General features: G+C 29.9%; 60 protein-coding genes (1 of these 60 running past the window's edge). 36 read left to right on the top strand and 24 right to left on the bottom strand.

The genetic code is table 11. The annotated features are described in order from the left end of the window. Positions 1 to 2183, top strand: the 3' portion of a protein-coding gene (locus tag AJ939_RS03275; RefSeq protein WP_044780499.1) for an FtsK/SpoIIIE family DNA translocase. The gene continues 658 nt to the left of window position 1, outside the view; 2183 of the gene's 2841 nt are visible here — the last part of the coding sequence; its start codon lies beyond the left edge, outside the window; the stop codon is at positions 2181 to 2183. Positions 2184 to 2268: 85 nt separating this feature from the next. Here the strand turns inward: AJ939_RS03275 and rpsO are convergent, their stop codons facing one another. Then, positions 2269 to 2541 carry a 30S ribosomal protein S15 gene (rpsO, locus tag AJ939_RS03270; protein ID WP_002852579.1) on the bottom strand — a complete coding sequence of 91 codons (273 nt, stop codon included), beginning with the start codon at positions 2539 to 2541 and terminating at the stop codon, positions 2269 to 2271. Between the two features lie 174 nt (positions 2542 to 2715). On the opposite strand from rpsO, the gene AJ939_RS03265 reads away from it, so the two are divergent. The 5 genes from AJ939_RS03265 to AJ939_RS03245 are packed head-to-tail and all read left to right on the top strand — an operon-like array spanning position 2716 to position 7197. After that, complete coding sequence (locus tag AJ939_RS03265; protein ID WP_044780498.1) at positions 2716 to 3126, top strand: Rrf2 family transcriptional regulator; 411 nt, start codon at positions 2716 to 2718, stop codon at positions 3124 to 3126. Continuing rightward, a complete protein-coding gene (flhA, locus tag AJ939_RS03260) occupies positions 3113 to 5287 on the top strand; it encodes a flagellar biosynthesis protein FlhA (RefSeq protein ID WP_002890378.1) in 2175 nt (724 codons plus the stop codon). The genes AJ939_RS03265 and flhA overlap by 14 nt, the downstream gene beginning before the upstream one ends. 8 nt (positions 5288 to 5295) lie before the next feature. Then, the gene (locus AJ939_RS03255) at positions 5296 to 6342 is read left to right on the top strand and encodes a DHH family phosphoesterase (protein ID WP_002861508.1); all 1047 of its coding nucleotides are present in this window, start codon (positions 5296 to 5298) and stop codon (positions 6340 to 6342) included. Continuing rightward, complete coding sequence (locus AJ939_RS03250) at positions 6326 to 6568, top strand: hypothetical protein (protein WP_002852415.1); 243 nt, start codon at positions 6326 to 6328, stop codon at positions 6566 to 6568. The genes AJ939_RS03255 and AJ939_RS03250 overlap by 17 nt, the downstream gene beginning before the upstream one ends. Further along, the gene (locus tag AJ939_RS03245; RefSeq protein ID WP_002861507.1) at positions 6565 to 7197 is read left to right on the top strand and encodes a hypothetical protein; all 633 of its coding nucleotides are present in this window, start codon (positions 6565 to 6567) and stop codon (positions 7195 to 7197) included. Before AJ939_RS03250 ends, AJ939_RS03245 begins: the two co-directional genes overlap by 4 nt. Here AJ939_RS03245 and AJ939_RS10850 read toward each other — a convergent pair. Then, the gene (locus tag AJ939_RS10850; RefSeq protein ID WP_053872213.1) at positions 7185 to 7325 is read right to left on the bottom strand and encodes a hypothetical protein; all 141 of its coding nucleotides are present in this window, start codon (positions 7323 to 7325) and stop codon (positions 7185 to 7187) included. The two genes, AJ939_RS03245 and AJ939_RS10850, sit on opposite strands and share 13 nt — an antisense overlap. Positions 7326 to 7526: 201 nt before the next feature. On the opposite strand from AJ939_RS10850, the gene AJ939_RS03235 reads away from it, so the two are divergent. Next, positions 7527 to 8513, top strand: a complete 987-nt coding sequence (locus AJ939_RS03235) for a c-type cytochrome (RefSeq protein WP_044779283.1) — start codon at positions 7527 to 7529, stop codon at positions 8511 to 8513. Positions 8514 to 8547: 34 nt separating this feature from the next. On the opposite strand, the gene AJ939_RS03230 is transcribed toward AJ939_RS03235, so the two are convergent. The 4 genes from AJ939_RS03230 to AJ939_RS03215 all read right to left on the bottom strand — a co-directional run bounded on the left by AJ939_RS03230 (position 8548) and on the right by AJ939_RS03215 (position 12695). Further along, positions 8548 to 9189: a thiol:disulfide interchange protein DsbA/DsbL gene (locus AJ939_RS03230; protein WP_044779244.1), complete on the bottom strand. Its 642-nt coding sequence runs from the start codon at positions 9187 to 9189 to the stop codon at positions 8548 to 8550. Between the two features lie 87 nt (positions 9190 to 9276). Next, a complete protein-coding gene (locus AJ939_RS03225) occupies positions 9277 to 11139 on the bottom strand; it encodes an aryl-sulfate sulfotransferase (RefSeq protein WP_002861503.1) in 1863 nt (620 codons plus the stop codon). A 99-nt stretch (positions 11140 to 11238) separates the two neighbouring features. Then, a complete protein-coding gene (gene dsbI / locus AJ939_RS03220) occupies positions 11239 to 12036 on the bottom strand; it encodes a protein-disulfide oxidoreductase DsbI (protein ID WP_070233345.1) in 798 nt (265 codons plus the stop codon). Then, positions 12033 to 12695 (bottom strand): thiol:disulfide interchange protein DsbA/DsbL, encoded by a 663-nt coding sequence (locus AJ939_RS03215; RefSeq protein ID WP_052780819.1) that lies wholly within the window; start codon positions 12693 to 12695, stop codon positions 12033 to 12035. Before AJ939_RS03215 ends, dsbI begins: the two co-directional genes overlap by 4 nt. Before the next feature lie 626 nt (positions 12696 to 13321). Between AJ939_RS03215 and AJ939_RS03210 the strand changes: the two genes are divergently transcribed. The 6 genes from AJ939_RS03210 to AJ939_RS03185 all read left to right on the top strand — a co-directional run bounded on the left by AJ939_RS03210 (position 13322) and on the right by AJ939_RS03185 (position 19758). Beyond that, positions 13322 to 14386: a tyrosine-type recombinase/integrase gene (locus AJ939_RS03210; RefSeq protein ID WP_070274811.1), complete on the top strand. Its 1065-nt coding sequence runs from the start codon at positions 13322 to 13324 to the stop codon at positions 14384 to 14386. Further along, a complete protein-coding gene (locus tag AJ939_RS03205; protein ID WP_070276258.1) occupies positions 14376 to 16160 on the top strand; it encodes a bifunctional chorismate-binding protein/class IV aminotransferase in 1785 nt (594 codons plus the stop codon). The genes AJ939_RS03210 and AJ939_RS03205 overlap by 11 nt, the downstream gene beginning before the upstream one ends. Then, positions 16157 to 16723 (top strand): anthranilate synthase component II, encoded by a 567-nt coding sequence (locus AJ939_RS03200; RefSeq protein ID WP_070239636.1) that lies wholly within the window; start codon positions 16157 to 16159, stop codon positions 16721 to 16723. Before AJ939_RS03205 ends, AJ939_RS03200 begins: the two co-directional genes overlap by 4 nt. A 127-nt stretch (positions 16724 to 16850) precedes the next feature. Further along, positions 16851 to 17279: a flagellum-secreted nonflagellar protein FspA2 gene (gene fspA2 / locus AJ939_RS03195; RefSeq protein WP_070233343.1), complete on the top strand. Its 429-nt coding sequence runs from the start codon at positions 16851 to 16853 to the stop codon at positions 17277 to 17279. 65 nt (positions 17280 to 17344) lie between these two features. Continuing rightward, positions 17345 to 18601 carry a UDP-N-acetylglucosamine 1-carboxyvinyltransferase gene (gene murA, locus AJ939_RS03190; protein WP_070239634.1) on the top strand — a complete coding sequence of 419 codons (1257 nt, stop codon included), beginning with the start codon at positions 17345 to 17347 and terminating at the stop codon, positions 18599 to 18601. After that, the gene (locus tag AJ939_RS03185) at positions 18598 to 19758 is read left to right on the top strand and encodes a molybdopterin molybdotransferase MoeA (RefSeq protein ID WP_070239632.1); all 1161 of its coding nucleotides are present in this window, start codon (positions 18598 to 18600) and stop codon (positions 19756 to 19758) included. Before murA ends, AJ939_RS03185 begins: the two co-directional genes overlap by 4 nt. A 21-nt stretch (positions 19759 to 19779) precedes the next feature. Here the strand turns inward: AJ939_RS03185 and lepB are convergent, their stop codons facing one another. Together lepB and folD are read right to left on the bottom strand one after the other, a co-directional pair. After that, positions 19780 to 20628, bottom strand: coding sequence for a signal peptidase I (gene lepB / locus AJ939_RS03180; protein ID WP_070239630.1), 849 nt, complete (start codon positions 20626 to 20628; stop codon positions 19780 to 19782). A gap of 9 nt (positions 20629 to 20637) precedes the next feature. Beyond that, complete coding sequence (gene folD / locus AJ939_RS03175; protein WP_070276260.1) at positions 20638 to 21486, bottom strand: bifunctional methylenetetrahydrofolate dehydrogenase/methenyltetrahydrofolate cyclohydrolase FolD; 849 nt, start codon at positions 21484 to 21486, stop codon at positions 20638 to 20640. Between the two features lie 79 nt (positions 21487 to 21565). Here folD and AJ939_RS03170 point away from each other — a divergent pair, with 79 nt between their 5' ends. The 7 genes from AJ939_RS03170 to AJ939_RS03140 are packed head-to-tail and all read left to right on the top strand — an operon-like array spanning position 21566 to position 27623. Further along, positions 21566 to 21913, top strand: a complete 348-nt coding sequence (locus tag AJ939_RS03170; RefSeq protein ID WP_070274815.1) for a c-type cytochrome — start codon at positions 21566 to 21568, stop codon at positions 21911 to 21913. Beyond that, the gene (gene hemL, locus AJ939_RS03165) at positions 21910 to 23184 is read left to right on the top strand and encodes a glutamate-1-semialdehyde 2,1-aminomutase (RefSeq protein ID WP_070276262.1); all 1275 of its coding nucleotides are present in this window, start codon (positions 21910 to 21912) and stop codon (positions 23182 to 23184) included. Before AJ939_RS03170 ends, hemL begins: the two co-directional genes overlap by 4 nt. Continuing rightward, positions 23181 to 23510, top strand: coding sequence for an AtpZ/AtpI family protein (locus tag AJ939_RS03160; protein WP_070274817.1), 330 nt, complete (start codon positions 23181 to 23183; stop codon positions 23508 to 23510). The genes hemL and AJ939_RS03160 overlap by 4 nt, the downstream gene beginning before the upstream one ends. Next, the gene (locus AJ939_RS03155; protein ID WP_070210087.1) at positions 23510 to 24013 is read left to right on the top strand and encodes a hypothetical protein; all 504 of its coding nucleotides are present in this window, start codon (positions 23510 to 23512) and stop codon (positions 24011 to 24013) included. Before AJ939_RS03160 ends, AJ939_RS03155 begins: the two co-directional genes overlap by 1 nt. Continuing rightward, positions 23991 to 25178: an MFS transporter gene (locus AJ939_RS03150; protein ID WP_070233337.1), complete on the top strand. Its 1188-nt coding sequence runs from the start codon at positions 23991 to 23993 to the stop codon at positions 25176 to 25178. Before AJ939_RS03155 ends, AJ939_RS03150 begins: the two co-directional genes overlap by 23 nt. Beyond that, the gene (locus AJ939_RS03145; RefSeq protein ID WP_070239623.1) at positions 25171 to 27345 is read left to right on the top strand and encodes a flagellar hook-length control protein FliK; all 2175 of its coding nucleotides are present in this window, start codon (positions 25171 to 25173) and stop codon (positions 27343 to 27345) included. The genes AJ939_RS03150 and AJ939_RS03145 overlap by 8 nt, the downstream gene beginning before the upstream one ends. Next, positions 27342 to 27623 carry a FlhB-like flagellar biosynthesis protein gene (locus AJ939_RS03140; protein ID WP_002852641.1) on the top strand — a complete coding sequence of 94 codons (282 nt, stop codon included), beginning with the start codon at positions 27342 to 27344 and terminating at the stop codon, positions 27621 to 27623. Before AJ939_RS03145 ends, AJ939_RS03140 begins: the two co-directional genes overlap by 4 nt. Here the strand turns inward: AJ939_RS03140 and AJ939_RS03135 are convergent. Next, positions 27620 to 28420 carry a phosphatidylserine decarboxylase gene (locus AJ939_RS03135; protein ID WP_070239620.1) on the bottom strand — a complete coding sequence of 267 codons (801 nt, stop codon included), beginning with the start codon at positions 28418 to 28420 and terminating at the stop codon, positions 27620 to 27622. The two genes, AJ939_RS03140 and AJ939_RS03135, sit on opposite strands and share 4 nt — an antisense overlap. Continuing rightward, a complete protein-coding gene (locus tag AJ939_RS03130; RefSeq protein ID WP_070233334.1) occupies positions 28417 to 29541 on the bottom strand; it encodes a metallophosphoesterase in 1125 nt (374 codons plus the stop codon). The genes AJ939_RS03135 and AJ939_RS03130 overlap by 4 nt, the downstream gene beginning before the upstream one ends. A gap of 85 nt (positions 29542 to 29626) precedes the next feature. Between AJ939_RS03130 and gltX the strand changes: the two genes are divergently transcribed. The 3 genes from gltX to AJ939_RS03115 are packed head-to-tail and all read left to right on the top strand — an operon-like array spanning position 29627 to position 32828. Further along, on the top strand, positions 29627 to 30922 hold the full coding sequence (gene gltX / locus AJ939_RS03125) for a glutamate--tRNA ligase (RefSeq protein ID WP_070239618.1): 1296 nt from the start codon (positions 29627 to 29629) through the stop codon (positions 30920 to 30922). 2 nt (positions 30923 to 30924) lie between these two features. Continuing rightward, on the top strand, positions 30925 to 31206 hold the full coding sequence (locus AJ939_RS03120; RefSeq protein ID WP_002852501.1) for a YggT family protein: 282 nt from the start codon (positions 30925 to 30927) through the stop codon (positions 31204 to 31206). Then, the gene (locus AJ939_RS03115) at positions 31203 to 32828 is read left to right on the top strand and encodes a lytic transglycosylase domain-containing protein (protein WP_079860508.1); all 1626 of its coding nucleotides are present in this window, start codon (positions 31203 to 31205) and stop codon (positions 32826 to 32828) included. The genes AJ939_RS03120 and AJ939_RS03115 overlap by 4 nt, the downstream gene beginning before the upstream one ends. Here the strand turns inward: AJ939_RS03115 and AJ939_RS03110 are convergent. After that, positions 32725 to 33210 carry a hypothetical protein gene (locus AJ939_RS03110; RefSeq protein ID WP_070276264.1) on the bottom strand — a complete coding sequence of 162 codons (486 nt, stop codon included), beginning with the start codon at positions 33208 to 33210 and terminating at the stop codon, positions 32725 to 32727. The genes AJ939_RS03115 and AJ939_RS03110 overlap by 104 nt on opposite strands. 96 nt (positions 33211 to 33306) lie before the next feature. Here AJ939_RS03110 and mobB point away from each other — a divergent pair, with 96 nt between their 5' ends. From mobB to AJ939_RS03085, 5 genes are read left to right on the top strand one after another with little or no spacing between them, the layout of a single operon-like run. After that, the gene (mobB, locus tag AJ939_RS03105) at positions 33307 to 33798 is read left to right on the top strand and encodes a molybdopterin-guanine dinucleotide biosynthesis protein B (RefSeq protein WP_070233331.1); all 492 of its coding nucleotides are present in this window, start codon (positions 33307 to 33309) and stop codon (positions 33796 to 33798) included. 1 nt (position 33799) lies between these two features. Continuing rightward, complete coding sequence (locus tag AJ939_RS03100; RefSeq protein WP_002861480.1) at positions 33800 to 34642, top strand: class 1 fructose-bisphosphatase; 843 nt, start codon at positions 33800 to 33802, stop codon at positions 34640 to 34642. Then, complete coding sequence (locus AJ939_RS03095; RefSeq protein ID WP_070248169.1) at positions 34635 to 34832, top strand: hypothetical protein; 198 nt, start codon at positions 34635 to 34637, stop codon at positions 34830 to 34832. The genes AJ939_RS03100 and AJ939_RS03095 overlap by 8 nt, the downstream gene beginning before the upstream one ends. A gap of 9 nt (positions 34833 to 34841) precedes the next feature. Next, complete coding sequence (gene metG, locus AJ939_RS03090) at positions 34842 to 36728, top strand: methionine--tRNA ligase (RefSeq protein ID WP_070276267.1); 1887 nt, start codon at positions 34842 to 34844, stop codon at positions 36726 to 36728. A gap of 3 nt (positions 36729 to 36731) precedes the next feature. Next, positions 36732 to 37673, top strand: coding sequence for a hypothetical protein (locus tag AJ939_RS03085; RefSeq protein ID WP_070239608.1), 942 nt, complete (start codon positions 36732 to 36734; stop codon positions 37671 to 37673). Here AJ939_RS03085 and AJ939_RS03080 read toward each other — a convergent pair. Beyond that, entirely contained in the window at positions 37665 to 38117 is a 453-nt protein-coding gene (locus tag AJ939_RS03080; protein WP_002892517.1) for a methylated-DNA--[protein]-cysteine S-methyltransferase, read from the bottom strand. The genes AJ939_RS03085 and AJ939_RS03080 overlap by 9 nt on opposite strands. Before the next feature lie 54 nt (positions 38118 to 38171). Here AJ939_RS03080 and AJ939_RS03075 point away from each other — a divergent pair, with 54 nt between their 5' ends. Genes AJ939_RS03075 through trmA form a run of 5 tightly spaced genes read left to right on the top strand, consistent with a single transcriptional unit; the run spans position 38172 to position 45562 of the window. Then, positions 38172 to 40718 (top strand): bifunctional aconitate hydratase 2/2-methylisocitrate dehydratase, encoded by a 2547-nt coding sequence (locus AJ939_RS03075; protein ID WP_070276269.1) that lies wholly within the window; start codon positions 38172 to 38174, stop codon positions 40716 to 40718. A 59-nt stretch (positions 40719 to 40777) separates the two neighbouring features. Then, complete coding sequence (locus AJ939_RS03070; protein WP_070276271.1) at positions 40778 to 42016, top strand: ankyrin repeat domain-containing protein; 1239 nt, start codon at positions 40778 to 40780, stop codon at positions 42014 to 42016. Then, positions 42013 to 42762 carry an SDR family NAD(P)-dependent oxidoreductase gene (locus AJ939_RS03065; protein ID WP_070276273.1) on the top strand — a complete coding sequence of 250 codons (750 nt, stop codon included), beginning with the start codon at positions 42013 to 42015 and terminating at the stop codon, positions 42760 to 42762. The genes AJ939_RS03070 and AJ939_RS03065 overlap by 4 nt, the downstream gene beginning before the upstream one ends. After that, positions 42759 to 44492 carry a Na+/H+ antiporter NhaC family protein gene (locus tag AJ939_RS03060; RefSeq protein ID WP_070276275.1) on the top strand — a complete coding sequence of 578 codons (1734 nt, stop codon included), beginning with the start codon at positions 42759 to 42761 and terminating at the stop codon, positions 44490 to 44492. Before AJ939_RS03065 ends, AJ939_RS03060 begins: the two co-directional genes overlap by 4 nt. Continuing rightward, positions 44489 to 45562, top strand: a complete 1074-nt coding sequence (gene trmA / locus AJ939_RS03055) for a tRNA (uridine(54)-C5)-methyltransferase TrmA (protein WP_052950014.1) — start codon at positions 44489 to 44491, stop codon at positions 45560 to 45562. The genes AJ939_RS03060 and trmA overlap by 4 nt, the downstream gene beginning before the upstream one ends. Here the strand turns inward: trmA and AJ939_RS03050 are convergent. Continuing rightward, positions 45549 to 45965 (bottom strand): hypothetical protein, encoded by a 417-nt coding sequence (locus tag AJ939_RS03050; RefSeq protein ID WP_070276277.1) that lies wholly within the window; start codon positions 45963 to 45965, stop codon positions 45549 to 45551. The genes trmA and AJ939_RS03050 overlap by 14 nt on opposite strands. Before the next feature lie 118 nt (positions 45966 to 46083). Between AJ939_RS03050 and AJ939_RS03045 the strand changes: the two genes are divergently transcribed. After that, positions 46084 to 46497 (top strand): CoA-binding protein, encoded by a 414-nt coding sequence (locus AJ939_RS03045; protein WP_070276279.1) that lies wholly within the window; start codon positions 46084 to 46086, stop codon positions 46495 to 46497. Next, positions 46497 to 47708 carry a threonine ammonia-lyase gene (ilvA, locus tag AJ939_RS03040; protein WP_070276281.1) on the top strand — a complete coding sequence of 404 codons (1212 nt, stop codon included), beginning with the start codon at positions 46497 to 46499 and terminating at the stop codon, positions 47706 to 47708. Before AJ939_RS03045 ends, ilvA begins: the two co-directional genes overlap by 1 nt. Here the strand turns inward: ilvA and truA are convergent. Genes truA through glmU form a run of 7 tightly spaced genes read right to left on the bottom strand, consistent with a single transcriptional unit; the run spans position 47705 to position 53951 of the window. Beyond that, positions 47705 to 48430, bottom strand: a complete 726-nt coding sequence (gene truA, locus AJ939_RS03035; RefSeq protein WP_074469973.1) for a tRNA pseudouridine(38-40) synthase TruA — start codon at positions 48428 to 48430, stop codon at positions 47705 to 47707. The two genes, ilvA and truA, sit on opposite strands and share 4 nt — an antisense overlap. Further along, positions 48427 to 49452 carry an LptF/LptG family permease gene (locus AJ939_RS03030; protein WP_002881529.1) on the bottom strand — a complete coding sequence of 342 codons (1026 nt, stop codon included), beginning with the start codon at positions 49450 to 49452 and terminating at the stop codon, positions 48427 to 48429. The genes truA and AJ939_RS03030 overlap by 4 nt, the downstream gene beginning before the upstream one ends. Further along, positions 49452 to 50228 carry an A24 family peptidase gene (locus tag AJ939_RS03025; protein WP_070252935.1) on the bottom strand — a complete coding sequence of 259 codons (777 nt, stop codon included), beginning with the start codon at positions 50226 to 50228 and terminating at the stop codon, positions 49452 to 49454. Before AJ939_RS03025 ends, AJ939_RS03030 begins: the two co-directional genes overlap by 1 nt. Continuing rightward, on the bottom strand, positions 50225 to 50893 hold the full coding sequence (gene uppS / locus AJ939_RS03020; RefSeq protein WP_002852565.1) for a polyprenyl diphosphate synthase: 669 nt from the start codon (positions 50891 to 50893) through the stop codon (positions 50225 to 50227). Before uppS ends, AJ939_RS03025 begins: the two co-directional genes overlap by 4 nt. Positions 50894 to 50896: 3 nt before the next feature. Further along, positions 50897 to 51514, bottom strand: coding sequence for a hypothetical protein (locus tag AJ939_RS03015; RefSeq protein WP_070210101.1), 618 nt, complete (start codon positions 51512 to 51514; stop codon positions 50897 to 50899). Then, entirely contained in the window at positions 51511 to 52665 is a 1155-nt protein-coding gene (gene coaBC, locus AJ939_RS03010; RefSeq protein ID WP_070210102.1) for a bifunctional phosphopantothenoylcysteine decarboxylase/phosphopantothenate--cysteine ligase CoaBC, read from the bottom strand. The genes AJ939_RS03015 and coaBC overlap by 4 nt, the downstream gene beginning before the upstream one ends. Then, positions 52662 to 53951, bottom strand: coding sequence for a bifunctional UDP-N-acetylglucosamine diphosphorylase/glucosamine-1-phosphate N-acetyltransferase GlmU (glmU, locus tag AJ939_RS03005; RefSeq protein ID WP_070276283.1), 1290 nt, complete (start codon positions 53949 to 53951; stop codon positions 52662 to 52664). Before glmU ends, coaBC begins: the two co-directional genes overlap by 4 nt. Positions 53952 to 54094: 143 nt before the next feature. On the opposite strand from glmU, the gene fliP reads away from it, so the two are divergent. Then, positions 54095 to 54829 (top strand): flagellar type III secretion system pore protein FliP, encoded by a 735-nt coding sequence (fliP, locus tag AJ939_RS03000; RefSeq protein WP_070210104.1) that lies wholly within the window; start codon positions 54095 to 54097, stop codon positions 54827 to 54829. On the opposite strand, the gene AJ939_RS02995 is transcribed toward fliP, so the two are convergent. From AJ939_RS02995 to AJ939_RS02980, 4 genes are all read right to left on the bottom strand, one after another. Continuing rightward, on the bottom strand, positions 54826 to 55050 hold the full coding sequence (locus tag AJ939_RS02995; protein ID WP_002780361.1) for a hypothetical protein: 225 nt from the start codon (positions 55048 to 55050) through the stop codon (positions 54826 to 54828). The two genes, fliP and AJ939_RS02995, sit on opposite strands and share 4 nt — an antisense overlap. 25 nt (positions 55051 to 55075) lie before the next feature. Beyond that, a complete protein-coding gene (locus AJ939_RS02990) occupies positions 55076 to 55303 on the bottom strand; it encodes a lipoprotein (RefSeq protein WP_002852403.1) in 228 nt (75 codons plus the stop codon). Between the two features lie 92 nt (positions 55304 to 55395). After that, complete coding sequence (locus tag AJ939_RS02985; protein ID WP_070276285.1) at positions 55396 to 56166, bottom strand: transporter substrate-binding domain-containing protein; 771 nt, start codon at positions 56164 to 56166, stop codon at positions 55396 to 55398. Between the two features lie 84 nt (positions 56167 to 56250). After that, positions 56251 to 57588: a Cj0814 family flagellar-dependent secreted protein gene (locus AJ939_RS02980; protein WP_070276287.1), complete on the bottom strand. Its 1338-nt coding sequence runs from the start codon at positions 57586 to 57588 to the stop codon at positions 56251 to 56253. Positions 57589 to 57671: the final 83 nt, after the last annotated feature.

Raw genomic sequence — 57671 nt, 5'->3', positions numbered from 1 at the left:
CACAAAGCTTAAAAGAATCAAGAAGTTTTGTTTATGAGCATTCTCAACAAGTGCGAAATTTCGCACAAAAGGCTAGCAAAATGAGCATTAGCCTTGATGAAGATTTTAATTTTATTTCAGAAGAAGGGGTAGATATGATTCCTGAACGTTTTTTAAAACCTAAAAAACTTGAAGATATAAAGCAAATAGATACAAATAAAAATTTAGATGAGCCAAGTTATAAGCGTAAAAATATTGAAATTCCAGTTTCTAAACAGGAAGTTAAACCAAAAATTTTCACAAAAGAGCTTGAACTTAGAGAGAATTTGATAAAAAAAGAAAAACTAGAACAAGAATACAAAGCCTATCAAAATGAAATTTTAGAAAATAAAGTAAAACAAGAAATTAAAAAATTAGAAGAATATGATGCGATAAATTCAAGCGATATTATAGAAGGGAATAAATACAGTTTTAATAACTCAAAGACAATCAAAACAGAAACAGAAGAATCAAACAAAATAAATGAAAATAAAAATCCAGATAAAGCAGACAATATCTTCGAATTTACTCCTATTGTAGAAGAGTTAAATCATCCTTATATAGAACCTACTCCTATAAAAAATATAAATGAAATAGTTATAGAAGAAAAAAATACACTCGATTTTATCCAAAATACAGAAATTAAAATCGATAATGAAAAAACAAATGATCAAGAAATTAAACTTCAAAAAGCAGTTTTAGCCAAAGAAATTGCTATTAACCAAGCTTTATTGCGTGAAATAGAGCAGGGTGAGATAGAAAAACCAAAAGATTTCACCTTGCCACCATTAGATTTTTTAGCTAATCCAAAAGAGCATAGACAAGAAATCAATGAAAGTGAAATAGATAAAAAAATTTATAATCTTCTTGAAAAGTTGCGTCGTTTTAAAATAGGTGGCGATGTTATAAGCACTTATGTTGGTCCTGTTGTAACTACTTTTGAATTTCGTCCTAGCGCAGATGTAAAAGTAAGTCGTATTTTAAATTTACAAGATGATTTAACTATGGCTTTAATGGCAAAATCAATCCGTATTCAAGCTCCAATACCAGGAAAAGATGTTGTAGGCATAGAAGTCCCAAATGATGAAATTCAAACTATTTATCTAAGAGAAATTTTACAAAGCGAAGTTTTTAAAAATGCTAAAAGTCCTTTAACTATAGCTTTGGGCAAAGATATAGTAGGCAATGCTTTTGTAACCGATCTTAAAAAACTTCCGCATTTACTCATCGCAGGAACTACAGGTAGCGGTAAAAGTGTGGGGATAAATTCTATGCTTTTAAGTCTTTTATATCGTAACTCTCCTAAAACCTTGCGTTTGATGATGATAGATCCTAAGATGCTTGAATTTAGCATTTATAATGATATTCCTCATCTTTTAACTCCTGTTATCACAGATCCAAAAAAAGCGGTCAATGCGCTTTCAAATATGGTGGCTGAAATGGAAAGACGCTATCGTTTAATGGCAGATGCAAAAACCAAAAATATAGAAAATTACAATGAAAAAATGAAAGAATTAGGTAGCGAAGAGCTCCCTTTTATTGTAGTAATTATTGATGAACTTGCCGATTTGATGATGACTGCGGGTAAAGATGTAGAATTTTATATAGGAAGACTTGCACAAATGGCAAGAGCAAGTGGAATTCACTTGATTGTAGCTACACAACGACCTTCTGTTGATGTTGTAACAGGGCTGATCAAAGCGAATTTGCCAAGTAGAATTTCTTATAAAGTAGGGCAAAAAGTTGACTCTAAAGTTATTTTAGATGCTATGGGTGCTGAGAGTTTACTTGGAAGAGGGGATTGTTTATTTACTCCTCCTGGAACAAGCTCTATAGTGCGTTTGCATGCGCCTTTTGCAAGCGAATTTGAAATAGAAAAAATCGTGGATTTTCTAAAGGATCAACAAAGCGTAGAATATGATGAAAGCTTTTTAAAAGATCAGCAAAGCGTGGGTGTTACAACAAATGAAAGCTTTGATGGGGAAGTAGATGAGCTTTATGAAGAAGCCAAAAGAGTGATCTTAGAAGATGGAAAAACAAGCATTTCTTATTTGCAACGCCGTTTAAAAATCGGCTATAACCGCTCTGCAAATATTATTGAACAACTTACGCAAAACGGGATTTTAAGCGAACCTGATGCCAAAGGACAAAGGGAAATCTTGTAAGATTTTTCTTGTATTTTTGATATATAAAACTGATTACAAAAGAAGAAATTTAAAAAGAAAAAGCCCCGTAAAAAGGGCTTAAAAATTATTTATCTCTAAGATTTAATTCAGTAATTAACTTACTATAAGAATTATAATCTTTTCTTTTAAGATAAGATAAAAGTCTTTTTCTTTGACCTACAAGTTTTAGAAGTCCTAGTCTTGATGAAAAGTCTTTTTTGTAGATTTTTAAATGTTCTGTAAGTTCTGCAATTCTTGCAGTTAAAAGAGCTACTTGAACTTCTGTTGAACCAGTATCACCTGGTTTTTTAGCGAATTTCGCAACTATTTCTGCTTTTTTGGCCGAATCCAAAGCCATGATAGACCTCCTGATTGGTAAAATAATAAAATTAAAGAACTGTAATTTTATCTTAAAAAGCAAAAAATAAACTGAATTTATCCTTTTTAGAAGGTTTTGTCAAAATTTAAGTCTTTTTCTAAGAATTATTTATTATAATTACAGCTATTTCTGTAGTTATAATAAGGAGAATTTGTGCTATTTACCAAAGCTAGCGAATACGCTTTACTTTCTTTAATTTATATTTCTCAAAAAGAAGCACCTCAAGATGTAGATTCTTTAGCTTTAGAGCTTGATATTCCCAAAAGTTTTTTAGCTAAAATTTTACAAACTTTAGCTAAAGATGGCTTGTTAAAATCCTTTAAAGGGGCAAAAGGTGGTTTTGCATTAATCAAAGAACCAAATCAATATACTATAAAAGAAATTGTTAATAGTGCTGAAAAAAAGGATATCAGTGTATTTGAATGCAGCGGTGGTACTTGTCCAAATAATAAAGAAAAAAATTGCACCTTAATGCCTATGTTAGTAAATTTACAAAATAAAGTAGATGAATTTTTAGATTCTATTACTTTAGAAGATATTATGAAAAATAATGGCAAAAAATAAAATAGTCGATTTAGTTTTTCCTTTTTTGGGGCCTTTAATTGCTCCTGTTTTAAAAGCTAAAAGCTTAACTATTGTTGGTTTTTTAGTTTGCATTTTAGCTATTATTATAGTTCCTTTACCAAGTCCTATTTTGGACTTTTTCTTAGCTTTAAGTATAGCTTTATCGGTATTAATTATTTTAATTTCTATTTATATACCTAAACCGACAGATTTAACAACTTTTCCAACTTTAATCTTGATTATTACTTTATTTAGACTTTCTTTAAATATAGCTACTACAAGGATGATTTTAAGCGAAGGGCAAAACGGCCCTGAAGCTGTGAGTGAGATTATAGCAGCATTTGGAGAATTTGTTGTTGGTGGAAATATGGTCATTGGTGTGATTGTATTTTGTATCTTAGTATTGATTAATTTCATGGTTGTAACAAAAGGTAGTACAAGGGTTTCTGAAGTACAAGCAAGATTTACACTTGATGCAATGCCGGGTAAACAAATGGCTATTGACGCGGATTTAAATGCAGGACTTATCGATGAACAAACCGCTAGAGCAAGACGTCAAGAAGTTATTGCTGAAGCAAACTTCTATGGTGCAATGGATGGTTCTTCTAAATTTATCAAAGGAGATGCTGTTGCAGGAATTATCATAACTATTATAAATATCATAGGTGGTTTTTTAATAGGATCTTTTCAGCACGATATGGCTTTAAGCGATGCTGCATCTACTTATACTATTTTAACCATAGGCGATGGACTTGTATCGCAAATTCCAGGGCTTATTACTTCTACTGCAACCGCTATAATTATCACTCGTGCAAGCAAAGATGAGGAAAATTTTGCAGAAGGAACTTTAACTCAACTTTTAAGTGAATATCGCACACTTTTAATAGTAGGTTTTGTACTTTTTATCTTTGCGTTAGTACCTGGTTTGCCAACTTTATCCTTGGGCTTTATGGCTTTAGTTTTTTTAAGTCTTGGCTATCTTACCAAGCAGGTTAAGGAAGGTAAAATTGATATAACCACAGTTAAAAAAAGCAAACCAAGTGCCGCAGCTGCATCTCAAAGTGGAGCAGGTGGGACAACGGCAGCACCTGCTAAGAAAAGCGAAGAGGAAATTCTCAAAGAAGAAGAGTACAAGATTAACGACATACTCAAAGTTGAAATTTTAGAACTTGAACTTGGATACGGACTTATTAAGCTTGCTGAAAACGAACTTACAGAAAGAATTCGCTCAATGAGAAGAAGTATTGCTGAAAGTTTAGGATTTTTAATGCCAAAAATAAGAATAAGAGATAATTTAAGACTTAAACCAAATGAGTATAGTTTTAAACTCAAGGGCGTGTCTATAGCAAGTGCTGAAATTTATCCGGATAAATATTTAGCCATGGATAGTGGTTTTATCACAGAAGAGATAGAAGGGATTGCTACAAAAGAACCTGCTTTTAACTCTGATGCACTTTGGATTGATGCGAATTTAAAAGATGAAGCAACATTAAATGGCTATATAGTAATAGATCCTGCAAGTGTTATTTCAACACATATGAGCGAACTTATCAAAGCACACGCAAGCGAACTTCTTACACGCCAAGAGGTGCAAAATCTTCTTGATAAGGTTAAAAATGATTATCCAATCATTGTAGAAGGTGCTTTAGGTGTTGCACCTGTAAGTCTTATTCAAAAAATTCTCAAAGACTTGCTTAAGCATCACATACCAATTAAAGATATGCTTACTATTTTAGAATCTGTAAGCGATATAGCAGAAGTAAGCAAGAGTTTTGATATGATTATTGAACATGTAAGGGCGTCTTTAGCTAGGATGATTACAAATATGTATTTAGATGATAAAGGAAATTTGGATATTTTTATCTTAGACTCTGCTAGCTCTGCAGTTTTAATGGAAAATGTACAATTTAGAGATGGAAGTTATCACTTGCCTTTAAGTGTAGCTCAAACAGGCACTTTAGTAGATACTCTAAGGGCTGAAGTTGCCGCGGTAGCAAATGGTCGTATCAAGCCTTTTATACTTTGCGTTGAACCGCAACTTAGAAAATTCATTGCTGATATTTGTTATAATTTTAGCATTAATATAGTAGTGTTAAGTTTTGCAGAAATTGCAGAAAATACAAATTTTAATACCGAGGGTATTATTAGGATAGAACTTTAAGGAATATAATGAAAATTTATCATCTTTCGCACACAGATCTTGATGGTTATGCTTGTCAATTTGTAGTAAATTTTTATTTTAAAAATGTGAAATTTTATAATTCTAATTATGGTAAAGAAATTAATGAAAATTTTAACTCTATTATAGGCGATATAGAAAAAGATGAAAATTTCGGAAAAGCTATTATTCTAATAACAGATTTAAATTTAAATTTAAATCAATGCGAAGAATTTGAAAAAATTTGTAAAGAGAAAAATATTAAAATTTTTCTTCTTGATCATCATCAGAGTGGTGAAGAATGCGCTCAAAAATATTCTTGGTATTTACTTGATTCTAAAAGATGTGCAACTAAAATCGTTTATGATTTTTTCTCTAAAATCTGCACCCCAGTTTTAAAACTTTCAAAATTTGTTGATGTAGTTAATGCTGTTGATATTTGGCTAAGCGAGGATGAAAATTTTGAACTTGGAAAGGTTTTTTTAGGCTTGATTGCCAATGCAAAAGAAATAAATCGCGTAATGTTTAAAGAATCGCAAATTGATTATATGTTTTTCTTGCTTGATAAGGCTTGGAAATTTATAGGAAAAGAAAATGCGAATATTTTACTCGATAATGCTACTCATTTTATAAAAAAGGATTATTTTGCCAGAAAAAATGATGATACTCTTTCTAATTTAATTTCTTATTTTGTAGTTGAAAAACTAAGTGAGCTAAAAGAAAATTTCAGTATAGAATATGAAGGCCATAAAGGCATCTTAACTTCAAATATAGGCAATACTTCTGTTATTGGAAATGATTTTTTAGTAAAAAATCCTGATTATGACTTTTTTATTGATGTTAGTTCTAGAAAAACCTTAAGTTTTCGTGCAAATGGAAAAATAGATGTAAGTTTAATGGCTAAAAATTTAGTAGGTGGTGGTGGACATAAAAATGCTAGTGGTGGACTTTTTGCGACATTTAAAGATGGAGCAAATTATAATCATATTAAGGCTCAAATTATTGATTTAATTAAAAGCAAAGAACTTAAAAAGGAAAACAATGAATCAAAACAATAATAAAACCTTAAAAAATGAACTAGAAGATTTACAATATGAGCTTAGCATAGTTTTAGAAGCTATGCTTTTATACGCTGGAGTTAAAAGAGAAAAATTAGAAAATGCAATAGAAGCTTATATCGATAATATAGATAATGTGCTCGAAAATTCGAACAAAGAAGGGGTTGATGAAATTTTAGAAGTCGTGGAATTTCTAAAAAATAAATACAAAGATTTTTTTCAATGAAAAAGTGTATTTTATTTTTTTTTAGTTTATATTCTTTAAGTTTTGCTAATATTTACGAAAAATTAAATGATTTTGCTTATGAAAAAAAACCGAACAAAGATTTTAAGATTCAAGAAGTTAAATTAGTACAATTTTCACAAGAAAATAAAGATTGCCTTGAGCTTTTAATAGAAGCTGGTCAAGTTAGAATTTTAAATAGCTATAACTCTTGTCAAAAATTATCTAAAGATAAAAGTTTTCAAAAATTTCTTAATGAAGATTTTTTAAAACTTTATAAAAATAATGGATACTTGATTAATGAAAATTTACAAAATTTGAAAAATACCATGCAGGATATTATGATATATTATAAACTCCGATATTCTTTTAGTAAAGATGTAAAAGATATGAGTAAAGATAAGAATTTGGATGTTTTAAATATAGATGAAAAAGATGGCGGTACTTTGCTTTATAAAATCAACAATCAAGCTTGCGTTGGAATAGAACTTACAAGACATGACTCAAGAATGGCTATGAAAATATACGGAATAGAAAATTTGGATAAAGAGTGCAAACTATTTATCCAATCGCCTTCTTTTAAAGATCTTTCTTACACAAAAAAAGATTTTAAGTGGTATTATTTAGAATAAATAAATGCTTTAATTTTTAAATAAAAATTTTTAAAAATCACACTTAAAGTAAAAGTATCTTGCCTTCCAAGATTTTGAAAAACGCAGTTATCTAAGTCTTTTTTTTCTTGAATGCTTAAATTTTTCATTAAACCAACCTTTAAAAATATTGCAAGCTTCAATTTTATCAAAAAAACTTTATTTTTATTTTAAAGTTTTAATTATAAGGCAAATAAATATTGTTTTAAGAATTTGAAGTTTTTTATTGAAATATTATTAACTTTTATTGACTTTTTTGAAGCAAAGTTATATACTGAATTCGAATTAGACAAATTTAAGGAGGAAAAACGATGAATAAATTTTCTATAGTTTTAACTTTGTTGTTATGTGGAAGTTGTGCTTTAGCCTTAGATCCAAATTTGGAAAAAACTAAGAGTGCAACAGGTATTGATCTACCTACTGCCAAATGGAATTTACCTAAGGCTTTAAATGAAGATGGTACTATAGATGAAACTAAAATGCCAAAAAATTCAGAATATAGCAAAATGGTTATTTTGGGAAATAAAATTCTTAATGAAACAAGTAAATATGTAGGTCCACAGGCCAAAGATCCTAAAAAAAGATTTGCGGGAAATAATCTTTCTTGTTCAAGTTGCCATGCTAATGGTGGAAGTGTACAAAATCAATCAGGTTTTGTAGGAATTTGGGCAAGATTTCCACAATATAATGCCAGAGGAGATAAAGTAATTACCTTAGCAGATAGGATCAATGGCTGTTTTGAACGCTCTATGAATGGCAAAAGAATGCCTAGTGATGCGCCTGAAATGAAAGCCATGCTAACTTATATGCAATGGTTATCTCAAGGAGTTCCAGTAGGAGCTAAGATAGAAGGGCAGGGGCTTAAGAAGATAGATTTCATCTCGAGAGCAGCTGATCCTAAAAAAGGTAAGGCAATTTATATGGATAAATGTGCCGTTTGTCATCAAGAAAATGGATTAGGGCTTAAAAATGAGGATAGTGCAGGGGCGTATTATCTTTATCCACCACTTTGGGGCAATGATAGTTATAATACAGGAGCTGGAATGTATCGTCTTATCAAAGCTGCTTCTTATATTAAAGAAAATATGCCTCAAGGTGCGCCTGACTTAAGTCTTGAAGATGCTTATGATGTAGCAGCTTACATGAATTCACAAGCTCGCCCTATTAAAGCAAATAGAGATAAAGACTTTCCAGATAGAAAGGTTAAACCTTTAGATATGGATGTAGGACCTTATGATGATAGCTTTTCTACAACCCAACATCGCTATGGACCTTATACAAATATGATCAAAAAATAATTTTAAGGCAATTTTTATTGCCTTAAAAAATTTATTATTTCATATTGCTTAATTTTTTAACTAGATCTTCTAAATCTTGCATCGAATTGATTGCACTTGGGTTAATTTGATATTTTCCATTAACAACAAAAGCAGGGGTGCCATAGGTTTTAGCTATATCATTAGCTCTTTGAAACTCGCTTAAAATTTCTTTAGCTTTTGGGGTATTTAAAAAATTTAATACTTCATTTTTATTTACATTCATAGCCTTTAAACCTATGTCGTAAAATTCATCTAAATTCGAAAAATTTCTTTGCTTGTTTAAAAAATAAGAAACAAAATAAACATCAGCAAGTTTATGAGATAAACTATCAGAATAACTCGCGTCTTTACCATTTTGCTCATCTTTGTATTGAGCAAAGGCAAAAAGATCATTCATTTCTTTGGAAAAATCTCCATTCATTAAACTTACAGGATAGAGTTTAAAATGCAAATTTGGAAAAGCTTCTCTTAGTTTTTCAAGGGTTCCAAATTTATGATGATTATAACAATGTATACATTTATAAGAAAATGCTTCTATTACACTATTTTCGGAGTTGGGTAAATTTGGATTAAGAGTAATAAAACTATTATTTGCTAACGCAAAACTTGAGCAAAATACAAGCGCTAAAACAAATTTGCAAAAAAAATTACGCATACTATATCCTTGATTAAATAAAATTTTCAGAGATAATTTTATTTAAAAAAAATAAATAAGCCCAAATTTATTTTTGGGCTTATTGTTTTATTTTTTAGGATTGAATGCTTGATCAACGCTAAAAGGCATTGCTTGATAACCCGTGCCTGAACCGCTAAATTGAATTTGAACCGAAGGCTCCTTAGCACCCCAGTTAAATTCATCAATTTCAGGTTTTGGCTCTCCAAGACTTACACCTTTGCTAAGATCAAAAGCCATTCCAGCTGTTGCGCTATAAACCATAATAGAATCTTTATCTGGTTCATATTGAGTTAGAGAAGTTACAGGAGAAAACCATTCATTTCCACGATTTTTACCATATTCCCAAATTTGTTCCACAGTTTTATTTTGCTGATCGATTTTATAAATTACAGCACGAGAATATTTTTGACTTGCAAACGCAGGTTGTTCAGCTCCTCTTGCATCACCATTATCAAAAACACTTATATAAATATAACGCTTGTTTGATTTACTATCAATTCTCCAGCCTGTATGTTGCGTCCAAGTGAAATCAAATCCACCATTGTCATTTTCATAACCTGGGCATTTGCTATAATCATCATCACAAACAATTTTTTTGCCATTTTTATCTACAGGTTGCAATAAATATTTTTGAAATTCTTTATTCCACCCTTTATGTGCCCCTAAAATCCATTTTATTTTTTTATCACGACCAATTTTAACAACAGCACTTTGATGGCGACTAGAAATAATAATACTATCATCACTTGGATCATAATCAACGCTATTTACATGAGCCCAATTCCTACCTATACCTGTACCTGCTATATCTCCAAATTTGTCGCTTTCATCCATTTTGGCAAGTTCTTCATCGCTTAAAGTTTTACCCGCTTTGCTTGCATCTATATTTAAACACACTGCACCTTGATCTAAAGCTTTGATAATAGTACTTCTATAAGGATCTAAAATCTCATACAATCTCCAATCATCAACAACATTACCATTCTCATCTACTTCTATAATAGTATCACGCACTGTGCGTACATGCTTACCATCTGGACGCAAAGTATTTGCTGAAGCTACTCTTAATAAATAATGCCCATTTTGCATATTGTCCATAGCATGAGAAAAATCTATATAGGTAGCAGGTAATTTGCGATTGAAAATTTCTCTTCCTAAGATATCGTATTTTACATATCTTTGACCAAATCCCCAAGTTAAAGCTCCATCTTTGTTTTGATGAAAACCCATCATAATTCCACGATTGTAAATATTATCCCAGTTCATTAGTTTATCGTTATCAAAATACCATCTGATTTCACCCTTAGTATCTATGATAAAGACATTTGAATTTTCATCCCATTCCATAGCACCACCTACAGGATTATTCCATACAGATTGTGAGCCTTTGCCAGATTGTTTTCCAGGAGCATTATTTACTAAATATAGCCTATCTGAAAATTTTGGATCCATTTTTAATACTTTCACATTTTCAAAAGGAGTTCCTCTTTGATCAGTACTTCCACTTGGTTCTATGCTAACCCCTGGAGTTGTAATTTTATAAATCTCATCAATGACTTTTTGACTTTTACCATTTGCAGTTTTAGTATAACTTACCTTTACTGTATTTAAATAAGAAGGATAAAGTCCAAAAATAGGAATTCCACCATAAGTCTTAGCCATTTTAGAATTCACATTATAAGAAATAGTTTGACCATTTGGTTTAGGAACAATGGTTACTTTTATATCACTTAAGACATAACCATTATCCATAATAATAGCGGTCAAAGGAGACAATCCATAAGGATTCATTTTAATCGCACCTATTTGTCCTTGAATTTGCCAATCTATTTTCGCTCCACTAGGACCACCCATGGCCATTAAAGCATTAGGTGCAAGTAGGGTAGAACCCGCCAAAAGTGCCATACAAAGAGTTTTGCTAAGTCTCATGATCAATCCTTTAAAATTATTTAAGCCATCCTAAGATAGCTTAATAAAATTTTAATAATACACAACAAAAATAATTTGTTGCGTATTTTAAGAGTATCTTTAAATGACTTGATTTAAATGATTTAAACTAGCTATATTTTGATTTGGATTTTTTGGTTCGCCTATAAATTTAAGCATCAAAACCAAAATAACAATCACCAATGCAAAAATTTTAGCATTAGGTTTATTTTTATCTAAAACATAGACTATAAACATTGCAAAAAGCACAATAAAACAACATAAAAATGCTATAAGACAGCAAATTGCCATATTCATAAACTTTAAACTAGGAATCAAATACCAACCATTGCTATAAAGCCCATTTTCAAAATTAGGTGGAGTTCCTATAAAAAATTTTTGAAAAGCATTAAGATGATTATAAGCATTTTCTGGAACTACAGGGGTATCCATCCCACATTCTCCTGTTGGCAAAAACCAACTAGGAGCCCACTCATGCAAAGGTAAATTAAATGGATAAATAGGAATTTCACGACATCCATCTACACCTGCAAAAGGATTTTCAGAATGAACCACTTCATGAATATGATTTAAAGTTATACAATGCTCCAAGCCAAGCCAAATTCCATAAAAAGCTAAGCCATAAGAAAAAATTTTTATAATATTATTTTTAGGGTTGATTAATGCAATCATACCACCTATAGCCATAACAAGCATATCAAATCTTATATACACACATTGTTCGCAAGGTTCCATAAAAAGATATTCTTGAAATAAAAAATGCGCTATACAAGTAAGCCCTATAGTAACTATAATCAAAATTAACCAAGGTTTGCGCGTATCTTGCCATTTGGAAAGTGAAAAATTTCTGCAATTATCTTTCATTTTTATACAACTCATTTTTGCTTGCTAAGTTCTTTAGTAATTTCAATCAAAGCCTCTGGAGAGTTAATTGCACTTGGAACGATTTGATATTTTCCATTAACAACAAAAGCAGGGGTGCCATAATTTTGCGAAATAGGATTGGCAATTTCATAACTTTTTAAAAGCTCTGCAGCCTCTGGAGTTTTTAAGAAATTTTCAAAATCAGCTTTACTTACATTCATTGCTTTTAAACCGACACTATAAAAAGCTTCAGGATTTTTACCATTTTCCCATCTTTGTTTTTTCTTAAAATATGCATTAAAATAAGCTTCAGCAACTTTATGAGTTAAGCTATTTTTATCCGTAGGATCAGCTTTATTTACACCATCTTTAAATGCCGCAAAAGCAAAAATTTCATTAGCTTGCTTTCCATAATCTCCCATAGAACTTACAGGATAAAATTTATAAGTTAAATTAGGTAATTTTTCTTTAACTTTACCCATGGTATTAAATTTGTGATGATCATAGCAATGAGTACAGCGATAAGAAAAAATTTCAATCAATGAATTATCAGCGTTAGCAATAGGATTTTTAAGAATTACATATTCTTTACCTTCACTTAATGCACTGGCACTTATACCTGCTAAAAAAGCACATACAACAATAGATCTTGCTAATTTTACTGGAAATTTCATTACCTTCTCCTTGAAATTTGGTTTTGATAAAACTTTTTATTAAGTTTTTATGTAATAACCATTATAAAACTATTAAAATAAAAATATTCTTAAAAATTTTATAACTAAGAATATTTACTTTAACTAAAAATCAAGAATAGGGGATTAAAAAATTTAATGCACAAGTTATCATTTTTATGTATATTTTGATAATAATATAAAATCATTTAATTTTTAAATATTCTTTATAGTTTTCAAGAAAAATAAAATATAATTTTAATTTACAAAATAAAATTATCAATTTTTTACATTATATTTTATGGATAAGTTTATTTCACTCAAAAGGTAAAATCATAAAAGTATGTAAAAATAGTAGCTTAATCTATATCAAAGTAGAATAATCTAGGTGTATATAAAAAAGTTTGAAAATTACAGTTTTCAATACAAAATTATAAATTTTACATATTTTTACCTTTTATCATATCTTTTTATGATTGATATAAGATTTATTTAATAAAAATATTTTAATCTTTTTGGCTTGCATATAAAAACAAACTTTTTCCTAAAAAAGCTTTTTTTTACTAAGTTAATACTAAAATACCTTTTCTAGTTAAAAAGCTAAAATTTTAGATTTAGGAAAAGTTTTTATGAAATACCCTTTAGATTGTGAAGAAAATTTTGAAAAATCATTCTTATTTTGGCTAGCAAAATATGTAAAATTTAAACTCAACTCGCTATCTAACAAAGAATTAAAAAATCCACAAGCTTTAGCAGAAGTTAATTTTGCTCTTGCAAAAGGTGTAAAAAACATTGAAGAACTTGACGCTCTAGCAAAAAAAGCAAGAAATGCTGGTTTAAGTGGAGTTAATACTTATTTTAATCCTTTAAAAAAAGTATTTGAATATTTAAATTTTTACAAGCTTTACTCTTTAAAACAGATTGATGAAGAACTCATTGTAGAAGTTTTAGCAAGTATAACAGGTGCTTTATCAGATGCAAGTAAAAAAAATTACCGTATTGCTGTGATTAATTTTTTTGATTTTTTAGACAAGCAAAATGAAGAAGATGAAAAAGCGCATATTTTCAATATCAATCTTAAAAACTGGGCAGGTATAGCAGGTTCTAAAGGGGTAAAATTACCTGAATTTATGAGTGAAGAAGAACTTAAAAAATTTCTTGATGCTATTGAAAATGCAGATTTTAAAAACAATACCATACGCAATAAGCTTATTATTAAAATCATCATTTTTACAGGCATACGGGTAAGTGAAGCTATCAATATCAAAATGGGTGATATTAGTGAAGAAAACGATCTTTATATCATAAGAATAAGAGCTAAAGGCAATAAATATCGCGTTGTAATGATAAAAAAAGAACTTATTTACGATTTGCTGAAAAATGTAAGTATTAATTATATGAGTAAAGACGCCCTACTTTTCGTCAATAAAAAAGGCACTCCACTGACTCAATCTTATGTCAGTCGCATAGTAGAACAGCTTTTATTTCGTGCAGGAATTCGCAAACAAAAAAATGGCGCTCACATGTTGCGTCATACTTTTGCCACCCTACTTTATAAAAAGCAAAAAGATTTGGTTTTAGTTCAAGAAGCTTTAGGACATGCAAGTTTAAATACCTCAAGAATTTACACTCATTTTGATAATGATAAATTAAAACTTGCCGCACAGGTTGCAAAGGAATTAAGTGACTCTTGAAGACTACGCTGTTTTTGGTAAATATTTTTACCATGATTTAAAACACATTTTAAAAGCCTTTAACCACAAAGAAAGTAAAAAATGCTTTAAATTTATAGAAAAATATAAAAATGATTTTTATCTTTTAATGTTTGCTGATTATGAGCTATATAGATATTTTCAAGATAAAAATTTCACAAGCAAAAAAGCCTATTTGTCCGTATTTGCTTTTAAAAAAAGAAAAAAATTTCAAAAAGAATATATTGATGAAGAAAAATTTATTCCTAAATTTATAAATTTTTTAGATCAAGATAATTACAAAGAAAATTTCATCAAGGTTAAAGAGGCGATCTCCAAAGGAAGAGTTTATCAAATCAACCTCACTCAAAATTTTAAATTTCATAGCAAAATGGATTCTTTTGAACTTTTTAAACTTTTGCTTTCTAGACAAGACACCGAATTTAAAGCTTTTATAAAAGATGGAGCAAGAGAAATTTTGTCCTTCTCTCCTGAACTTTTCTTCAAAACCAAAAAAAGAAAAATATTTACAAAACCTATGAAGGGCACAATTAAGCGTGATAAAGATCCTATAAAAGATGAAGAAAATAAAACCTTCTTACAAAATGATACAAAAAATCTAAGTGAAAATGTTATGATTTGTGATCTTTTGCGTAATGATCTTTCAAAAATCATCACAAAAAAAAGCTTAAAAACTAAACTTTTTGAAATTCAAAGTCACCCTACTTTACATCAAATGACTTCAAGCGTACAAGGAAAACTTAAAAAAAATATTTCTTTATATCAAATTTTTAAAGCTCTCTTTCCTTGCGGTTCTATTACAGGTGCTCCAAAGATTGAAAGTATTAAATTTATTAAAGAATTAGAACAAAGAGAGCGTGGTATTTACTGCGGAACCATAGGTTTAATACATAAAAATAAAAATAAATTTAGCGTAGCCATACGCACCTTAGAAAAACAAGATGAAATTTATACTTATAGCACCGGTAGTGGCTTGGTTTGGGACTCAAATTTCAAAGATGAATTTGAAGAATTAAAACTTAAAAGCGCGATCTTAAATCCTTGTGATTTTCATCTTTTTGAAACCATGTATTTTAAAAATTCTCAAATTTTATTTTTAAAAGAGCATTTATTAAGGCTTATAAATTCAGCTCTTAAATTTAATTTTAATACTCACAACATCTTTAAAGATTTTTATAATATTTTAAATCAAAAAAGTTCTTATAAAGAATATCAAAATTTTACACTTTTTAAACTCGATGAAAAAATTTTCCACAAAAAACACTCTTTATTTTATAATTTTTCGCTACCCTTTAAAAATCCACACAAAGAAGGAATTTTAAAACTGATTTTATATAAAGACGGAAGATACAAATTTCAACAAAGTGCCTTAAAACAAAATTCAAACGATATTTTGCTTTTAAGTGATGATAAAATTAACTCAAAAAGTGACAATCTCTATCACAAAAGCTCTTTGCGTACTTTTTATAATCAACACTCATACAAATGGCATCAAAACTTGTGTTATGACATAGCTTTTTTTAACGAAAAAGATGAACTTTGCGAAGGTTCAAGAACCAATCTCATCTTAGAAAAAAACTCTCAATTTTATACTCCACAAATTCAAAGCGGTATGTTAAATGGCGTATATAGAAATTTCTTAATCAATCTTGGTTTGATAAAAGAAAAAGCATTATTTAAACAAGATTTATTTGAAGCAGAAAATATTTATTGTATTAATTCCGTGCGTGGTTTAAAAAAGGTAAAATTACAATGAAGAAAATTTTATTTATAGATAATTATGATTCTTTTAGTTATACCATCATCTATTATCTTAAAGAACTTGGTTTTGCATGTAAAGTGATAAAAAATGATGCCTTTAAAAAAGCTAAAGAATTAGAAAAATTTGATTTCACTCATCTTATCATCTCTCCTGGCCCTCATTCTCCCAAGGAATCTAAATTAAGCTTAAAAGCAATCAAATATTTTAAAAAAAATAAAAAAATTTTAGGTATATGTTTAGGACATCAGTGTATAGCTGAAGTTTTTGGCGGCAGGGTTTCTAAAATACAAAATCCCATGCATGGTAAAATTTCTAAACTTTATTTTAAAAAAGATCCTATTTTTAAGGGTATTAAAAAAGAAATTGAAATTTGCTTATATCATTCTTTGTATATTAGTTCTATGCCTAAAAAATGCAAAATTTTAGCTCATAATTCAGAAAATATTATTATGGCAATTAAACATAAAAAATATCCTATTTATGGATTGCAATTTCACCCCGAAGCGGTTTTAACTCAAAAAGGTAAAAAAATACTTAAAAACTTTATGAAGCTTTAGTCTTTTTTGCATTTAAAATATAAATATGAAAATCTAAAATAAAATATCCTTAAAATAATTATCATTAATATAAATTTATAAATAAAAAAAACCGATAACAATATAAATTAATTTAAAAAGATTTAAGATGAAAATAGATACTTTGACAAAAAATTTTAGCAATTATCAAACACAAATAAACAAAGACAATGATTTGGTAAGTAATGTTCATAGTGACAATGTGGTTAAAATTCAAATTTCAGATGAAGCAAGAAGTTTAAGTCAAACAAATTCAAAAAATGAAAAAGAATATGAAATCAAAGTAAGTCAAGAAAAAATAGAAAACCACAAAGACCAAAATTCCATCCAAAGTAGCAAAGGTGGCGTAAATCCCGCATTAGAGGCTTTAATAGCAAAATTAGCTGAAATTTTAGCTAAAATTGCAGAACTTACTCAAAAAATGACAAACGCTAACGAACAAATGAAAACGACATTTCAAAAACAAATTGATGTGCTAAAATCTCAAGCAGATGTAATTCAAGCTCAAATTCAAGAACTCCAAAGCCAACAAGCTTGATTATATTTTTTCAAAAGTTTAAGAATGCTATAATGATGCATTTTTAAACTTTTTCAAGGAAAAATATGACTTATCTAGAAATCGAAGGCACAAATCATCTAAGCGGAAATGTTACAATAAGCGGAGCAAAAAATGCCGCCCTACCCTTGATTGTTTCAAGCATACTTGCCAAAAACGAAGTAAAAATCAACAATGTTCCTAATGTTGCTGATATAAAAACTCTTATATCTTTGCTAGAAAATTTAGGAGCTAAGGTCAATTTTCAAAATAATAGTGCTTTATTAAACACAAACACTCTTAATCAAACCATAGCCAAATATGACATTGTGCGCAAAATGCGTGCTTCCATACTTACTCTAGGACCTTTACTTGCTCGTTTTGGACATTGTGAAGTATCTTTACCTGGAGGATGCGCTATAGGACAAAGACCTATTGACTTGCATCTTTTAGCCTTGGAAAAAATGGGGGCAAATATACAAATCAAACAAGGCTATGTCGTAGCTAGTGGAAATTTAAAAGGTAATGAAATTCTTTTTGATAAAATCACGGTTACAGGTAGCGAAAACATCATCATGGCGGCAGCTTTAGCTAAAGGTAAAACCAAACTCTTAAATGTTGCAAAAGAACCCGAAGTAGTTCAACTTTGCGAAGTTTTAAAAGACGCAGGACTTGAAATCAAAGGCATAGGTACAGATGAGCTTGAAATTTATGGTAGCGATGGGGAACTTTTAGAATTTAAAGAATTTAACGTTATACCTGATAGAATTGAAGCAGGAACTTATCTTTGTGCAGGGGCTATTACAAATTCTAAAATTACTTTAGATAAAGTTAACGCCACTCATCTTAGTGCAGTTTTAGCAAAACTTCATCAAATGGGTTTTGAAACTTTGATTACAGAAGATAGTATCACCCTACTTCCTGCTAAAGAAATTAAACCTGTAGAAATCATGACAAGTGAATATCCAGGCTTTCCAACCGATATGCAAGCGCAGTTTATGGCATTAGCCTTAAAAGCTAATGGAACTAGTATTATCGATGAAAGACTATTTGAAAATCGTTTCATGCATGTAAGCGAACTTTTAAGAATGGGCGCAGATATTAAACTCAATGGTCATATTGCTACTATAGTAGGCGGAAAAGAACTTAACGCTGCTGATGTCATGGCTACAGATTTGCGTGCTTCCTCAGCCCTTATCTTAGCGGCTCTTGCAGCCAAAGGCGCAAGCAAAGTCCATAGAATTTACCATCTTGATAGGGGTTATGAAAATTTGGAAGAAAAATTTAAAGGTTTGGGTGTAAAAATCACAAGGCTTGAAGAATGAAAAATATCTTTGAAACCTTAAAAGACTTAGAAGATCAAATTTCATGCTTAGATGAAAGTGAGCTTATTAGCCTTGAAAAAGCAAAAGATAGAATTTTAGCTAAAGATTTATACGCTAGAAAAAATCTACCCAGTTTTGACAATGCTGCTCTTGATGGCTATGCTTTTAATTATGCTGATATCAATGAGGCTTTGGAGATTAAAGGGACTATTTTTGCAGGAGATAAAAATTTTTATACAGTTGCTAAAAATGAATGCTATAAAATCATGACAGGGGCTAAAATGCCCAAAAATGCTGATACTATCTTAATGTTAGAAGATGAGTATATAGAAGAAAATAAACTCATCATTAAAAAAGCCCCTAAACAATACAATGCCTATCGCTATAAAGGCGAAGAATTAAAAAAAGGTGAAATTTTACTTCAAAAAGGCACCAAACTTAATGATAAACATATCGCCCTGCTTGCTTCTCAAGGGCTTTATAAAATAGAAGTCATAAGAAAAATTCGCATAGGTATTTTTTCAAGTGGAAATGAGCTAAAAGAACCTTGGCAAGAATGCGATGAAGAAAGTATTTATAATGCCAATGCTTTGCCTTTACTAACCATGCTTCAAAATGCTTCTTATTTAGGTATTATCAAAGATAATTTTAAAAGCACTAAAAAGGCTTTAAAAAATACAAATTTTGATCTTTTAATCACTTCAGGGGGCGCAAGTGTTGGTGAGGCCGATTTTATGGAAAAAGCTTTAGATGAATTAGGCTTTACTCCGCTTTTTAAAGGACTAAAAGCACGCCCTGCAAGGCCTACTAAGCTTTATCAAAAGGGTAAAAATTTCGTATTGATTTTACCAGGAAATCCTATGGCAGCTTATCTTTCTTGTTTTATTTTTGCTAAAAAAATCATTGATTTATTAAGTGGAAACCTAGATAATCCTTTAACATTTTACGCCAAAATGGGTATGGATTTAAAGCTTAAAAGTGGAAGAAATAATCTCATCTTAGGAAATTTAGAAAAAGATATTTTTACACCATTTAATGAAAACAAATTTGGCTCTGGTATGATACTTCCACTTATTAAAAGTGAGTTTTTACTTATAAGCGAAGAAAATACAAGCGAATTAAAAAAAGGTGATGAAATCACGCTTTTAAAAATATAATGTTTGTGTTTTTCACAAACATTAGCTTAATTTATCCTCATCGTCATGATCATGGATATATTGTTCATCATTTTCCAAGGTGTCAACAAAACGCCCTATCCTTTCCCAGCGAACATTTTTATCTTTATCCCAAGAGAAATATACAAACCAAGGTTTACCTACTATCAACCTATAAGGAACAGAACCCCAAAAACGACTATCATAAGAATAATCACGATTATCACCCATCATGAAATACTCATTTTCAGGTACATCAAAAACATAAGCATTTCCGCCGCTAAAACCTATATGATTTCCAAGTTCTTTAATATAAGTTGGAGACATAGCAAAATCACCTATGCTAAGAAAGCGCAAGATATCACTTTCTATATCTTTTTTTGGATCATAATGAATACCTTTTTGTTTATAAGGTTCTTTTACATAAATTTGCCCTCCAAGAGTAACAAGATCATTTGGATAATGTTCTTTCATAAAATCATCACCTTCATGCATTCTCACATAAAGTGTTTTATTTGCGTAAACCATCCTATCTCCTCCTGTACCTACACAACGCTTTACAAAGTGTTCTTTTTCATTTCTAGGATTTCTAAAAACAACTATATCTCCTCTTTGTGGCCCTTGTGCTTTTATCAAATGCCCATCTTTATTAAAATCCGGCAAAACAGGAATTTCCAACCAAGGAATATGAGGAGTTGAGATGCCATAGCTAAATTTTTTAACAAATAAAAAATCCCCTACCAATAAGGTGTTTTTCATGGAACCAGAAGGAATAACAAAAGCTTGTATAAAGAAAAAAATCACCAAAAGAACAATAACTACAGTTCCAGTCCAAGACTGTGAAAATTTATATAATTTCTTTAAAATTTCCATAGATTTTCCCTAATTAAGTCTATTTTTAGCAGATTTAACTGTGTTTTCTAAAAGCATGGCTATAGTCATAGGACCTACTCCACCTGGAACAGGAGTTATATAACTAGATTTTTTAGATACCTCTTCAAAATCCACGTCTCCAACTATCTTTCCATTTTCAAGACGATTGATTCCAACATCAACAACAATCACTCCTTCTTTTACCATATCCGATCGAAGTAAATTCACACAACCTGCTGCTACTATAATCAAATCAGCTTGCCTAGTATAAAGGCTCAAATCTTTGGTTTTAATATGACAAACGCTTACTGTAGCTCCAGCGTTTAAAAGCATAGTAGCCATAGGACGACCTACTATATTTGAAGCACCTATAATAACAGCGTCTTTTCCTTCTAAATCAATTTCATAAGCCTTCAAAAGCTTCATAACTCCAAGTGGAGTACAAGGCAAAAACCCACTTTCTAAGCCTAAATTTAAATATCCTACATTAATAGGATGAAAGCCATCAACATCTTTACTACTTATAATACTTTCAAGTATTAAATCTTTACAAATATGATCAGGCAAGGGAAGCTGAACCAAAATTCCATGAACACTATCATCGTGATTTAAGGTATTAATCAATGCCAAAAGTTCATTTTGTGCAGTATTTTCATTAAGATGATAAACTAAAGATTTAATTCCACATTCTTCACAGGCTTTAGCCTTAGATTTTACATAAGTTTGACTTGCAGGATTATCTCCAACCAAGATAACAGCTAAACAGCTTTCAATCCCTTTGCTTTTCAAAAATTGATTTTTTTCTTTTAATTCTTCTTTGATTTTTACACTTAAAGCTTTACCATCAAGCAAAGTCATTATTTTCCTTCTATAAATTTAATCACTTTTTTAAAGTAAAAATTGTATCATATTAAAACTTCATTAACAAGGTGAAACTTTGAAAATTGTTTTAATGTCTTTTTTATTTAGCGTCAGTCTTTTTGGTGCTGATTTTATCACTCTTAAAGAATACTCTAAAATGCTTTATGAAAATCCAAGAGGCATTAGTTGTAAAGAATGTCATGGAGCAGATGGAAGCGAACAAATTTTAGGATATTATATGAAAAAAGGTATTAAAACAGCTTATAAAGTTCCAAGTATACAAAATCTTAGTTTTGAGAATTTTAAAAATTCTCTTAATCAGAGTAAAGACGCAAAATCAATCATGCCAAATTACTCTTTAACAAATGATGAAATTGTAACTTTATATAATTACATCAAGCAATTTAGCAAGGAAGAAAAATGACAAACAAAAAAGCTTTTAAAGAAGCGTGTAAATTCATCGCAGGTGGTGTAAATTCTCCAGTTCGTGCTTTTGCAAATGTTCAAAGTGAGCCAAAATTTATTTCCCATGGAAAAGGTGCTTATATTTTTGATATAGATGGAAAATCTTATATAGACTATGTTCAAAGCTGGGGGCCTTTACTTTTTGGACATTGTGATAAAGATATACAAAAAGCTTGTCAAAAAGCACTTCATAAAGGTTCAAGTTTTGGAGCTCCAACTTTATTAGAAACTGAACTTGCCAAGCTTGTTTTATCTGATTTTCCTCATTTAGAAAAGATCCGCTTTGTAAGTAGCGGAACAGAAGCAACCATGAGTGCTATTCGTCTTGCCCGTGGTTTTACTAAAAAAGATAAAATTTTAAAATTTGAAGGATGTTATCACGGGCATTCTGATTCATTATTAGTGAGTGCAGGAAGTGGTGCTGCTACTTTTAACTCTCCTAGTTCTTTAGGTGTTTTAGAAGATGTAGCTAAACACACTTTAGTAGCAAAATATAATGATATAAATAGCGTTAAAGAACTTTTTGAAAAAAATAAAGATATTGCATGTGTTATCATTGAGCCTATTGCTGGAAATATGGGGTTAGTTCCAGCTAAACAAGATTTTTTAGAAGAACTTGCTAAGATCTGTAAAAACAATCAAACTCTGCTGATTTTTGATGAAGTAATGAGTGGATATAGAGCATCTTACCTTGGTTCCTATGGAATCAATCATATCCAAGCAGATATAATTACTTTTGGTAAGGTAATAGGAGGCGGTCTACCTGCAGCAGCATTTGCTTCTAGAGCTGAAATTATGGATATTTTAAGTCCTTTGGGTGGAGTCTATCAAGCAGGAACTTTAAGTGGAAATCCCTTGGCAATGGCTGCAGGCATAGCAAGTCTTACAAAAGCCAAAAAGAAAACCAAGCTTTATGACAAGCTTGGAAAATTAGCAAAAAAACTTACCCAAGGAATGAAAAAATTAGCAGATGAAAAAGGACTTCCGCTACAAGTTTGTCATGTAGGTTCTATGTTTGGATACTTTTTCACCAAAAATCCTGTATCAAACTACCAAGATGCATTAAAATCTGATCTAGCATTATTTTCAAAATTTCACAAAAATATGCTTGAAAATGGAATTTATTTAGCGCCTTCTCAATTTGAAACAGGCTTTATATGTTCAAAAATGGATGATAAAATTGTAGATACAACATTAGAAGCTGTTAGGGAAAGCTTTAAAAGAATATGAGCAATATTTCAAAAGAAGAAAAAAATCACTTAGAAAATTCCAACAGCAAAAGACAAAAAATCATTCGCAAAACTCTTGAAGCTGCGGATGGTTTAAGTCTTGGCATCTCTATGGTTGTTGCTGTATTTATAGGTGTGGGAATAGGATATTTACTTAAAAAATTTACTCCTTATCCTTGGCTTTTTTGGCTTGGAGTTTTTTGGGGGATCAGTGCTGCCATACTTAATGTTTACAAAGCTTATAAAGTTCAAGTAAAAAGCTATGAAGAATTTAAAGAAAGAGATGAGTTGATCAAAGAAAAAATTCAAAAAGAAAAGAATAAATAATGGAACATAAAAAAGCTCTATTTTGTATTTTTGCCATTATTCATTTATTTTTTTGGATCATATTTTCATTATTAAATCATTTTAAATTAGATACATTTTTAAGCTATGAAATAGCTTTTTTTAGTGTTTTATTGATTATTTTTGCTTCTTATTTAAATTATAAAAAAGTCATTATAAAAAAATCAAAAAATTATGAAAAAGATTTTAATTTCATTTCATCGCTTTTTATCAAAAAAAAACAAAATTTATCAAAAATTATTCATTTTAAAGTTCTAAAAGACGATTTAAAGCCAAATATTAAAGAGAAAATCCATTTTTTTACTATGTTTTTTACTCTCTTTAAATTGATGGCTTATGTAATATTGGTTGCTGGATTTTTATTTTTACATCGCCAAGATAAATTAGATATCTTTGCTTATATTTGTGGAATTTCATCCTTGCTAGTTTGTGTGTTTATTTTTATTTTATATATAAAAAAGTATGAGTCCAAAAAAAATTATTAAATCAATGACAGCACTTTTTGCTGGCATGGCATTTTTATTTGCAGGTAATGCCTTGATAGTAAGCTCTATAGGTGTTATATTAAAAGAAAACGGAGAAAGTTCTTTAGCTGTTGGAGTAGTAAGTTCTTGTTTTTTTATAGGCGCTCTTGTTGGAACCATCAGTGCTCATAAAATTATTTCTCGTATAGGTCATATACGCTCTTTTGGGCTATTTGGGGCTATTTTTGGAATTTCAGCTATGCTTCATACAGTAAGCGAAAATCTTATTTTTTGGGCTGTTTTAAGATTTTTCATAGGAATTTGCTACTATGGTCTTTTAATGGTCATAGAATCATGGCTTAATGAAAAAAGCAAAAATGCCATTCGATCTAGAATTTTAGGTTTTTATGAAATTGTTTTTTATCTTGCATTTGGTATTGGAGTTTTAATCATAGCGTTAAATTTAAGCAAACATAGTGTATTTATCCTCAGTGCAACTTTAATTTTACTTTCATCTTTACCTTTAAATCTAATTAAAATCAAAGAACCTGTTTTGCCCGCATCAAGTCCTATTTCTATACCTAAAATTTTTGATATAGCTCCTTTAGCTATCGTCACAAGCTTTATAGCCGGAATGCTTATAAATGGCTTTTTTTCTATGGCATCTTTATTTATACTTTTGCAAGGTTTTGATACAAAAGCGGTTTCTTATTTTATATTTTGTGGGGTTTTAGGTGGTTTTATTGCACAAACCATCATAGGAACTATTTCAGATAAACTTGGTCGCAAATTTGCCATTATCACTTGCGCAAGCATAGGATTTATCACTATGCTTATATTTATCTTTTTTAAACTTCATTTGTATATGCAATATTTTTTAGGAATTACTCTTGGTATAGGAATATTTTGTTTATATGCTTTAGCACTTGCTAGAGCAAATGATGTTTTAGTAAGCAAAAATAAAGGCGTAGAGTTAGGTCGTGGGGTTCTTTTTTGCTATTCTTTGGGCTCTTTGTTTGGCCCTTTAATTTTAGGTTTTTTAATGCAATACTTTGAAATCAAAGGTTTTATATGGTTTTATATAGTTTCTTTAGCATTTTTAATTCTTTTTGCTATCAATAAACCAAATATTTTAAATAAAAAATTTAAGAAAAAGCCTGGAAATATGGTGATATTTGATGATTAATACTCAACTAGCAAGTCAAATTGCCAATACGCAAAAAAATGATTTAAAAGTAGATAACTCTACTTCAAAAGATAAAACAAATTTAAAGGACAATCCAAAAGAAGCACTTGCGCAAGCTTTAAAGCAAAATTTAGGTTTAAGCAAGGACGCTAGCAGTGAAGAAATACTAGCAAAATTTGTTCAAAATGAAACAGGCACCAAATTAAAAGAACTTGTTAATAAACTTTTAGATCAAATCAATGCTCAAAAAAACCCCGATTCCCCTGTGCTTAAACAAGGAAAAAATTTAAATTTAGCTCCTAATTTTGCTAATGAATTAAAAACTTTAAGCACAGAACTTGCAAAAAGCGATACTTTTACACAAGTTTTAGACAGATTAAATCAAATTTTAAAACCTGCCAGTGAAATAAAAAACAACAACTTAGCTCCTTTGTTTAAAAATTCAGGCGTATTTTTAGAAGCTAAATTAAAAGATGCCCTAAACGAAGAATTGCTGCCCAAAAGTTTTCACTCTCTTTTAAGTACAATCAAAGGTCTTAGTAGTGAAAAACTAAGTATTCAGATAGCCCAACTTGCAAATGCAAATTTAAACCCAAAAGACACTTTAAAAGAATTAAAAAATATTATTAATTCTAGCAAAAATGAAAATAAGCAAATTTTAAATCAAAGTTCTTTTAAAGCACTTTTAAATTTAAGTTCTAAATTGGAAAATTTTAAAAATTATATAAGTAAAAATCCCAGTCATGCTCAAGAAAAAATTACCCCTATGGCTAATAAAATTTTAAAAGAATTAAATTCCATCAAAAATGATTTTTTCAAAGCTCTTAATAAGCCAGAAAATTTAATGATAAAAGATCCAAACATCCTTAAGCAAACTGCTACCGCCTTTGAAAAACTTGAAAATACTTTAAAAAATATACTAGGCAATCAAGCTTCTAAAATACAAGATAAAGAAAATATTTTAGAAAATCTTTTAAGTAACAAAGAAAATATCAAAGAAGAAAAACTTAATCATAACACAAAAAACCAAGATGAAGAAAAACATATAAAAGCATCAAAAGAAGAAAATCTCACAGATGATACCAAGCAAGATTCAAAATTAGATTCTGATATAAAAACCCACGAAGAAGATACCCAAGATACAAAAAATGATATTCAAAACAATGAAACAGAAAATAATCCAGACAATGATATAAAAAATTCTACTCCAAACCAAGAAAAAATTAAAGATGAAAAACAAGAAAAATCAAAAGAAAATATCAAAGAAAATCCAAAATTTTATGAAACAAAAACAGAAAACAAAACTTCAATCAATACAAATAATCCTAACACAAACAATATGCAAAATTTAAATAATTCTCAAAATATTCAATCTAACAATAACCAAACTATGCAAAATATTTTTAAAAATCAGGAATTTATAAAACAAAATATTGTAAAAAATTTAGCATTTAATGTAGAAAATTTAGATCTAGAACAAGTGCAAGATTTAAGTAAAAATTTAAGCAATCTTTCTCGTAGACTTAATGAAAGCTTAAAAGAACTTGAACCTTATACTCAAAATGCCAAACTTAATCAAGCAGAACTTAAAAATCTCGAACACAAACTCAATCTTTCTACCAAAGATCTAGCGCAAATTAAACCAAAAACAGAACAAGATATAGCTGAATCTTTACATCATGATGTAAAATCAACACTTTTGCAAATTTCAAATTTAGCTAAAAATGAAGGCAATGAAGCTATATATAATCAAGCTAATCGTCTTTTAGCGCAAATTGAAATCAATCAGCTTATGTCTTTAGCTAATGATTCTATCAATACTTATCTGCCTTTTTCTTGGGATGATTTAAATGATTCTAAAATTATGTTTAGACGCGGAAAAAAGGATAAATTTTTTGCTCAAATTAAACTCGAATTTGCAAAACTTGGGGATTTGGAAATTCTTATTTCTTTAAATAATGAAAAATATATAGATATTAATATTATGGCAGAAAATATTGAATTTAGAAAAACCATCTATGAAAATGCCCATGAGCTTAAAAGAAATATCAATAAAGCAGGACTTTTAAGTGCAAATTTCTTTGTAGGTGATATCATAAGAAGTAAATTTGATACTAGAAATATGAAAAATTTAGATCTTGAAATGGGTATGGATAAAAAAGTATGAGCAAAATCAAAAGATCGATTAAAAAAGCTGTAGCTCTAGGCTATCAAAAAGAAAAAAACTCTGCCCCAAAAGTGCTTGCAAGTGGCAAAGGTGAAAGTGCTGCTAAAATTATTTCTTTAGCCAAGGAACACGGAGTTCCCATTAAAGAAGATGAAGATTTAATAGAAATTTTAAGCAAGCTTGACTTAGGTGATGAAATTCCACCTAATATGTATAAAGCTGTAGCTGAAGTTTTTGCCTTTATCTATCAAATGGCAAATAAAACTCCTAAAAACTAATCCGCTATTTTTTCTCCAAATTTAATACCCTGCCCTGCTTTTAAATTAAAAGTTAAAAGTCCTTTTTGAGAGATTAAAACTATAGTAGAACCCAGTTCAAAATTTCCTAGTTCTTCGCCTTTTTTTAGATTTAAATTTTCATATTTTCTAGTAAAATTATGAGAAATTTTAGCATTGGTTTGTATGCTTATATCAAAATTAAAACGCATTTTTCCTACATTTTGCGCTCCTACAAAAACAAGCCAAAAAATACCTTTTTCATTTTGACATTTTAAACTCACTCTTTCATTTTTTACATACAAATTACTAATGCGTTCTAAATGCTTTTCATTTACACTATAAAGGGCGCCACTTGTGTAAGTTGCACTCAAAATTTGCATATCACAAGGGCTGTGATAACGATGATAATCTTTTGGAGAAAGATAGATATTGACATAATCAAGCCCATTTTTAAGCTCATCTTTTTCAAAGCTATCTTTTAAAAGCTCCTCAACGCTATAAGTATGCCCTTTTATAGAAAAAGCAAAATGTTCTTCATTTGCCAAAAAAGTACTTCCACACTCTAAAATTTTACCATCACTTGGACTGATAAAACCTTCTTCAAGTTTCCTTGGAATGTGAAAAGTTCTTGTAAAAAGAGCATTTAAACTCTCGTATTCACAAGGAGCTTTAAATTCACTCATATCGATATTAAAATACTTAACATAATTTTCATTAATAACTTTTTGTATCATTTTGGGAAATTTAATCCCCGCTACAAAACCAAAAAGCCTCGAACTTTCTTTTGAAAAACTCATTTTTTTCCTTTTAAATTTAAAATCACTATTTCACTCGGAGCAAAAACTCTAAGACTTGGCCCCCAAAATCCTGCTCCACTACTCACATAAAGCTTAGTTTTTTCTCCTAAATCATAAAGCCCATGAACAAAACCTTGCTGAAGTTTAACTAAAAACATAAAAGGGAAAATTTGCCCTCCATGCGTATGCCCACTTAAAACAAGGTCAAAATCACTTAAATCATAAAGCAAAGCTGTTTTGGGTTGATGTGTGAGTAAAATACTAGCTTTACTTGTATTTAAATCCACTTTTATTCTTGCTAAATCAGGAGCATATAAACCCTTATCAAGTCCGGCTAAATCTCCAAGTCCAGCAATATTTATAAAACCTAAATCTAAATTTTGATTGACTAAAATTTTCATATTAGTATGTTTTCTAAGTAAATCCAAAACTTTATTGATACCATGATAATACTCATGATTTCCCAGGGCATAAAAAGTTCCATAAGTGGAATTAAAATCATTAAGTTTTGAGATGTAATTTTTTAAATCTTTAGGATTAGTATCAATCAGATCTCCTACTATTACAACCATATCAGGACTTTGCAAATTCACTTTAGTGATGAGCTTATCTAAAAAATTTTCATGCAAATTTTTACCCAAATGTATATCAGTAAGCATGACAATTTTTAAATCTTGTTTAAGATTTGGTATTTCAACATCAACACTCTTTACTTCAGGTGTTTTTAGAGCATTATTTATACTTATATAAATTAAAAACACACTTAAAACTATAAGAGAAAGCTCAAAAATCAAACGCAAAATAAGATTATATTTTTTATCTCTTTTACCCATAAGAGCTAAAATCAATTTAATAAAATCCCAAGCTAAAGTCATAAAAAACAAACAATAAGTCGGCGCATAAAGCATGGCTAAAATTTCATACCAAGTATCACTTAAATATTCATCTCTACGAAATATTAAAAACACAGCTTGGGCTAAAAAAAGCACAATAAAAATAAAAGCAAAAATTTTATAAAAATACTTGAAAAGAGTAATTTTCTTGATTAATCTTTTATAAATATAAACATTTGCTAAGCCAAAAATCAATAATACAATGAAAGAAAAAATTAAAAATATCATAAAAGTATTATAACCAAGTAAAATTAAATATCCGTATAAATTTTTCTGTTATAATAAACTTTTAAATAATTTTAAAGGCTATAAAATGTACCGTTTTGCACCTTCTCCCACAGGTGATATGCACATAGGAAATTTACGCGCAGCAATTTTTAACTATATCTGTGCAAGACAAAAAAATATGGATTTTATCTTACGTATTGAAGATACTGATAAGGCTAGAAATATAGCAGGAAAAGAAGAAGAAATCAAAGAAATTTTAAATCTTTTTGGTATTTCATGGCAGCATTACTATATACAAAGTGAAAATTTAAAATTCCATCGCCAAATGGCTTTAAAACTTGTAAGTGAAAAAAAAGCTTTTGCTTGTTTTTGTACTGAAGAAGAACTTGAAGCAAAAAAAGAGCTAGCTAAAAAACAAGGTAAAGCTTATCGCTACGATGGCACTTGTGAAAAACTAGCCGATATCGATGTTTTAGAATGTGAAAAACCCTTTGTTATCCGTCTTAAAAAACCTACTCACACTATGAAATTTACAGATTTTATCAAAGGTGAATTAAGTTTTAAACCTGAAAACATAGACTCTTTTGTGATTATGAGAACGGATAAAACTCCAACTTATAATTTTGCTTGTGCGGTTGATGATATGCTTGAAAATGTTACTTGTATTATACGCGGAGAAGATCATGTTTCAAACACTCCAAAACAAGAACATATCCGCGCAAGTTTAGACTATAATAAAGCCATAACTTATGCGCACTTGCCTATCATTTTAAACGAAGAAGGTGTTAAAATGAGCAAAAGAGAAGCACATTCTTCTGTAAAATGGCTACTTGAAAGTGGAATTTTACCTAGTGCAATCGCAAATTATCTGATCATGCTAGGCAATAAAACTCCTTGTGAAATTTTTACCTTAGAAGAAGCTATAAAATGGTTTGATATTTCTAAAGTTTCAAAAGCTCCCGCAAGATTTGATCTTAAAAAACTCTTACAAATCAATCGTGAACATATCAAAATGATCAAAGATGATGAGCTTAATAAAATTTTAGATTTAAACAAAGATCTTGCACAACTTACTAAATTTTACACTCAAGAAGCAAGCACCATAAAAGAACTTAAAGAAAAAATGCGAGCTATTTTTAGCACAAAAGACTTTGGCGAGTTTGAAGTAGAATGTAAAATTTTAAAAGAACTCTTAAAAGATATTGAACTTTTTGAAAACTATGAAGATTTTAAAAATGAACTTTTAAGCAAAAGCGACTTAAAAGGTAAAAAATTTTTCATGCCTTTAAGGATAATTTTAACAGGAAATATTCACGGACCTGAGCTTAGCGATCTTTATCCTTATATTAAAAATTTTATTCACGAATTAGCAAGGATTTAACTATGGTTATAGACTCTTTTATTATTTCTATTTTTCAAGTACTACAAATTGTCATTAACATTTATACTTGGATTATTATCATCACAGCACTTTTAAGCTGGGTAAACCCTGATCCTTATAATCCCATAGTGCAAATTTTATATAAATTAAGTTATCCTGCTTACGCCTTAGTTAGAAAAATTCCAACACGCATTGGTAATATTGATCTTGCACCTTTGATTATAGTCTTAGCATTGCAGTTTCTTGGTATTTTTCTTGGGAATATCTTAAGGAGTATATTGTGATAAAAAAAATACTCATTTTTTTATTTATTTTTTCAAGTTTAAATGCTACACAATATAGCATAGAAAAACTCAAAAAAGAAGAAAATTCACTTGCTAAGGATTATTATATTTATAGGCTTTTAGAAAAAAATAAAATCAGTAAAAAAGATGCACAGGATTTAAATTCTCATATTTTTCGCTATATAGGAAAAATTAAATCCGAACTTGAAAAAATCATTCCTTTAAAGCCTTATATCAACCCAAAATATGCTAAATGCTATACCTATACAGCAAATACTATCTTAGATGCAAATTTAACTTGTCAAAGTGTGCGCTTAAATTCATTAGTTTTTATAGCAAGTTTAAATTCCAAAGACCGAACTACTTTAGCTCAAACCTTTAAAAATCAAAGACCTGATTTGACAAATTTATTGCTAGCTTTTAATACTTCTGATCCTATGAGCTATATAGCACAAAAAGAAGATATTAATGGTTTTTTTAAACTTTATAATTATTCTAAAAAATACGACTTAGATTTAAATACAAGTTTAGTCAATAAACTACCAAACCACATTGGTTTTAAAGATTTTGCACAAAATATTATTATTAAAAAAGAAAATCCAAAATTTAGACATTCTATGCTAGAAATAAATCCTGAAAATGTAAGTGAAGATTCTGCTTTCTATTTAGGAGTCAATGCCTTAACTTATGATAAAACAGAGCTTGCTTATGACTTTTTTAAAAAGGCGGCTCAAAGTTTTAAATCGCAAAGCAATAAAGACAATGCTATATTTTGGATGTGGTTGATTAAAAACAATGAAGAAGATTTAAAAACTTTATCGCAAAGTTCTTCTTTAAATATTTATAGTCTTTACGCAAAAGAACTTACTAACACACCTTTTCCAAAGATAGAAAGCCTTAATCCAAGCAAGAAAAAAAATAATTTTAATATGCAAGATCCTTTTGCTTGGCAAAAAATAAACAAACAAATTCGCGATGCTAATGCAAGTCAACTAGATGTCTTGGCAAAAGAATTTGACACACAAGAAACCTTGCCTATTTATGCTTACATATTAGAACGCAAAAATAATTTTAAAAAACATTATTTTATAATGCCTTATTATGACAATATAAAAGACTATAATAAAACAAGACAAGCTTTAATTTTGGCTATTGCCAGACAAGAAAGTCGTTTTATTCCAACTGCTATTTCAGTTTCTTATGCTTTAGGCATGATGCAATTTATGCCATTTTTAGCCAATCACATAGGGGAAAAAGAATTAAAAATTCCAAATTTCGATCAAGATTTTATGTTTAAACCTGAAATAGCATATTACTTTGGAAACTATCATCTAAATTACCTTGAATCACGTTTAAAATCTCCACTTTTTGTCGCTTATGCTTATAATGGTGGTATAGGATTTACTAACCGTATGCTTGCAAGAAATGATATGTTTAAGACGGGCAAATTTGAGCCTTTCTTGTCTATGGAGCTAGTTCCTTATCAAGAAAGCCGAATTTACGGAAAAAAAGTTCTAGCTAATTATATTGTGTATCGACATCTTCTGAACGATAGTATAAAGATTTCGGATATTTTTGAAAATTTAATTCAAAACAAGGCAAATGATCTAAACAAATCTTAGCTACAAGCCTAGTCTCTTCCTTGACACTAGGAAGAGATACTTTAAAATAATCAGTATAGTTATTTTGTATTATATATTTTAAATACTCATCATCCAGTTTTTCAATATTGGCTTTTTTATTATTGATAAAAACTTCTAAATTTTGAATTTTTAATGTATTTGGAGTAAAAGACAAGGCCAATACATCATCTTTACTTATCTTGTCTAGAATTGGGTTTAAATAAGACATGGTTATAATGGCATTAATCTTATCTTGTGTGATTTTGTATTTTTGAGTAAACATTAAAGTTTGAGATTTTAAATTTGTATCCACAATCGCCTGATCTTTTAAAGAACAAGCTCCAAGCAAAAAAGTACCTAAAATTACACTATAAATTTTCATTCTTTTTCCATATTTTTTAGTATTATTGTAGCCTTTTAACCCTATTTTTTGGTTTAAAAAGATATAATTTTACAAAAAAAATTAAGAGTATATTTTATGAAACAACTTATCATAGCTTTTAGCGGGCCTTCAAATTCAGGAAAAACTACACTCATCACCAAAATAGCTGATAATTTTTTGCAACAAAATTTAAAAGTTTTAATCATTAAACATGATCCTGCCGATAAATCTCAATTTGATTTTAACGGTAAAGATAGTTTTAAATTTTTTCAAAGCGGAGCTGAAGTCATGGTTTTAAGCCCTACAAGAACAACTTTTTTTTCTCATGAAAATAGAGATATTTTAAAAGCTTTAAAATTAAGCCCTGATTTTGACATTTGTTTGGTTGAAGGATTGAAAACTCTTGATTTACCACGCATTAGCGTATTTTGCAAAGAAATTGATGAAAGTTATTTTACTTTTTCAAACGCCATTGCAAGCTATGAAAAAATTTCTCACCCTTATCTTACTTGGCTTGATTTAAACGATATACAAGCTATTTGTCAATATATACTTAAAAATGCTAAAAATTTACAAGGAGAATTATAAAATGCAAGAAGTGATTTCTTATATACAAAAAGCTGTTTTAGAAATTTCTAACGCTTTAAAATTTCCCGATACAAGCTACAGTCAAAATCAAAATTTTACAGGCGATACCCAACTCAAATTTGATGTTTTAAGCGATGAAATCATCACAAAAACCCTAAGTCAATGTTCAAGCATTAAAGCCATCATAAGTGAAGAAAAAGACGAAATTTTAACGCTTAATAAAAAAGCAAATTTTATCGTAGCTTATGATCCTTTAGATGGTTCTAGCTTAATGGATGTTAATTTTGCTATAGGTTCTATTTTTGCCATCTATGAAGAAAAAGCAAATGCCAAAAATTTAAGAGCTGCACTTTATAGTATGTATGGAGCGCGCTTAGAACTTGTGATTTGCAAAGATCAACCAAAACTTTATCGCCTAAATGCAAATAATGAATTTATTTTTATAAAAGATCTTAAAATGAATGAAAAAGGCAAAATTAATGCTACAGGCGGAACGCAAAAATTTTGGGAAGAAAAACACGCTAAATTTGTCAAAAGTCTTTTTGATGAAGGATATCGCTTAAGATATTCTGGGGCTATGGTAAGCGATATCAATCAAATTTTATTAAAAGGGGGTGGGATTTTTAGTTATCCTGCAACACAAGATGCGCCTAATGGCAAACTTCGTGCTTTTTTTGAAGTCTTTCCTTTAGCCTTTATTATAGAAAAAGCAGGCGGAAAAACCACAAATGGAAAAAATCACTCCTTACTTGAACTTGAATTTGATAAAATCCATGCTACAACTCCTTGTTTTTTTGGCTCAGAATATGAAATTTCAAAACTTTTAAAGGCTTACAATGAGTGAGATTAGAGATGAATTTGAACTTGATATGGATAAAAAGAAAGAAATTTTACTTTCATGTCAAAACTCAAAAAACCTAAACTCTTGTTATAATTGCAATGAAATTTTTAACTGCCAAACTAGAAAAAATTATGTTGATGCAGTCTATAATAGTATGTCTAAGGGTAAAACCGAAGGCGGATTTGACTTTTAAAGGAAAAAAATGCGTTATATTACAACACCAATTTATTATGTAAATGATGTACCTCATTTAGGTCATGCTTATACTACCATCATAGCCGATACTTTAGCAAGATTTTATCGTTTGCAAGGACATGAAACAAGATTTCTAACAGGAACAGATGAGCATGGACAAAAAATCGAAGAAGCTGCCAAACTAAGAAATTCCACTCCTCAAGAATATGCTGATAAAATCAGTTTTGAATTTAAAAAATTATGGGATGAATTTGAAATCACCTATGATATTTACGCAAGAACAACTGATACAAGGCATATTGAATTTGTTAAAGCTATGTTTTTAAAAATGTGGCAAAAAGGTGATATTTATAAAGATGAATACGAAGGACACTATTGTATTTCTTGTGAAAGCTTTTTTACTCAAAGTCAGCTTATCAATGATTGTTCTTGTCCAGATTGTGGCAAACAAACTAGAATTTTAAAAGAGGAAAGCTATTTTTTCAAACTTTCAAAATATCAAGATAAAATTTTACAATGGTATGAAGAAAAAGATCCCATCCTACCAAAAAACAAAAAAAACGAACTTATAAATTTTGTCCAAAGCGGCCTTAAAGATCTTTCCATTACAAGAACAAGTTTTGATTGGGGGATTAAACTGCCTCAAGAAATTAATGATGATAAACATATTATTTATGTATGGCTTGATGCACTTTTTATCTATATAAGTTCGCTTGATTTTCAAAGCAAGGGAGAAAATGCTAAATTTTGGCCTGCGCATGTGCATTTAGTAGGAAAAGATATCTTGCGTTTTCATGCCATTTATTGGCCAGCTTTTTTAATGAGCGTGGATTTGCCTTTGCCAAAATTTATAGGTGCACATGGCTGGTGGACTAAAGAAGGTGAAAAAATGAGCAAATCTAAAGGCAATGTTGTAAAACCTAAAGAAATAGTTGATGCTTATGGAAGCGAAGCTTTTAGATATTTCTTGCTTAGAGAAGTGCCTTTTGGTAATGATGGGGATTTTAGCGAAAATATGCTGATAAATCGTATCAATGCTGAACTTAGCAATGAATTTGGAAATTTACTTAATCGCATTATAGGCATGAGTACAAAATATGATCAAGGAAATATTTCAAAAGAAGGTGTTTTAAAATTTTACAATGCCGAACTAAATCAAGCAAAAGAACACTTAAATTTAGCGGTAGAATTTTTAGAAAACTTACAGTGTAATCGTTATTTAGAAGAACTTTTTAAAGCCTTAAGTGTGGCAAATTTAGCCATTAGTAAATACGAACCTTGGAATTTAATCAAAGAAAACAAACACGAACAAGCTAATGCTTTAGTGGCACTTTGTGCAAATATTTTAGCCAAAACAAGTCTTTTGCTAAGCCCTGCTCTACCAAAGTCTTGTCAAAAAGTAGCTTTGGCTTTAAATTTTGAAATTTCGTCTGTAAATTACGCAAAAATGATACTTGATAATGAACTTTTAGATTTTAAAGCAAATCCTTGTGAAGCTTTATTTCCAAAAGTAGAAAAAGCTCTTTTAAAACAAGAAATTAAAGAAGAACCCAAAAAAGAAGAAAGTCCTAAAATAAAAATCGATGATTTTGCAAAAATTGAAATCAAAGTTGCTAAGATACTTGATTGTCAAAATATAGAAGGGAGTGAAAAACTTTTAAAATTTCAACTCGAACTTGACAATAAAGAGATCCGTCAAGTACTCTCAGGCATAGCAAAATACTATAAAGCCAGTGATTTAATCGGTAAACAAGTATGTGTTATAAGTAATCTTAAAAAAGCTAAAATTTTTGGACATGAAAGCGATGGTATGATACTTTCTGCAAAAAGCGGAGATAAACTTGTTTTAATCACCCCTGAACAACTTGTACAAAACGGTTCCTTAGTAGGCTAAAATATGCAAATTAGCAATTTAGGCGAACTTTTAAACGCAACGCTCATTCATGAAGGTAGCGTTTTAAGTGTGGAAGGTTTTGCCATAAATTTAAACGAACTTAAAGCAGGCTTTGCTTTCTTTAATAACGATAAAAAAGAAATTGCCCAAGCTATAAAAAAAGGCGCTTATGCTATAATTACAGAAAATGACATTGCTATTGAAGATAAAGACATTTTTTACTTTAGAGTAGAAAATCTAGAACAAGCTCTTGTAAGATTTTTACGCTTTTTTTGTGAAGATAAAGAATGTGAATTTTTACTTTTTAAATCTTACGAACTAAGTCTTTGCAAGGCTTTTTATTTTAACATTTTAAAAGGAAATATTTTTGCTGATTTTGAAAAACTAATCAAAGCAAAAAAAGGTGAAATTTTTTGCTGCTGTGAAGAAAATTACTTAAATAAACTTTGTGCCTATTCTCATAGTCTAAAAGATGCTAATTTTACTTTATTATCGCGATCTAGCTTTTTTTTTACAACTTTGATTTGTGAAAATTTATATTTTAAAAATCTTAATTTGCCTTTTTTTTACGCAAATAGTTTTGCAAAAATTATTTCTTTTTTAAAAGAAAAAAATCAAAAAATAATATTTGACTTTAATAAGATTGATGATTTTAAAATTTATTTTATTGACGATAAATTTGAAATCACTCCTTTTGGTTCAAGCTCTCAAGCGTTTATTGTAAGTAACAACCAAAATACCTTTGAATTCTGGAAAGAAAAATTTAAAAACATAAAAGACTTTAAAATTGCTTCTAAAAATTCTTTATTTTGCGATTTTTCCTATAATCAGCTTTCAGATTTAAGAAAATTAAAAAATTTTAAATATTGTTTAATTCTTGAAAATTATGATATTTTTGAGCAAGAATTTGAAAACAAAGAAAATCAAACCCCAAGCTTATTTTAAATTCACTCCTTCATTTTCAAGCAAAAATCTTTTTATTTCAAGCCCTCCATTATATCCTCCTATACCATTGCTTGCAATAACTCTATGACAAGGTATAAAAATAGGAATTTGATTTTTAGAATTTGCATTTCCGACAGCTCTAAAAGCTTTTGGATGATTGATTTTTTCTGCTATATCTTTATAAGTAGCTATTTTGCCATAAGGAATTTTCATTAAAGCCCTATAAACCTTTGATTCAAAGTCTGTACCTTGTATCAAAACAGGAATGCTAAATTTTCTAAGCTTATGAGTAAAATATAAATCAAGTTCATATTTTGCTAAGTCAAGCAAACTACAATTTTTTTCTGATCTTTTATTATCACAAAAATCGACTCTAGTTAAAAATTTTCCATCACTATGTAAAGATAGGTAACATAAAGGCATTTTATAATAAACTTTAAACATTTTTTATCCTTCAAAGAGCTACAATTATAATAAAAAATATTTAAGGAGTAGAAAATGTCTTTTATGCAAGAATACAATAAACTTGTTGAAGAAAGAGCCGCTTTGGGTATACCACCCCTTCCTTTAAATGCAAATCAAACTAAAGAACTTTGTAAACTACTTGAAAATGAAAATAATGAAGAGCTTGCAAATCTTTTAGAAAATAGAGTAAATCCTGGTGTTGATGATGCAGCTTTAGTAAAATGTGAATTTTTAGATTCTATACTTAAAGGCAAAATCAGTGCTCCAAATATAGACAAAAAAAGAGCCTTAAGAATGCTTGGAACTATGCTAGGCGGATATAATGTTAAAGTTTTAATCGATGCTTTAAAAGATGAAAACATAGCCAAAGATTCTGCAGAAGTGTTGAAAAATATTATTTTTGTACATGATAATTTTCATACCATAGCTGAACTTAGCAAAAACAATCCACACGCTAAGGAAGTTTTACAAAGCTGGGCAAATGCGGACTGGTTTAACAAAAAAGAAAAATTACCTCAAGTGATTAAATGTATAGTTTTCAAAGTAGCAGGCGAAACAAATACCGACGATCTAAGCCCTGCAGGAGATGCTTTTACAAGAAGCGATATTCCTTTGCATGCAAATGCCATGCTAAAAGTAAGACAAGCAGGATCCTTAGAAAAAATCAAAGAGCTTAAAAAAAGCGGTCGCGAAGTAGTTTATGTAGGTGATGTTGTAGGAACAGGTTCAAGTAGAAAATCAGCAATAAATTCTATACAATGGCACTTAGGAAAAGAAATAGAAGGTGTGCCAAACAAGCATAGCGGTGGTATAGTAATGGGTTCAACTATAGCACCGATTTTCTTTAACACTGCTCAAGATAGCGGGGCTTTACCTATCATCTGTGATGTAACAAACTTAGAAATGGGCGATGAGTTTGAAATTCATCCTTATGAGGGAAAAATCATAAAAAATGGCTCTACAATCGCAGAATTTACACTCAGTCCAAACACTCTCTTAGATGAAGTTAGAGCAGGAGGAAGAATCCCACTTATCATAGGTCGCGGGCTTTGTACCAAGGCTAGAGAATTTTTAGGAATGGAAAGTGAAAATATCTTTACCAAACCTGAACAACCTAAATCTTCAAGCGGTGGTTATACCTTGGCTCAAAAAATGCTAGGTCGTGCCTGTGGAGTTGAAGGCGTACGTCCAGGTATGTATATAGAACCTATAACTTTAACTGTAGGCTCTCAAGATACCACAGGTCCTATGACTAGAGATGAAATTAAAGAACTTGCAAGCCTAGGTTTTAATGCAGACTTTGTGATGCAAAGCTTTTGCCATACAGCTGCTTATCCAAAAGTAAGCGATTCAAATTTACATAAAACCTTGCCCAATTTCATGACAAGTCGTGGTGGGGTAAGTTTAAAACCAGGTGATGGGGTTATTCACTCTTGGCTTAATCGTTTTGTATTGCCAGATAGTGTGGGAACAGGTGGAGATTCTCACACACGCTTTCCTATAGGAATTTCTTTCCCTGCAGGAAGTGGACTTGTGGCTTTTGCTGCAGTTACTGGTTCTATGCCTTTAAATGTACCTGAAAGTGTTTTAGTGCGTTTTAGTGGGGAATTACAAGCTGGAGTTACCTTAAGAGATTTGGTTAATGCTATACCTTATTATGCAATCAAACAAGGACAACTTACCGTTGAAAAGAAAAATAAGAAAAATATTTTTGCAGGAAAAATTTTAGAAATAGAAGGCTTGCCAAACTTAAAAGTCGAACAAGCTTTTGAACTTAGTGATGCAAGTGCTGAAAGATCTGCAGCTGCTTGCAGTGTGGATTTAAGCATAGAAAGTGTAAGCGAATATATCAAATCCAATATTTCTTTAATTGAAGCTATGATAGAATCAGGATATGAAAATAAAGCCACCCTTGCTAGAAGGGCTGAAAAAATGAGAGAATGGCTTAAAAACCCTACTCTTTTAAGAGCAGATAAAGATGCAAAATACGCTTATATTATAGATATTAATCTTAATGACATTAAAGAGCCAATCCTAGCTTGTCCAAATGACCCTGATGATGTGGCAACCTTAAGCGAAATTTTAGCCGATGATAAGCGTCCAAAAAATATAGATGAAGTTTTTGTAGGTTCTTGTATGACAAACATAGGACATTATAGAGCTTTGGGAGAAATTTTAAAAGATAAAGGCATACTTAAAACCAGACTTTGGGTAGTGCCTCCAACAAAAATGGATAAAGCACAACTTACCAATGAAGGTTATTACAGTATCTTTGGCGCAGCAGGTGCTAGAATAGAAGTTCCTGGTTGTTCTTTGTGTATGGGCAATCAAGCTAGAGTAAATGATGGAGCTGTAGTTTTCTCAACTTCTACAAGAAATTTTGACAACCGTATGGGAATGGGTGCTAAAGTATATTTAGGCAGTGCAGAACTTGCGGCAGTTTGTGCGATTTTGGGTAAAATTCCAAGCAAAGAAGAATACTTACAAATTGTCAGCGAAAAACTAAGTGATGAGCATAAGGCAAATATCTATAGATATTTAAATTTTAATGAGATTGAAAATTTCAAACTTGAAAATTAATTCAAATTTAATACTTATTTGGATTAAATAACAAAATTAAAATTTTCAAAGGAAAAATATTGAAGTTATTATTCACTTCCTTTTGTTGTTTTGCAAGTTTAATGGCTAGCGATGCCATTAACTGCGACAACATTAAAAATAATGAAACATTGCTAAATGAAAGTTCAAATTTAGATTATTTAAATATAGCTTCAAGCTGTAAAGAATCTTTAAAAAATCAAGATTTTACAAAAAAACTCTATGCAATTTCCAATGAAATTCGCGGAAGTAATAGCTCTTGTAATGGTGTGGCTTATTTGCCAAAATTACAACAATTTGATTTTTTATTATTAAAAATAGCTATCGATCCCATCGCTTATCAAAAAACTTTAGATACACCCGAAAATTTAGAAAAAAAATATGATATTTTAAAATCTTATTTTAGATATTGGGCATATCAAAGCATAGGAAATTTTAGACTTTACAAAGCTTTTTGGAAAGAATATAACAATGCTATAGAACCTTTAGAAAAGTATTTTGAAAGTAATTTTAATTTTGACAAAGGTAGTAATATTTACTATACTAGCAATGCCTTAAACGAATTCTTAAATTGGGCTGTTGGTGAAACAAAAATTTACAAAGACATTAGTCCTTTAGCAAAAATCATGTCAAATAAAAATTATTCGGTATCTTATATACAAGATTTTATTTTTTCAAATAATCCAAGCCAAGATGACCTTACTATAGCCTTGCAAGCAGCGCTTTTAAATCAAAGAGAAAAAGAAATTTTAGAACTTTTGATTCGTTTTGGTGCTAGGATTGACGAAGGTTATGAAAGTGCTATTTTTTACGCATTGGAAAATTATGAAAATACAAATTTTTTAATCCAAAATGGAGCGAATGTTAATCAAGCCAATGCCTTTGGTAAAACCCCACTTTTTTATGCCATAGAGTTTAATCGTCTTGATATCATAAAACTACTTCTTAATAATGGAGCAAATGTTAATCAAAAATATATTAATAACAATGAAAAATTAGCATTAAGTGCGAACATAGGTTCAAATACGCCTTATTTTATTACATTTTGTGCTCTAGAGCACACTTCAAAAAATGTTTTAATGCATGCTGCAGCCTATGGAAATGTTGAAATTTTAAAACTTCTTATTTCAAAAGGAGCAAATTTTAATGCTGTTGATGATCTTGGTTTTAATGCACTTGACTTTGCGCTAGCAGCAGGTAAAAAAGAAAATGCTGATTATCTAAAAAGCTTGGGTTTAAAAGCAAACGAAAATCTATTTTATGGAGGTAGTTTAGAATGAAAACCGCATTTATTACAGGAGCTAGTTCAGGTTTTGGTAGAGCTTGCGTTGAAGCTTTTATACAAGAAGGCTACAAAGTAATCGCCCTTGCTAGACGCAAAGAGCGTCTAGAAGAGTTAAAAAATGCTCACAAAGATAAGATTTACACGCTTTGCATAGATGTAAGAAATCAAAAAGAAATCTTTGAGGCTATTGAAAATTTACCTAAAGAATTTCAAGAAATTGATGTGCTTTTTAATAATGCAGGCTTGGCTTTAGGGGTAGATGAATTTGATAAATTAAACCTTGAAGATATTAACACTATGGTAGATACAAACATCAAAGGGTTTTTATATGTTGCAAAAGCTGTTATTCCTATACTTCGTAAACAAAAAAATGCTTATATTTTTAACTTAGGTTCAGTTGCGGGACGCAATCCTTATTTTGGAGGTAATGTGTATTGTGGAACCAAAGCCTTTGTAGGACAATTTTCATTGGCCTTAAGAAATGATCTTAGAGGAAGCAATATCAAAGTAACAAACATTGCTCCAGGACTTTGCAAAACTGAATTTAGTGAAGTGCGTTTTAAAGGAGATATCCAAAAAGCTGATGCAGTGTATAAAAATACGCAATTTATCAGTGCTAATGATATTGCCAAAGTAGTAATGTCTATCATTAACCTACCAAGCCATGTTAATGTTAATGAAATCGAGCTTATGCCGGTAACACAAACTTGGAATGGATTTTATATAGAAAGAGATGAATGAATAAATTTTTAGTTTTATTATTTTTACCTTTAGTTACATTTGCAAACTCCTCAGAAGCAGCTGCAAATGCTAATTTGTTTGGAGCTTTTACGCTTATACCACCTTTAGTTGCTATTGCTTTAGCCTTTATCACAAAAGATGTTATTTTATCACTCTTTGCTGGGGTTTTAAGCGGAACTTTTCTACTTAGCCTTTCTGCAAATATTTTTAAAGCACAACATTTAGCTTTTGTAAATTATTACAATACCGCAGTAGAATCTTTTTCAAAGATTATTTCTTACATCTTAGGCTCAACTTCAGATCCAGTAAATGCAGGAATCATTTTGCAAATTCTTTGTATAGGTGGTCTTGTGGCACTTATCACAAAAATGGGTGGTGCAAAAGCTGTAGCATTAAAATTTGCCAAAAGAGCCAAATCAGCTGTATCAGCTCAAGTTAATACTTGGTTTTTAGGGCTTTTAATATTTTTTGATGATTATGCTAATTTACTGATCGTAGGTCCAATTATGCGTCCTTTGGCCGATAAATTTAAAATTTCTCGTGAAAAATTTGCCTTTATTATCGACTCTACCGCGGCTCCTGTGGCAGGAATAGCTGTAATTTCTACTTGGATAGGCTTAGAAGTTTCTTTAATTAAAACCGCTTATGAACACATAGGCATTAGCGATATTAGTGCTTTTGGAATTTTTGTCGAAACCATACCTTATCGTTTTTATAATATCTTCATGCTTTTTTTTGTAGTCATGACTGCAATCATGGGACGTGAGTTTGGCTCTATGTACAAGGCTGAAGTGCGTGCAAGAACCACAGGACAAATTGCACCTCTACCTAAATCAGGCACACTAGATACTGCTGAATTAGAAGATCAGTTTTTAGCACCAAAAGAAGGTATTAAAATTCGTGCTTTTGATGCTATTGTTCCTATTTTTACTTTAATCATTTTAGCTATATTAGGATTTTATTTTAATGGACTTAGCACTTTAGAAGGCGAAGAACTTGCAAAAGCAAGTGCCAATCCTTTATCTTTTGAAACTTTTAGGGCTGCTTTTGGAAATGCTGATTCTTCTGTGGTGTTATTCCAAGCTGCTTTGTTTGCTGCTATTGTAGCGATTTTTATCGGGGTGCGTCGTAAAATTTTCAATCTTAAAGAAGCGGTAGAAACTTGGATATATGGCTGGAAAACCATGATTTTCACTATAGTCTTACTTTTATTTGCTTGGTCGCTTTCAAGTATAGTAAAGGATCTAGGGACTTCTTTATTTATCACTAGTTTGCTTGCAGATAAATTGCCTGAGTTTATTTTACCTGCTACTATTTTTGCTTTTGCTTCAGCCATTTCTTTTGCCATAGGAACAAGCTATGGAACTATGGGGATTTTAATGCCTTTGGCTGTGCCTTTAGCTCATGAAATCGCCAAAATCAATGGTATGGATGCAAACGCTATGCATCATTATATGGTCATTAATATAAGCTGCGTTTTAACAGGTGCGATTTTTGGAAACCATTGCTCACCAATTTCAGATAATGTAATCCTTTCATCTATGAGTGCAAAATGCGATCATATGGAGCATGTAAGAACACAAATTCCTTATGCTCTATTTATCTGTGGTATTTCTTTAATCGCTGGATATATTCCTGTATCTTTAGGACTTAGTGTTTGGCTTGTCTTGCCTTTGAATTTCATACTTATTGCGCTTTTACTAAGACTCATCGGAAAGAAAGTTCCATGAGTCTTGAAAATTTTGGAAATTTTCTTACTTTAGATGAAAAACACTCTTTCATAAAAAAATATTTTAAAGAATTTTATACAAAGGAATTTAAACTTTTTGCCTCAAAAGATAAACATTATCGTACAAGAGCTGAACTTTCATTTTATCATGAAAATGATACGCTTTTTTATGCAATGTTTGATCCAAAAAGCAAAAAAAAGTATATTATAGAATATTTAGATTTTGCTGATGAAAAAATTTGCGCTTTTATGCCAAAACTTCTAGAATGCTTGCGTCAAGATAGCAAATTAAAAGAAAAACTTTTTGGCGTGGAGTTTTTAACCACAAAGCAAGAACTTAGCATAACTTTACTTTATCATAAAAATATAGAAGATATAAAGTCAAATTTAGAAAATTTAAGCAATATTCTTCATATCAACCTTATAGCAAGAAGTAAAGGCAAAAAACTTATTTTTAAAACAGAAAATCTAAGACAAACTTTAAATATTCAAGATAGAAAAATATTTTATGAATTTAACAACGATTGTTTTATTCAGCCTAATACTGCTATAAATGAAAAAATGATTACTTGGGTATGTGAAATTTTAAGCACTCAAAAAAGAATGGATTTACTTGAGCTTTACTGTGGATATGGAAATTTTACTTTAGCTTTAGCACCATTCTTTTTTAAAATTTTAGCCACTGAAATTTCAAAAAGCAATATTAATTTTGCTTTAAAAAATTGCGAGCTTAACAATACAACAAATATCCACTTTGCAAGACTTTCAAGCGAAGAATTAAGTCTTGCTATCAAAAAAGAAAGAGAATTTTTTCGTTTAAAAGATATTCGATTAGATGATTTTAATTTCTCTCATGTTTTAGTTGATCCACCCCGTGCAGGACTTGATAAAAGCGTAATTGACTTAATAAAAAAATATGAAAATATTATTTATATTTCTTGCAATCCTATCACTTTAAAAGAAAATTTAAAAGAATTAAGTCTAACACATAGAGTGGAAGAGTTTGCTCTTTTTGATCAATTTGCCAATACTCCACATCTTGAATGTGGAGTATTTCTTAGCAAGGTATAAAAAAATAATTCATTAATTTAGCCAGTATTACTATCGCGATACAAAGCACAAATACAAAAGGATGGATAAAAGCACCAAGCGGGTTTTTCTTCTTTAATATAAAATGACAAAATAAAGAAAAAACAACTAAAGATAAAATTCCAAAAGCCAAAATAATTTTTATAGCAAAAAGTAAATTTAAAGGTTTAAAATGAAAACCTGCCAAAGCACCTCCGCTTAAAAAAAGCAAAAGAACCACAAAAGGCATTATTTTAACCCCAGTAGCATTAAAAAGACTTTTGTCAAAATTAGGATTTTTCTTTTTAACTACACCCAAAACAAATACATCAACAAACAAATAACCTATAAACAAAATAGCACAAAGAAGATGGATTGTTAAAGTATATGGATAAAATTCTTCCATTTTTCCCTCCTTATTAAACTTCGGAATTTGCTATATTATAACACTTTTTTCATTTTTTGAATTCATTTTAGTTAATTTTTTAATCATTTAAGATAAAATACCAAAACAAAGGTTAATAATGAATGAAAAAGAAACTATCTCTTATATTATAAATACAAGTAAAAATATTGCCGTATTTGCTTTAAGACCAGATAAGACAAGAGCTTCTTATAGGGTAGCAGAATTTTTACAAAGAAAAAATTATAAAATTTTTCCTATTTATCCTAAAGAAGAGTTTATTTTAAATGAAAAAGTTTATAGAAATTTAGATCAAATAGAAGAAAAAATCGATACACTTATACTTTTTAGGAAAGGCGAAGTGGCACTAGAAATTCTTCCTAAGCTTGTTGAAAAAAATATTAAAAACCTGTGGCTTCAACTTGGTATTAGTAATGAAACAGCCAAAGAAGAATGTAAAAAATTAGATATAAATTTTATACAAAATCGTTGCATTATGCTAGAATATCCGTATTTTAAAACAAAGGAAAAATAGTGTTAGAGCTTAATAAAATTTACAAAGCAAAACAACAAATTTCAGGGTTTGTAAACAAAACTCCTTTCATACACTCTTCTTTTTTAAGTGATATTTGTCAAAGTGAAATTTATCTTAAAAATGAAAATTTACAAATTACAGGTGCTTATAAAATTCGTGGAGCTTATAATAAAATAGCCAATCTTAGCACTGAACAAAAACAACATGGAGTCATTGCCGCAAGTGCGGGAAACCATGCTCAAGGCGTGGCCATTAGTGCAAAAAAATTTGGCATTAAAGCAGTTATTGTAATGCCAGAATCCACTCCGCTCTTAAAAGTTTCTGCTACAAAAGCCTTAGGAGCAGAGGTGATACTCAAAGGGGATAATTTTGATGAAGCCTATGCCTTTGCAACCTCTTATGCTAAAGAAAATAATCTTAGCTTTATTCATCCTTTTGAAGATGAATTTGTAATGGCAGGACAAGGAACTTTGATGCTTGAAATGCTTGATGAAATAAGCGATCTTGATATGATTATCGCACCTGTTGGAGGTGGAGGGCTTATAAGTGGTATCGCAAGTGCAGCTAAACAAATCAATCCAAACATTAAAATCATCGGCGTTGGAGCCAAAGGAGCTCCTGCAATGTATGAAAGTTTTCATGCTAAAAAAATCAAAAATGCAAAAAGCGTACGCACTATAGCCGATGGTATTGCTGTGCGTAATGCAAATCCTATTAATTTTAATATTATTTTAGAATGCGTAGATGATTTTATCCAAGTTGATGATGAAGAAATCGCTAATGCGGTATTGTTTTTACTTGAAAAACATAAAATCATAGTTGAAGGCGCAGGAGCTGCGAGTGTAGCCACCCTACTTCATCAAAAAATAAATACACAAAATCATAAAAAAATTGGCGTAGTTTTAAGCGGAGGCAATATCGATGCACAAATGCTAAATATCATCATAGAAAAAGGTTTATTTAAATCTTACAGAAAAATGCAAATTCATGTTACTTTAGTAGATAAACCTGGGGCATTATTACACCTTACAGACAGCTTAAAAATAGCCAATGCAAATATAGTAAAAATCGACTATGATAGATTTTCCACCAAGCTTGATTATGGCGATGCGATGATTTCAATTACCCTAGAAACCAAAGGCAAAGAACATCAAGAAGAAATAAGAAAAATTTTAACCCAAAAGGCCTTTAATTTCTATGAAAGTTTTTAATAACATATACGGCTTAAATAAAGTCCATTTGGCGGTGCTAAAAAGTGATTGTATTGCTTTTTAGCCTCAATCTGTTCTTTGAGTTCTTTTTCACTCATTTTTCCTTCTAAAACCTTTAAAACGCTTGCTACGCTTAATCTAATTTGCCCTCTTAAAAAACCATTAGCTTTAAAATGAAAAATGCTAAAATCTTTATAAACATAAGCTCTAGCAATAAAAATTTCTCTTAAAGTCGTTTTATTATCCCCTCCACTTTTGCAAAAAAACTTTAAATCCTTTTTTCCCACAAAAAAACCCAAAAGCTCATTAGCCTTATCTAAGTCAAATTTAGGATAAAAATGTACATAAGAAGCCATAAAAGGACTATAAGAAGAGTGAGAAAATATATAGCGGTATTCTCTACTTTTTACATCAAATCTTACCTCAAAATCATCTTTTACTTTTTCAATTTTTTTGATATGGATAAAAGGATGGGAAAATTTATTAAGTTGTTTTTGAAGATATTCTAAATTTGTAAAATAATCTCCACATTCTACACTAGCTACAGCATAGCTTGCATGCACTCCTTTATCTGTACGAGAAGCCATCAAAAGAGGTGAAAAAATACCCAAATGCGATAAAGCCCCACTTAAAGCATCTTGAACACCTTTTTTATGAGGCTGAGTAGCAGAACCTAAAAAAGCAGAGCCATCATAAGAAAATATAATTTTTATTTTCATCAATAACGACTCAAAATCATTTTCTTAAAACAATAAGCCGAAACAAATAAACTTAAAGAAAAAATTCCAAGGCAAGCCAAAATTGGAGGTTGAGAAAAAGAACTTAAAAGTCCAAAATATATAGCAATCACTCCAAACATACCTAAATACACATAGCCTTTTTCATAACGATAAGTAACCAAACCAAAGCAAAGCGCAAAAAGCGTACTAGCAAGTGGAAACAAGGCTATAGTTGTATAAATCACAAATTCTCTTGCTCTTTGTGGGTTTTCGTTTAAATCATTCCAGTATTCATAAAATTTCTTTGTTTGAAGATTGTCTGTATTAAACTGAGTATTTACTACTAAAGCATCAAATTCTCCACTAAAAATACTTTGACCTTGCTCAAAATTATACATTTTTCCTTGATTTAAGCTAAAAGCAAAGCTATCATCTTTTCTTTGCACATGCGCTTCTTTGGCTATGATAAGCTGTTCTTTATCATCTGCTTTATGTTTAGGGCGATACATAATTATGTTTTCATACTTATCACTATCTTGTTTTTCTATAAAAATCATCCAGTCTAAAAATTTTTGTCCAAATTCTCCTGTTTTGTAGTTAAATTTCACTTGAGTGCTTTTATAGTTTACAAAGTTATCCTGAAGTTCAAATACTATAGGTATCATTACCAAAGCCACAACAAGCATAAAAGCACTAATCAAGCTTGCAATTTTAAGGAAAAATTTTGCCAAAATCATTGGTGAAAATCCCAAAGTAAAAAGCACTATGCTTTCATTTTCCTTGGAAAGCCTAAACAAAGCCAAAGTTAAAGAAATAAAAAAAGATATAGGCAAGGTAAAAATTAAAATTCTAGGCAACATAAATCCATAAAGCTTTAAAAGATCCAAAAAACTAATCTCTATACTTGAAGTAAGTTTTGCAAGTTGAATAAAAAATACCATAGATACAATAGCAAAAAGTACGAAAAATATAGATAAATTCGTACTTAAAAATTGATTTAAAACATATCTTAAACTAAGCTTCATTAGAATAATCCTAAGTTTTTATAAAATAAAACTGCCACAAAAGCGATATTTAAAAAGGGTATCATAGCAAGTTCTTGCTCTTTTATTGCTTTAATTTTAAAAAAAATAAAAAAAGGCAAAGTTAAAATAGAAGCTATAAATAATACTAAAAATCCATACTCAAAACCTAAAATTCCACCCATACAAGACATAATGATAATATCAGCATCACCCAAATTTTCTAAAATTTCATCTTTTTTTTGGAAATTCATTAGAAAAAAAACTAAACTTTTTAATAAAAAAACAAATCCTCCAAAACTAAAAGCATTTAGTAAAAAACCTCTGCTAAACTCTTTAAAAATCAAAAAATGTAAAATTTCACTTTCCCTAAAGGCGTAAAAAAAAGCAAATAAAAAAGCGCTCCAAAGTAAGATTTGTGGTACGGCTTTGAGTTTAATATCAATTAAAGAAAGCAAGAAAAGATTAAATAAAAATAGAGATAAAAATAAAAAATCATAAAAATTTTGACTTAAAGAATAAACCAAAATAAGCAAAATTATGCCTAAAATTTCATTGATTAATAAAGAAATAGGCAAATGACATTTGCAAGTTTGACATTTTGCCTTTAAAAAAACATAAGAAAAAATAGGAATAATTTCATAGTATTTTAATTTTGTATCGCAAGAAAAACAAAAAGAGCGCGAGATAAAAAAAGGTTTTTTTTCAATTATCCTACTTGCCAAACTTGCGCAAAAAGAACCCAAACAAGCCCCTAGAATTATTATGAAAAATATCATTTTCCAAAAGTTCTTTCTCTATTTCTAAATTCTTTAATAATCCTTTTAAATTCTCTCTTGGTAAGAGATGGAAATAAAGTTTCACTAAAATAAATTTCAGCATATGAACACTGCCAAAGTAAGAAATTTGAAAGTCTTTTAGCATTTCCAACGCGAAGCATCAAATCCACATCTAAAGGTAAATCTAAATTTTGCGTTAAATTTTCTTCATTTAGCTCAAGTTTTTTTTCGATCACACGCTTAGCAGCTCTTATAATTTCATCTCTTGCACCATAACTTATAGCCAAATTAACACAAAGTGCGTCACAATGCTTTGTTTTTTCTTCAACTAAGGTAATTTTTTCTCTTACTTTATCTTCCAAACGCGATAAATCACCTATAGCTCTTAAACGCACATTATTTTTTTCAAATTTTTCTAAAGCTTCATCCAAACAACGATCTAAAAGTTCAAAAATAAAATCAATTTCATCTTTAGGACGCTTCCAATTTTCCGTACTAAAAGCAAAAAGGCTTAAATTTGAAATATTTTCTTCCATGCAAACTTCCATCAATTTTTGCATAGTTTTGACTCCTTGGGAATATCCAAGTTTTGCCAAAAAACCCTTAGCTCTAGCCCAGCGCCTATTACCATCCATAACAACAGCAAGGTGTTTTAATTCATTCATTTTTCATCCTTTAAAATCAAAAAGCCTTTTGAAAACAAACAAAGGTTCAATCTTGTTTTCTTGCGATACATTAAAATCTAAATGTTCGTTTAAAAATTTTTGTACCTTGACAAAAGGTGTAAAAACGCTAACACCTTGTGAATCTATCAAAATTTTCAAAGCTCCAAAAACACTAAAATATAAGTAAATTTCTAAATATTTTGCTCTTTTACGCATTTGAAACAAACAAGATTTATTTTCAAAGATAAAAGGAATATGATAAATATTTTCAAAACTTGCAAAAAGCATTTCTTTTAATATCTGATAACGCTCTATATCTTTACAATCTAAAAGATTTTGTATGATGAATTTTTTATAAGAAATTTTATCCTCTAAAATAGCGATTATCAAAGCCAATCCCTCTTCAAAAGGTTTGAAATTAGGACGCTTTGAAAGATGTTTAAATTGTATAACTCCACCATTTTGCATATAAAGTTCAGCTAAATATTCAGCACCAATTTCAAGCTCTATCATGCTTTTGGTTTGAATCTTTTTGTGATTTAACAAAAGCGTATAGTGTCCATAGCCTGATTTAGCCAAAACTTTCATTTGTATAGGCAAGGTAGAATTAATCATACTCATAATTTTTCACACCATTTTACTAATTCAAATGCCAATTTTTCTTTGCTTTGCAAGGTGCTTTTATTTTCATTATTTAAAGCGATAAAATAAAGTTCATTTTGATCGCTTCCAAAATAATTTTTTTGATCAATGATATTAAGACAAATCATATCAAGTTGCTTATCTTTTAAAGATTTTTTCGCATTTTCTAAGGCATTTTGAGAATCAAATTCCATCTTAAAACCTATCTTTTTGCCTTGAAATTTGCAAGTTTTAAGCAAATCTTCATTTAAAGATAGATGCAAGTTTAAACCCTGTAAATGCTCATTTTTTTTAATTTTTCCTTTTACACTTTGAGGGATAAAATCACTCACTGCAGCCGTCATAATCAAAAAATCATGACTTAAATTTTTATCCAAAAGCTCTTTTAGATCCTTAGAACTTTCAAATTTGCAAAGCTCATAAGGAGTATCAAATTCCACAGAGCTTAAAAGTTTTACCCTAGCTCCTAAAAAATAAAAAGCATCAGCTATGGCTTTTGCCATTTTTCCACTTGAAAAATTACTCACACAACGCACATCATCAATTCTTTCTCTTGTGCCACCACCTGTGATAACTACGCTTTTATCGCACCAAAACTTTTCTTTTAAAAGTTCTCTTTTGCTAATATTAAAAATATCCTTAACTTCAGCTAAGGCTCCTGCGCCTTCATCTTTACAAGCTAAAACTTTACAAATAGGCTCTATAATCAAAGCTTTATTTTCTTTAAGTATCTTTAAAGAATTTTGCGTGCTAAAATGATGAAACATATTTGTATTTGCCGCAGGAGCTATGATAAGAGGTTTATTTGCTGCGATTAAGGTTTGGATAAAAAGATTATCCGCTATACCAAAAGCAAGTTTATTGATAGAATTAACACTTGCAGGGGCAAACAAAACAAGGTCTACATCCTTGCTAAAAGCTATGTGATTGTTTGAGTTTTGCCAACTTTCATTTTCCTCGCATAAAATCTCATCAGCCAAGGCTTCAAAACTCATTTTGCTAGCAAATTTTAACAAACCATTAGAAAGCAAAACTTTTACCCTAAAGCCTTCTTTTTTAAACAAAGAAATAAGCTCGTAAGATTTATAAAAAGCTATACTGCCACTAATAGCCAAAAGTATGGTTTTCATTTTTGAAATTTCTTGTAATAATAATCTTTTACCATCTTATGCCCTGCTCTATTGATAAATAAAGCACCTTTTTCTACATTGACACTTACTGTGCTTCCTGCTGCTATGATCACTTCATCTTCGATTTTTACAGGTGCGATAAATTGCGTATCAGAACCTACAAAAACATTTTTTCCTATGATGGTTTTATGCTTTTTTACCCCATCATAATTGCATGTAATAGTCCCACAGCCTATATTAGTTCCACTATCTATCTCACAATCTCCTAAATAGCTCAAATGTCCTGCTTTTACGGTATTTAACTTTGCATTTTTGCATTCTACAAAATTTCCTATATGAGTGTTTTTTAACTCACAATTTGGACGCAAATGTGCCAAAGGCCCTACATCGCTATTTTCTATGATGGAATTTTCTATCACGCTTGAACTTTTAACGATAGAGTTTATAATCTTACTTTTACCCTCTATCCTTACATTTTCATATACTTCGCATTCATCTACAAATTCAACATCTGCACCTATAAAAGTGCTTTGCGGTAAATGAAAAATCACTCCCTGTTGCATCCAGTGTTTTTTAATTTTTTCTTGCATGAAATTTTCAGCTATACTGAGTTCAAATTTATCATTAATCCCCATAAATTCATCTTCATCTACAAAAACCGCTTTAATCATCACATCTTTTTCTTTTGCTAGTTTTACAATGTCGGTTAAATAATACTCTTTTGCCACATTATTGTTATCAATCAAAGGTAAAAGCTCTTTTAAAAGCCTCGAGTCAATCACATAAACCCCAGCATTGCAAGTATTTATCTCTTTTTCTTGTGTATTTGCATCTTTAAATTCAACAATTTTTTCAACGCTATCGTTTTTTATCACCACCCTACCATAACTTTTAGGATCTCTTGCTTTAAAAACTGCTAGATTTAATTTTGCATTATTACCCAACAAAGCTTCCAAACTTGTTTGCTCAACCAAAGGCATATCGCCACAAAGAATCAACACTCTTTCATTTTTAGGCTCAAACCCCCTTAAAGCTCCCGCAGTTCCTGGATAATTTTGCAAGTCTTGCTCTAAAATTTGTGTTTTTGGAAAATGTTCTAAAATTTCTTTTTCAACGCGTTCTTTTTGATGTGATAAAACTACACTTACATCATCACTTAAAGCAAAAGCCTTTTTTAAAATGTGTAAAATCATACTTTTTTGACAAAGCTCTTGCAAAACCTTTGGCTTTTGTGATTTCATTCTAGTGCCTAATCCTGCCGCTAAAATCAAAATAGAAGTTTTCATTTTTTACCTTTGTTATTAAGAAGTCTAAAAGACTATTTTAGCAGTTTAAAGTTAAAATCCTAATACCCTTAAACTAGTTTTTAGTCATCAAAAGATAAAATTTAAATTTCTTTAATAAAAAACAAAAAAAAGGTTTTTAAATTTTGAAAAAAATATTATTATTTTTACTTTTAAGCATGAGCTTATTTGCTGCTGAAGCAACTATCCCTACAGTAAATTTAAGCTTAAGTGCACCCAATACACCTAATCAGCTTGTTACTACTTTGAATATAGTGATTGTTTTAACCATACTTGCGCTCGCTCCAAGTATAGTTTTTGTTATGACTTCTTTCTTACGTCTTATTGTGGTATTTTCATTTTTGCGACAAGCTATGGGGACGCAAAGTATGCCACCTAATACCATTTTAGTAACCTTGGCTTTAATTTTAACTTTTTTTATCATGGAACCTGTAGCTACAAAATCTTATAATGAAGGTATAAAACCTTATTTAACAGAAAAAATAGGCTATGAAGAGGCTTTTATAAAAGGAGCAAAGCCTTTTAAAGATTTTATGCTTAAAAATACTCGAGAAAAAGATTTAGCCCTTTTTTATCGCATACGCAATCTACCCAATCCCAAAACCATAGATGATGTTCCCCTTACGGTTTTAGTTCCTGCTTTTATGATTTCAGAGCTTAAAACCGCTTTTGAAATAGGGTTTTTAATCTACCTACCCTTTTTAGTCATAGATATGGTTGTAAGCTCAGTTTTAATGGCTATGGGTATGATGATGCTACCTCCTACTATGATCTCTTTACCTTTTAAACTCTTAATTTTTGTATTAGTGGATGGATGGAATTTGCTAGTGCAAAGGCTTGTGGAAAGCTTTGTAACCTAAGATTTATAAAATCTTAAAAACAAAATTCCAAGAAAAAGATACAAAAGCAAAAATAATTCTAAAGCTAAAAGTATATACAAAAACAAGCCTTTAACGCAAAAAAGAGCTATAAAAACAACAAAAAGAATTACTAAGGCTGTTCGCCCTAGAAAGACTTTTTCTAGGGTCTTGATAGAATAAAAAGTAAAATCTAAAATAAGAGTAAAAATAAATTCTAGCATTGTAAAATACACCCAAAAACTAAGCTTAGTGGCATCTTGCAGCCATCATGTCAATTTTTGAATTGTAAGTACTTCCGCCCGGTGCAGGTGCATTCGCAACCCCAGCACCTACTACTCCTAATCTTATTCCATAATTTAAAATTAAAGGTATAGCTCTATCTTCTTGATAAGCATATTTGCAATACTCCCTAGCTGCGTTTAGTACAGTGCAAGATAAAAACAAAAATAACAAAAAAAATGCAACTTTTTTCATTATCTTAAATCCTTTTATTTAAAATTTAGATAATGATATTGTATATCAAAATTTATAAAATTAATATTAATTATCAATATTTTATTAAAAGCCTACAAGAAAAAAGTGATATTATTTTGCTTAAAAACTTCTTTAATGTCTTTTAAATACTTATTGCCCAAAAAATCTAAAAAGCCATTTTTCCTACTCTCATCAATGAAATTATCAAGCTTGTCCTTTAAAGCTTCATCACCTTTTCTTACAGCTATACCCCAAAACTCAGGATTTTCTTGAAAAGGCGCTAAAATGGCTCTGGTTGTATCTTGATGTTTTTGCCAAGTGCGATAAATCGTAAGTTGATCATAAAAAAATCCATCAGCCTTGCCTTGAATCACTTCCAAAATAGCAGCATTTTCTTTATCAAATAAATTAATAGTTGCATTTTTTAAATTTTTAACCGCATATAAATGTCCTGTAGAACCACGCTTTAAAGCCAAAACTTTGCCCTTTTTATCTAAATCTTTGATATTTGTAATATCAGAGTTCAAAGGAGTTAAAATAGCCAAATTTGCCTTAGCATAAGGAATGCTAAAATCCACCACTTTCTTTCTCTCATCGGTAATTGTCATAGAAGACATGATAAGATCTATCTTGGCTGTTTTTAAAGCAGATATTAAACCATCCCAAGCGATATTTTTTACTACAAGTTTATAGCCGTTTTTCTTTGCAAAAGCTTCTAAAAAATCCACGCTAATTCCACTTGCTTTGCCTGTTTTATCGCTCATTTCAAAAGGCGGATATCCAAGCTCCATTCCTACAACCAAATCTTTTGCACTCAAATTTAAAGCAAAAAAAGAGATAAAAATCAAAATAATTTTTTTCATAATTTCCTTTCAAAATTTTTTGTAAAAAAATTATACTAATTTTATCTTATTTTGTTATTAGCAATTTGTTTCAAACTTAAAAAATTAAAACCTGTAAACCCTAGTTTGTCCTATAAGATTATTTAATCTATCCATTATAGATCCAACATAAGAATTTATACTTTCACTACTTGCTTTCCAGCCATTAGCAAGAGCTTGTTTAATCTCAGCGTCTAAAGCCCAATTGCCTAAAGCTTGCTTAGGAGACATACCCTTTTCATACATATAAAGCTCTCCAGCTATACGACCTCTATCAAGTTCATATTTTAATAAACTTGCAAAATCAACCTTACCTGTCATGATATCAGTCAAATCAACGCTAGTGGTTGAAAAACTCTCCTTAGCCATAGCTGTATTGTAAGCTTCTACTTTTGGATTAAGTGTAGTTTTTGGACTCTCAACGGGTTGTCCACCTTGAGATTTTAAAAAACTCATAAATAAATCTTCTTTAGTATAAGTTCCATCTTCATTTTTTGGATAAAATGACATATCAGGTTTAAAATCACATTCATATTTAGCTTGAGAAACATTTTTTATTTCTTCTAAGGATAAACCTAAGGTTTCAGGTTTTAAACCATTAATCATATTTCCAGAATCAGCCCAAAGATCATCAGCTTTCTCTGCTTGTTCTGATGTTTGATAGACATTTGAAACTAAAGCTCCAGAAAAGTCTTTTAAATGAGTAATATTCATTCTATTATTTGGATCATTAAAATTCATACATTTATCTCCACCTACAGCATATCCACTAGGCATAGAATTTATATCTGCTTCACTAAAACTTGTTTTATCACTTGGAAAGCTTTGGCTTAAAGCATTAGAAAAAAGATTATAATATTGTTTTATGGTTTCAGCCATATCTATATTAGAATAATATTTATCTACACCTAGATATTCTCTTATATCAGAAACATTATATTCAGCCACTCTCTCTATCTCATCCAAAGTAGATTTATGTATCTTAAAATCTTCAGGAAGTCCTGCAGCTTTGTTAAAATCACTTCCCATATAGCCATCTTTATCTACACTATAACCATAGGCTGTATTAGTAGAAGTATTACTTATATCTGCTTGTTTGTATTTTAGAGTATAAATAGAGTTTTTAAATTCACTTGATATATCATAATTAGGAGAACTTGTCTTACTACTTATACTAAAATTAGTATTATTGCTAGTATTTGTTGTATTAGTAGAATTTAATACTTCACTTCTTGCTAGAGTTTGTGAATTTGCATTTTGAATTTCATTTAACTTACTAGCATTTTGTTTTAAAAAAGCATTAGCAAAACTTATTTTAGAATTTTCTTTACTTTCTTTATTAGCTTTTGCTTGTGAAAGTATAGAATTATAGTTTGAGTTATCATTGATGCTAAAGATACTCATATTAATTCCTTGATTTAGATTTTTCTGCCTTCAATCTAAATATATTAAAATAATATAAGCAAAATCTGTTCCGTTTTGGGGTG

The organism is Campylobacter sp. BCW_6889 (assembly GCF_001762535.1).
GTDB lineage: Bacteria > Campylobacterota > Campylobacteria > Campylobacterales > Campylobacteraceae > Campylobacter_D > Campylobacter_D jejuni.
The sequence above is the reverse complement of the archived record's forward strand: the minus strand, read 5'-3'. Positions and strand labels throughout refer to the sequence as shown.

Coding starts and splice junctions, on each gene's coding strand:
- rpsO (WP_002852579.1), bottom strand. CDS start 2,541: ATGGCTTTGGATTCGGCCAAAAAAGCAGAAATAGTTGCGAAATTCGCT.
- flhA (WP_002890378.1), top strand. CDS start 3,113: ATGGCAAAAAATAAAATAGTCGATTTAGTTTTTCCTTTTTTGGGGCCT.
- AJ939_RS03255 (WP_002861508.1), top strand. CDS start 5,296: ATGAAAATTTATCATCTTTCGCACACAGATCTTGATGGTTATGCTTGT.
- AJ939_RS03250 (WP_002852415.1), top strand. CDS start 6,326: ATGAATCAAAACAATAATAAAACCTTAAAAAATGAACTAGAAGATTTA.
- AJ939_RS03245 (WP_002861507.1), top strand. CDS start 6,565: ATGAAAAAGTGTATTTTATTTTTTTTTAGTTTATATTCTTTAAGTTTT.
- AJ939_RS10850 (WP_053872213.1), bottom strand. CDS start 7,325: ATGAAAAATTTAAGCATTCAAGAAAAAAAAGACTTAGATAACTGCGTT.
- AJ939_RS03235 (WP_044779283.1), top strand. CDS start 7,527: ATGAATAAATTTTCTATAGTTTTAACTTTGTTGTTATGTGGAAGTTGT.
- AJ939_RS03230 (WP_044779244.1), bottom strand. CDS start 9,189: ATGCGTAATTTTTTTTGCAAATTTGTTTTAGCGCTTGTATTTTGCTCA.
- AJ939_RS03225 (WP_002861503.1), bottom strand. CDS start 11,139: ATGAGACTTAGCAAAACTCTTTGTATGGCACTTTTGGCGGGTTCTACC.
- dsbI (WP_070233345.1), bottom strand. CDS start 12,036: ATGAGTTGTATAAAAATGAAAGATAATTGCAGAAATTTTTCACTTTCC.
- AJ939_RS03215 (WP_052780819.1), bottom strand. CDS start 12,695: ATGAAATTTCCAGTAAAATTAGCAAGATCTATTGTTGTATGTGCTTTT.
- AJ939_RS03210 (WP_070274811.1), top strand. CDS start 13,322: ATGAAATACCCTTTAGATTGTGAAGAAAATTTTGAAAAATCATTCTTA.
- AJ939_RS03200 (WP_070239636.1), top strand. CDS start 16,157: ATGAAGAAAATTTTATTTATAGATAATTATGATTCTTTTAGTTATACC.
- fspA2 (WP_070233343.1), top strand. CDS start 16,851: ATGAAAATAGATACTTTGACAAAAAATTTTAGCAATTATCAAACACAA.
- murA (WP_070239634.1), top strand. CDS start 17,345: ATGACTTATCTAGAAATCGAAGGCACAAATCATCTAAGCGGAAATGTT.
- AJ939_RS03185 (WP_070239632.1), top strand. CDS start 18,598: ATGAAAAATATCTTTGAAACCTTAAAAGACTTAGAAGATCAAATTTCA.
- lepB (WP_070239630.1), bottom strand. CDS start 20,628: ATGGAAATTTTAAAGAAATTATATAAATTTTCACAGTCTTGGACTGGA.
- folD (WP_070276260.1), bottom strand. CDS start 21,486: ATGACTTTGCTTGATGGTAAAGCTTTAAGTGTAAAAATCAAAGAAGAA.
- hemL (WP_070276262.1), top strand. CDS start 21,910: ATGACAAACAAAAAAGCTTTTAAAGAAGCGTGTAAATTCATCGCAGGT.
- AJ939_RS03160 (WP_070274817.1), top strand. CDS start 23,181: ATGAGCAATATTTCAAAAGAAGAAAAAAATCACTTAGAAAATTCCAAC.
- AJ939_RS03155 (WP_070210087.1), top strand. CDS start 23,510: ATGGAACATAAAAAAGCTCTATTTTGTATTTTTGCCATTATTCATTTA.
- AJ939_RS03150 (WP_070233337.1), top strand. CDS start 23,991: ATGAGTCCAAAAAAAATTATTAAATCAATGACAGCACTTTTTGCTGGC.
- AJ939_RS03145 (WP_070239623.1), top strand. CDS start 25,171: ATGATTAATACTCAACTAGCAAGTCAAATTGCCAATACGCAAAAAAAT.
- AJ939_RS03140 (WP_002852641.1), top strand. CDS start 27,342: ATGAGCAAAATCAAAAGATCGATTAAAAAAGCTGTAGCTCTAGGCTAT.
- AJ939_RS03135 (WP_070239620.1), bottom strand. CDS start 28,420: ATGAGTTTTTCAAAAGAAAGTTCGAGGCTTTTTGGTTTTGTAGCGGGG.
- AJ939_RS03130 (WP_070233334.1), bottom strand. CDS start 29,541: ATGATATTTTTAATTTTTTCTTTCATTGTATTATTGATTTTTGGCTTA.
- gltX (WP_070239618.1), top strand. CDS start 29,627: ATGTACCGTTTTGCACCTTCTCCCACAGGTGATATGCACATAGGAAAT.
- AJ939_RS03120 (WP_002852501.1), top strand. CDS start 30,925: ATGGTTATAGACTCTTTTATTATTTCTATTTTTCAAGTACTACAAATT.
- AJ939_RS03110 (WP_070276264.1), bottom strand. CDS start 33,210: ATGAAAATTTATAGTGTAATTTTAGGTACTTTTTTGCTTGGAGCTTGT.
- mobB (WP_070233331.1), top strand. CDS start 33,307: ATGAAACAACTTATCATAGCTTTTAGCGGGCCTTCAAATTCAGGAAAA.
- AJ939_RS03100 (WP_002861480.1), top strand. CDS start 33,800: ATGCAAGAAGTGATTTCTTATATACAAAAAGCTGTTTTAGAAATTTCT.
- AJ939_RS03095 (WP_070248169.1), top strand. CDS start 34,635: ATGAGTGAGATTAGAGATGAATTTGAACTTGATATGGATAAAAAGAAA.
- metG (WP_070276267.1), top strand. CDS start 34,842: ATGCGTTATATTACAACACCAATTTATTATGTAAATGATGTACCTCAT.
- AJ939_RS03085 (WP_070239608.1), top strand. CDS start 36,732: ATGCAAATTAGCAATTTAGGCGAACTTTTAAACGCAACGCTCATTCAT.
- AJ939_RS03080 (WP_002892517.1), bottom strand. CDS start 38,117: ATGTTTAAAGTTTATTATAAAATGCCTTTATGTTACCTATCTTTACAT.
- AJ939_RS03075 (WP_070276269.1), top strand. CDS start 38,172: ATGTCTTTTATGCAAGAATACAATAAACTTGTTGAAGAAAGAGCCGCT.
- AJ939_RS03065 (WP_070276273.1), top strand. CDS start 42,013: ATGAAAACCGCATTTATTACAGGAGCTAGTTCAGGTTTTGGTAGAGCT.
- AJ939_RS03060 (WP_070276275.1), top strand. CDS start 42,759: ATGAATAAATTTTTAGTTTTATTATTTTTACCTTTAGTTACATTTGCA.
- trmA (WP_052950014.1), top strand. CDS start 44,489: ATGAGTCTTGAAAATTTTGGAAATTTTCTTACTTTAGATGAAAAACAC.
- AJ939_RS03050 (WP_070276277.1), bottom strand. CDS start 45,965: ATGGAAGAATTTTATCCATATACTTTAACAATCCATCTTCTTTGTGCT.
- AJ939_RS03045 (WP_070276279.1), top strand. CDS start 46,084: ATGAATGAAAAAGAAACTATCTCTTATATTATAAATACAAGTAAAAAT.
- AJ939_RS03030 (WP_002881529.1), bottom strand. CDS start 49,452: ATGAAGCTTAGTTTAAGATATGTTTTAAATCAATTTTTAAGTACGAAT.
- AJ939_RS03025 (WP_070252935.1), bottom strand. CDS start 50,228: ATGATATTTTTCATAATAATTCTAGGGGCTTGTTTGGGTTCTTTTTGC.
- uppS (WP_002852565.1), bottom strand. CDS start 50,893: ATGAATGAATTAAAACACCTTGCTGTTGTTATGGATGGTAATAGGCGC.
- AJ939_RS03015 (WP_070210101.1), bottom strand. CDS start 51,514: ATGAGTATGATTAATTCTACCTTGCCTATACAAATGAAAGTTTTGGCT.
- coaBC (WP_070210102.1), bottom strand. CDS start 52,665: ATGAAAACCATACTTTTGGCTATTAGTGGCAGTATAGCTTTTTATAAA.
- glmU (WP_070276283.1), bottom strand. CDS start 53,951: ATGAAAACTTCTATTTTGATTTTAGCGGCAGGATTAGGCACTAGAATG.
- AJ939_RS02995 (WP_002780361.1), bottom strand. CDS start 55,050: ATGCTAGAATTTATTTTTACTCTTATTTTAGATTTTACTTTTTATTCT.
- AJ939_RS02990 (WP_002852403.1), bottom strand. CDS start 55,303: ATGAAAAAAGTTGCATTTTTTTTGTTATTTTTGTTTTTATCTTGCACT.
- AJ939_RS02985 (WP_070276285.1), bottom strand. CDS start 56,166: ATGAAAAAAATTATTTTGATTTTTATCTCTTTTTTTGCTTTAAATTTG.
- AJ939_RS02980 (WP_070276287.1), bottom strand. CDS start 57,588: ATGAGTATCTTTAGCATCAATGATAACTCAAACTATAATTCTATACTT.